Consider the following 54,935-nt stretch of genomic DNA (forward strand, 5'->3'; position numbering starts at 1 on the left):
ACTCCTGCCCGGCAACCCACGAACAAGCGTGAGCGGGGCCCCGGCCCGCAACCACTCCACATCAAGCGGTCAGGTCATACCGTCTAGTCGCTGAGTGGTGCGCAGGTTGCACCTTCCGCAGCGGCATGTGGTCCAGTGGACTCATGCACTCGTCGTTCCTGCCGCCGCGCCAGGTCAAGATCGGTGACGCGGCTGCGTTCGCCGGCACCACGCCACGGGCGATCCGCCATTATCACGAGATCGGCCTGCTCCCCGAGCCCGAGCGGGGCGGTGACGACCGCCGCCGCTACGGGTACGAGGACATGATCCGCCTGCTGTGGATCCGCAAGATGGCCGACGCCGGGATCGCCCTGGACGACATCCGTGACGCCTTCACCACCGGCATGGCTTCCGCCGGTGCGGACAGCGGAGACGGTGTCGCGGGCATCCTGGAGCGGTTGGAGGAAACCCTCGCCGAGCAGGAGGCGGAACTGCGGCGGCAACGGACCGCCGTGCAGCGGATGCGCACCGAAGGCAGCCGGATGGGCCTGCTCTCCGACTTCGTGACCGAACGCCTCAAGAGCCTGCCAGAAGGCTCCCTGCGCCAGGCGGACCTGGACGACCTGCTGGTCACCGAGCGGGTTTTCGGCCCGCTCGGCGCGGCCGTGCGGGCCGGCCGCTTCATCACCCTGGCCACGCATCCCGCTCTGCGGGAGGAATCCGACCGCATCGATGCCGCCGAGGAGGCACTCGATGACAGCGTCGCCGTCGATGATCCACGGGTGGCCGAAGTGGCCGCCGAGCGGCACGCCTTCGAATGCGCCCTGCACGCCGTCATCGAGGAGTCCGGCCTGGATGAGGACGACGATGGCCTCTTCGACGCCTGGGACACCTTGCACCCTGTGACCGCCGAGGACGAGGCCGACCTCGGCTCTTGCAGTCGGGAGGCCGGCTCCATGAGCGCGGTCGAAGCCTTCGGCAAGATGCCCTACGACTTCTCCCCAGCCCGCCTGCGCTGCATGGAACTGGCCCTGGAGCTGTCCCTCCAGGACTCGCCCGCTACCTGAACCACGGCCTAGCCGCCGAGGTTCGAGGTCGCCTTCTCGTAGGCGACGTCGAACGCCTCGTCCGCGGGCACCTCGATGTGCGGGACGACGCCGACGCCCTCCCAGTTGGTGCCGGAGATCGGGTTGATCGCGCGGCCGTTGGGGATCGACGACTTGAGGTGCGGGCCGACCCGGTAGCGCTCGCCGGGGTGGGCGCCGCCCTTCGTGGTCTCGCCGATCAGCGTGGCGCGCTTGTTCTGCTGCAGGTTGTAGCTCAGCTCCTCCGCGCCGGAGAACGTGCGGCCACTGGTGAGGACGTAGACCGGCTTCTGGCCGCCGAAGCGCGGGCCCGGCACGTGCGGCAACGTCCAGTACTGCTGGGTGGAGTCGTCCGGGCGGTTGTAGATGTCGTTGAGGTGCACCGGTTCGTCGAACAGGTAGGTGCAGATGAGGGCGACCGTGTGCGGGTCGCCGCCGCCGTTCTTGCGCAGGTCGATGATCAACGCGTCGGTGTGCGCGAGGAGGTTCATGGCCGCGGTGATGGCGGGCGTGGCGACGTCGGCGTCGTGCAGCAGGCTGAGCTCCAGCAGGCCGATGTTGCCTTCCAGGCGCTCGATCTTCCTGATGCCGAACGCGTCGAGCTCGGCTTCCTTCCGGTAGGCGACCGGGTCCCAGGCCGTCTCCTGGCCGTTCTCGGGGACCTCGTTCTCGCTGTAGAGCAGGCGAAGGTGCTTGTCGCCGTTGACCGACTGCAGGTCCTTCGTGACGCGGGCCGCGAACTCCTCGTCGTCGACGGCGTCGGCGTACGCGCCCTGAGCCAGCCGGGTGCCCAGGACGTTCGCGATCTCGTTGGCCGTGTCCGGGAAGACGTAGTAGGAGGCGAGCTGGGAGCACAGGAGTTCGATCTCTGGTTCGCGCACCGGCCCACGATACGAGACGCTGGGCGAACCGCTGGCGGATTTTCGGCGTGGTTGTTGGTGTGCATCCCGACTGGCAGTTCGACCACATCGACCCGTTGCTGGCCAACCCGTTGAACGAGGTGCTGGCCGACCTGCGCGCGCAGTGCCCTGTCGTGCATTCCACTCAGCACGGCGGGTTCACGGCCGCGCTCACCTACGACTCGATCAAGCAGATTCTGGGCGACCACACCACTTACAGCTCGACCGACGGCATCGCGATCCCGCGGCTCACGATGACCGGCAAGCCGCCGGTCGACTTCGACCCGCCGCTGCACACGATGTACCGCAAGATCCTGCAGCGGCACTTCACCCGTGCCGCGGTGGCGCAGTACGACGACACGTTGCGCACGCTGGTCCGGCACCGGATCAAGGAGTTGCTCGCTCGCGGCGAGGCCGACCTGGTGCCGGAGCTCGCGCACTACCTGCCGCCGGCCGCAATCGCGTTGATCCTCGGCATGCCGGCCGAGGACGGCTCGCGGTTTCTCGGGTGGGTGGACCGGCTGTTCCTCGCTGCCCGCACCGGGAATCGGGAGGACGGCGACCGCGCGTTGGGTGAGTTTCGCGCGTACATCGCTGATCAACTGGACCGGCAGCGCGCGGCCGGGGCGGACACGGTGGCCCTGGCGATCGCGGACGGGACCGTCGACGGGCGACCGCTGACGGCGGAAGAGCAGATCGGGATGTTCGTGTTCCTGATCATCGCCGGGCACGAGACGACCGTGCACGGGCTGAGCGCGATGCTCTACTTCCTGGCTGCCGTGGACGGGTTGCGGGAGCAGATTCTGGCCTCGCCGTCCCTGATTCCGCGGATGGTCGACGAGTGCCTGCGCATCGAGTCGCCGGTGGTGGGGATCGCGCGGACCCGCCGGCCCGATGGCCGGCGGGTTCTCGCGGTGCTGAACGCGGCCAACCACGATCCGGCGGTGTTCTCGCAGCCGACCGAGTTCAACTGCTCACGCGACCGCAATCCGCATCTGGCGTTCGGGTACGGCGTGCACCGGTGCGTGGGCGAGCACCTCGCGTTGCTGGAGATGCGGATCGTGGCCGAGGAGGTGCTCAGCCTGCTGCCGGACTACCGGTTCCCGCCCGACTTCAGTCCACAGTGGAGCGGCGGGAAGATGACCAGGGGGATCGAGTCACTTCCCGTTCAGCTGCGCTGATCGCGTGCCGAGGCGTAGAGGCAGACCGCGGCGGCCGTCGCGAGGTTGAGGCTCTCGGCGGCTCCGTACAGCGGCACCTTCAGCGAGGTGTCGAGCTCGGCGACGACGTCGTCGGGCAGGCCGTGGGCCTCGCTGCCGAACACCCACGCGGTGGGCTGCTTCAACTCGCCCTTCACCGATGCCTCGACGAGGTCGTGCTCGGCGTAGCCGTCGGCGGCGACGAGCTTCAGGCCCGCGTTGCGGCAGGCGGCGAAAACCTCTGCGGCAGCACGGGAACGCGCGATCGGCAGGTGGAAGAGCGAGCCCGTGGAGGCGCGCACGCACTTGCCGTTGTGCGGGTCGACCGTGTCGCCGGCGAAGATCACCGCGTCGGCACCGGCGGCGTCGGCCACGCGCGTGACGGTGCCCGCGTTGCCCGGGTCCGAGACGCCGTAGAGCACGGCGACGAGCTTCGGGGTGCCTTGCAGCGCCTGGTCGAGCGGCTGCGGCACGGCGTCGCAGACGGCGATGAGGCCTTGCGGCGTCACGGTTTCCGACAGCGACGCGGCGGCCTTGTCGGTGACCTCGCTGATCCGGATGCCGTTGTCCGTGGCGGTCTGGAGCAGCTCGGCGTTGCGTTCCGCTGCCTCCGCCGTCACGAACAGCTCGTGCGTCGTGCCGTACCGCAGGGCTTCCCGGACGGCCTGGGCTCCCTCGACGAGGAAGCGGCCTGCCTTGTCACGGCCCTGGCGGCGGGTCAGGTGCCGAGCAGCAACGACCCGAGGAGTCCGTTCGGTGAACGGAGCTGCCTCGGGTCGGCTACCTGCTCGGTGAGCGTGCTGACTCAGGCCTGGTCCCCGGCCGGAGCGTTCACGTCGGCCGGGAGCGCCTTGCGGGCGATCTCGACGAGGGCCGTGAAGGCCGTGGCGTCGGTGACGGCGAGGTCCGCGAGGATCTTGCGGTCGACCTCGACGCCGCCCAGGCGCAGACCCTGGATCAGGCGGTTGTAGGTCATGCCGTTCGCGCGGGCAGCGGCGTTGATGCGCTGGATCCACAGCTTGCGGAAGTCGCCCTTGCGCGCACGGCGGTCGCGGTATGCGTAGTTGAGCGAGTGGAGCACCTGCTCCTTGGCCTTGCGGTACAGCCTCGAGCGCTGGCCGCGGTAACCGCTGGCGAGCTCAAGGGTGGTACGGCGCTTCTTCTGGGCGTTCACAGCCCGCTTGACGCGTGCCACGGGTCCATCCTGTCGATCTCATGGGAAGCCGGGTCGGGGCCGGCTTCCGAATTAGCTAGGGGATTCGAAGCGGGTCAGAGACCGAGCAGCTTCTTGATGCGCGGGGCGTCGTTCTCCGACACGACCGCGGTGCCGCTCATGCGACGCGTCACCTTGCTGGACTTCTTCTCCAGGATGTGGCGCTTGCCGGCCTTCTCCCGGAGGATCTTGCCGCTGCCGGTGACCTTGAACCGCTTCGAGGTCCCGCTGTGCGTCTTGTTCTTCGGCATTTCCGTCCTCGTCTCGTGCTACCCACCGGGTCGGGGGCGGCCATGCGTCCTTATTCGGTGGCGTCGGTGGCTTCGTCGGTGTCGACGACGCCGTCCTGCTCCTGCTTGACCGGACGCGGCTTGATGTTCTTGTGCGGCGCCAACACCATGATCATGTTGCGACCGTCCTGCTTCGGGTTGGACTCGACGAAGCCCAGCTCCGCGACGTCCTCCGCCAGCTTCTGCAGCAACCGGTAGCCGAGCTCGGGGCGCGACTGCTCTCGACCGCGGAACATGATGGTCACCTTGACCTTGTTCCCGTGCGAGAGGAAGCGGGCCACGTGGCCCTTCTTCGTCTGGTAGTCGTGCGGGTCGATCTTCGGCCGGAGCTTCTGCTCCTTGATCACGGTCAGCTGCTGGTTCCGACGAGACTCGCGAGCCTTCTGCGCCGTCTCGTACTTGAACTTGCCGTAGTCCATGAGCTTGCAGACCGGCGGTCGAGCCTGCGCGGCGACCTCGACGAGGTCCAGATCCGCTTCTTGCGCGAGTCGGAGCGCGTCCTCGATGCGAACGATCCCGACCTGCTCGCCGTTCGGCCCGACCAGACGGACCTCAGGCACGCGGATGCGGTCGTTGATGCGCGGCTCGGTGCTCACAGGAGCACCTCGGTTCGAGGGACTTGTCATTCACGTCCTTTAAGACTCGTTTGCGCCAAAGACAAGAGCCCCGTCGTCGATGTCGACGACAGGGCCCGCTTCCGACCGATCACAAACCTGTACCGTCGGGCACCCGTGTGCCCTGGCGTTCAGGAGGACCGGACCCGGCCACCTCAAGAAGCGGTGATCGCGGGTGGGAGCGGGGCTCCACTTGCCGCTCTCGCACTAACGAGAGCTGGTCGCGTCCGAAATAGTAGCAGACGCTCTTGTCAACCCCCGAATCGCGGGCCCGTGGCGTCGGCTTGCTTGAATGTCGGGCGTGACTGAGCCGCTAGAAGACAGTGTCCGCGACCTGGGCGAGGTGCCCAGCATCGAGGTGATCAGCCGGGCGGCCGTGATGCTGCTGTCCGCCGCCGCCGAGCGCCTGGGCCTCGCCGACCCGGACCCGGACAACTCCCCGCGCCGCGACCTGGACGAGGCCCGCCGCCTGATCACGGCCCTGGCCGGCCTGATCACCGCTTCGGGTGAGTACCTCGGCCCGCACGCCGCGCCGCTGAAGGACGGCCTGCAGTCCGTGCAGCGCGCGTTCCGCGAGGCCTCGGTCGTGCCGGACGAGCCGGGCCAGGGTCCGGGCGAGAAGTACACCGGCCCGGTCTACTAGCCGTTCGGGTCGCGGTCCCCGGCAGGCGGGGACCGCTGGCCCACGTCCCACCTCGGCGATCGAGAGCTCGAGCACACCGCGGCACGCCCCCGCCAGTGGCCTTCCGCACTGCCGATCCAGCGGTCACACGGCCCGTCCAGCAGCGCCGCCTGCCGCTCCACTACTGGTCTGCTCGCACCACGACGGGCTCCCACGGCTCGGCCCTGATCTGGAACACCGCGCTGGCCCGCTGACCGGTCGCCGCCCGGAACGTGATGGCACTGCCGTTGTAGAGCGGTCCCACGTCCAGGTGCTCGGCCGGCGGCTCGTCGCGCTGGGACAACCCGAGCACCCTGCTGCCCGGCACCACCGACACCGTGAGCTGCTCGATGACCGCGGGCCCGCCGAAGTAGCTGAGCCGGAACTCGTCGGGCGCGCCGGGCGTGATGGCGAAGGTCGGCATGCCTCTTCTCTGCCGTTCCACAGCGAGGCTTTCCGTCAGCTCGTTGACCTGCTGCGTGGCTTGCTGAGCTGTGAGTTGCGCCTCGTCAGCCAGCATCCTCGACGCTTCCGCCGCCTGCTGGGCCTGCTCGGCGGCCTTCCTGCCGTCGTCCGCCGCCTTCTTGGCCTCGTCGAGCGCCGTCTTGGCCTGCAGGGCACTCGACGCGGCCTGCTCGACGGCCCTCCGCGCGGCCTGCGCCTCGTCCTGGGCTCTGCCGGCCGCCTCCAGCGAGCTGCTGGCGGCCGCCTGGGCGTTCTTCGCCTCGCGCGCCTGCCACAGCGCCACTGCCAGCGAGCACATCGCCACGACGGCGGCGATCACCGAGAGCGCGATCATGCCCGCACCCCCAGCGCCGCGAGCTGCCTGCGGGCCAGCTCCTCGATGGTGTCGGTGTCCCCTGTGCGCCACTTCGCGGCCGGGTCGTGCGGGAACCTGGCGAGTTCCTTCGGCTTCAGGCTGGTAAGCGCTCTCAGGGCGAGCAGGTCCGGCATGTCCCTGAGCTTGGCGGTGTCGGCTGCCTTGAAGGCGTAGCGGAGCCGCAGCGGCAGCCAGGTGATGAGGAGGAACAGGACCGGCACCACGATGAGAGCGGTTGCCAGCCAGAACGCGGTGTCCTCGACCACGCCGATCTGGGTGTTGCCGACCCCGATGAGGGTCTCGCCGGCCTTGGTCCCGTTGCCCAGCGCCCCGGACAGGTCGTCCCCGACGAACGGCACCCCCTTGGCCTTGCTGGCGGCGTTGGTGAAGACGTCGCGGATGTCGCCGCCCGCGTTGACCAGCCCGCTTCCCGGAGCTCTCAGCTCGAGCACCCAGTCGTGGGCGGTGGTGGCCACCCAGATCCAGAGCGCGACCCACCCGGCGGCGAGGAGGTCGGCGATCAGCTGACGCGTGAGCCTGACAGGTCTGTCCGCGTACCACTTCATGTGCGGATGGTTTCACAAACAACAACCACGGGTTCGCTGTCGTCCGTACAGCACAACGCACTACGCCGTGGTGATGAGTTTCGCCCAGTGCTCGCCGTGCCGCTGCCCGATCCAGTCGCCGTACAGCAACGCCCACCGGCGACTCGGCTGCCCCCAGAACTCGTTGACCTTCCGCACCGCCTCCACACGCGACAGGCCCTGACGTTCCAGCGTTTCCGCGGTGTCGGCCATGACCTTCTCGTGCTCGTCGTTGGAGGCGTACAGGAAGTCGGCCGGCTCGGTGCTCAGCAGCATCAGCGGCTGTTCGTTGTTCTCGAAGTCGTGCAGGCCGGGCGCGGTCGTCCACAGGCTGACGTGCGTGGTCACCGGAATGGCGTCGTCGAACGGCTCGGAGATGGCGAACAGCGCGGTGACCGGCCGGTCGGCGGCGCGCAGGCACGTCCTCGCGTAGGCCAGGGACACCGCGAGCAGTTCGGTCAGTTCGTCCTGGCGCGGGATCTCCAGGCTGTGCAGTGGGCCGCCGTCGGACTCGGTCCATCCGTTCGCGACCGTCTCGGCGAGGGCTGCCGGCAGCGGCACGTCGCCGGGCCTGATCGCGTGCAACGCCGCCCGCATGCGGACGTTGGCCTTCTCCGATATCAAGCTCGCCTCCCACGGCCAGGGGCGCGCCTCCGCACGGAAGCACGCCCCAGCAAAGCACCTGCCGATCACAGTCCGCTCGGTGAGTTCCACCCAGCAGACCGGAACCGGTCAGTCGACGACGGCCAGCGCGTCGATCTCCACCAACAGGCCGGCCGGCAGTCCCACGTAGACGGTCGTGCGGGCAGGCGCCGGCTCCGTCATGAACTCGCCGTACACCTCGTTCAACTCCGCGAAGTGCGCGGTGTCCGTCAAATACACCCGGATCATCACCACGTCGTCCATGGACGCGCCACCGGCGGCCAGCACCGCGTTGAGGTTCGCGAACGTCTGCCGCGTCTGCTCGGTCACCGTGGTGCCGACGATCTCGCCGGACTTGGGGTCGAACGCGACCTGGCCGGCCACCTGCAGGATGTTGCCCTTGCGCACACCCTGCGAGAACTTCGCCACCGGCTGCGGCGCGTCGGCGGTCTTGATCTCAACCTTGGACAACGGACTTCCCCTTATCTCGGAACGTAACCGCACTCAACAGACGCGGCTTCTGCGGTGGCCAGAAGATCAGGCAGGTGGGCCAGCAGCCCGTCGAAGTCGAGCAGCACCTTGGGCACCGACATCGACACGGCCGCGAGCACCTCGCCCCGCGCGCCCTTGATCGGGGCGCCGATGCAGTGGATGAAGTCCTCGTGTTCGGCGTTGTCGACGGCGTACCCGTTGGCACGCACGCGGTCGAGCTCCTCGAGGTACGCGGCCGGGCTGGTGATGGTGTTCGCCGTCAGCCGCGGGAACTCCATCGTCGCCAGCACCTTCTGCAACGCCGGCGCGGGCAGGTCGGCCAGCAGGACCTTCGCCACGGCCGTGCAGTGCAACGGCGCACGACGGCCGATGCGCGAGTACATGCGCATCTGGTGCCGTGACTCGTACTTGTCGATGTAGATCACCTCACCGTCCTCGTAGGACGCCAGGTGGACGGTGTGTCCCAAGCGGGCGTTGAGGTCGCGCAACGCGGGCTCGGCGGCGCGCCGCACGTCGCGTTCCTCGAGGGCGATGTTGGCGAGGTCGAACAAGGCCGTGCCGAGGCGGTAGTGGTGCACGCCGTCGCGCTGCACGAACCGGTGCGACTCCAGCGTCCGCAACAACCGGAGCGTCGTCGACTTGTGGACGCCGATCACGCCGGACAGCTCGTCCAGCGTCTTCGGGCCCGACGCGAGCTGGCTCACCAGGGTGAGCGCGCGGTCGAGGCTCTGGCTCATTCACACCTCCAGGCGGGCGGACGCCCAGGTCTGCGGGTCGGCGTGCAGCAGCGGAACTGTCACGTCGTCCGGCAAAGGATCTCCGACGTCCTCGGCGGTGAGCAAAGCGGAGGCCGCCTGCAGGTGACCTGCCCGCAGCCGGACCGACGGAGCCGCACCCGCCAGCGTCGCCGCGAGGAACCCCGCCGCGAACGCGTCACCGGCGCCGACCGGTTCCACGACCTCGACCTTCAACGCTGGTTCGAAGTGCGACGAACCCTCCTCCATCAGCAGCGCGCCGGCCGCCCCCTGCTTCACGACCAGCGCGGACGGGCCGGGCAGCAGCCTGCGCAGACCGGCCGGATCACCGGTCCCCCACACCAGTTCCGCCTCGTCGGCGCCCGCGAGCACGATGTCGGCCATGTCGGCGAGTTCCCGCAGCACGCGCGGGTCGCGCTCCGCCCACAGCGCGGGCCGCCAGTTCAGGTCGAACGAGATCTTGAACCCGTGTCTGGGGCGACGCAGCAGCTCGCGCATCATCGCGAGGCACGAATCGGACAACGCGGGCGTGATTCCGCTGAGGTGCACCAGCTTCACCTCGCCGAGGCCGAGCCGGTCGATCATCTCGAGCCCCATGCCGGACGCCGCCGAGCCGCGCCGGTAGTAGCGCACCGGGCTGCCACCGGGCGAGGCCTCCTTGACGTAGAGGCCCGTCGGGCGGGTCGAGTCGATCCGCACCCGTGAGGTGTCCACGCCGAAGCCGCTGACCGCGTCGAGCACTGCCAGCCCGAACGAGTCGTCGCCGACCGCGCTCACCCACGACGACCGCACGCCGAGCCGCGCCAGGTGGATGGCGACGTTCGACTCGGCGCCACCGACGGCGCGATGCCACGTGCGCACCAGATGCACGGGACCGGGTTCAGCCGGAACCATCATCACCATGGTCTCGCCGAGACACACGACACCGCCGACGTGTTCGAACCGCATGCGTGCTCCAGAGGTGTTCGTTGACGGCGGCGCACCCGAATGCTACACACTCCAGCATCACATCGCGCAATGGGAGTTGCAAAATATGCAACAACTGATGGAGATGGACCTCTCGGCCGTCGCCGACATCCGTTCCGAACGGGTCAGCTGGCGGTTCAAGGGCCTGCCGTCGAGCACGTTCGGCTCGACCATCGGCGAGGTCGCCGACCGGCGGCTGGACCTCTTCGCCGACGAGTTCGTCGGGCCGCTCGTCGTGCTGGACGCGGACGCGTTGGCGCACAACCTGACGACGATGTCCAAGTGGTGTGACAACCACGGCGTCAAGCTGGCACCGCACGGCAAGACGACGATGGCACCGCAGCTGTTCCAGCGGCAGATCGAGCACGGCGTCTGGGGCATCACCGCGGCCAACGCGTCGCAGCTGCGCGTCTACCGGGCGTTCGGAGTCAGCCGGATTCTGCTGGCGAACCAGCTCCTCGACCCGGCCGCGCTGCGCTGGCTGGTCGCCGAACTGGACCACGACCCGCGCTTCGAGTTCAGCTGCTGGGCGGATTCCGAGGCCGGCGTCGCGCTGATGAGCGAGACGCTCCACGAACTCCAGCCGTCCCGTCCGATCGACGTGCTGGTCGAGCTCGGCGCTCCCGGCGGACGAACCGGCGCGCGCGATCTGGAGACAGCGCTGGCCGTTGCGCGGGCGATCGACCAGAGCCCTGTTCTGCGACTGGCCGGTGCTTCCGGCTACGAAGGCGCGTTGGCGCACGACGCCTCCGAGTCGTCGCAGTCCATTGTGGACCGGTACCTCACCGACCTGCGCACGCTGGTGCTGCGCATGGCCGACGCCGGGATGCTGGACGAGCTGGACGAGGTGATCGTCACCGCGGGTGGCAGCGCGTACTTCGACCAGGTGGCGGCGACGTTGGCGCAGCCGTGGCCGGTGCCGGTGAACCCGGTGCTGCGCAGTGGTGCGTACATCACGCACGACGACGGCTTCTACCGCGGCATCTCGCCGTTCTCGCGCATCGACGGCGTGGAGCCGTTCCGTTCCGCGTTGCGCGCCTGGGCTCAGGTGACGTCACGGCCGCAGCGCGACCTGGCGTTGCTGACGATCGGCAAGCGCGACGCGTCGTTCGACGAGGGCCTGCCGGAACCGCAGCTGGTGCGCCGCCGCGACGGTGCGATCGCGCCGTTGACGCAGGCGAAAGTCACGGCACTCAACGACCAGCACGCGTTCATGTCGCTCGGCGCGGAGGCCACCGTCCGCGTCGGTGACTGGGTCGGGCTCGGGCTTTCCCACCCCTGCACGGTGTTCGACAAGTGGCAGCTCATCCCGGTCGTCGAGGGCACGACCGTGGTCGACCTGATTCGCACCTACTTCTAGGAGTGCACTGATGGACGACGTCGTTCTGCGCGGACCGCTGATCGCCGACGGCACCGGCACACCCGCCTACCGCGCGGATGTGGCGATCAAGGACGGCGTCATCTCGTCGATCGGGCACGGGTTGACCGCGACCCGTTCGATCGAGGCGGACGGGTTGGTGCTCGCACCGGGGTTCATCGACATGCACTCGCACTCCGACCTGCGGATCCTCGCCGAACCCGACCACCTGGCGAAGGTCTCGCAGGGCGTCACGACCGAGGTGCTCGGCCAGGACGGGCTGTCGTACGCGCCGGTGAACGACGAGGTGCTCGCGACGTTGCGCGGCCAGCTCGCCGGGTGGAACGACGACCCGCCCGGCTTCGACTGGAACTGGCGTTCGGTCGGCGAGTACCTCGACCGGCTCGACCAGGGCATCGCGGTGAACGCCGCGTACCTGGTGCCGCAGGGAACGTTGCGGATGCTCGTGGTCGGCTGGGACGACCGGCCACCGACCGAGTCCGAAATGGACGACATGAAGTCGGTTCTCGCACAGTCGCTGGCCGAGGGCGCGATGGGCATGTCGTCCGGGCTCACCTACACGCCGGGCATGTACGCGGACACGTCCGAGCTCGTGCAGCTCTGCGAGGTCGTCGGGCAGCACAGCGGGTTCTACAGCCCTCACCACCGCAGCTACGGCGCCGGTGCGTTGGAGGCGTACGCCGAGATGGTGGACGTGTCGAAGAGATCCGGCTGCCCGTTGCACCTCGCGCACGCCACGATGAACTTCCCGGTGAACAAGGGGCGAGCGCCGGAGTTGTTGACGTTGCTGGACAACGCGATCGCTGAAGGCGCGGACATCTCGCTGGACACCTACCCGTACCTGCCGGGCGCGACCTACCTGAGCGCGCTGCTGCCGTCGTGGGCGACAGAAGGCGGACCGGAAGCCGCGCTCGCCCGCTTGTCCGATGCGGACACGCGCGAGCGGATCCGCGAGGAGATCGAGGAGATCGGCTCGGACGGGTGTCACGGTGTACCCGTCGACTGGGACTCCATCGAGATCAACGGGGTGCGCCACGAGCACAACGCGCACCTGGTCGGCGCCAGCGTCCACGCGTCCGCCGCGAGGCTCGGCCGCACGCCGGCCGACCTGTACTTCGACGTGCTGGTCGACGAACGCATGGGCACCTCGTGCCTCATGCACGTGGGCCACGAGGAGAACGTGCAGGCGATCATGAAGCACCCGGCGCACACGGGAGGCAGCGACGGGCTGCTCGTCGGCGACCGGCCACACCCGCGCGCGTGGGGCACGTTCCCGCGCTACTTCGCGCGCTACGTCCGTGAACTGGGCGTGCTGAGCCTGGAGGAGTGCGTCGAGCACCTCACCGGCCGGGCCGCCAAGCGTTTGCGGCTCACCGACCGAGGTCTGGTCCGCGAGGGCTACGCGGCCGACCTGGTGCTGTTCGACGCCTCGACGATCGCCGACACGGCGACGTTCGACCAGCCTCGCCAGCAGGCCGCCGGCATCCCGTACGTGTTCTGCAACGGGGTGCCGGTGATCGACGACGGAACCGCCACCGGCGCATTGCCAGGCCACTCACTCAGGAGCCGCCCGTGATCGACTGGTTGCAACACTCAACAGGGGGCTTGCTCACCCTCGCCGTGGTCAGCATCGCGGTGCTGCTGCTTCTCATCATCAAGTTCAAGGTCGAGCCGTTCATCGCGCTGATCGTCGTCGCACTGCTCGTAGCCCTGGCCGCCGGCGTGCCGACGGAGGCGTTGGTCGGGTCGGCGCAGAAGGCCTCGGACTCGTTGCTGGAGAAGGGCTTCGGCGGAATCCTCGGCCACATCGCCGCGATCATCGGTCTCGGCACGTTGCTGGGCGCCATTCTCGAGGCGTCCGGTGGCGCGCAGGTGCTGATGGACAAGCTGATGCAAGCGTTCGGTGAGAAGCGCGCACCGGTCGCGATCGGTCTCGCCGGCCTGATCTTCGGTGTGCCGGTCTTCTTCGACATCGGCATCTTCGTGCTGGCGCCGCTGGTCTACGTGGCGGCCCAGCGCAGCGGCAAGTCGATCGTGCTGTTCAGCATGCCGTTGCTGGCCGGCCTTTCGGTCATGCACGCGTTCATGCCACCGCACCCCGGACCGGTGGCGGCGGCCGGTCTGCTGAAGGTGTCGCTCGGCTGGATCATCATCATGGGCCTCGCGGTGGCGATCCCGTCGTGGTTCGTCGGCGGTGTCCTGTACTCGTACTGGATCGGCAAGCGCATCAACGTGCCGGTGCCGCAGGAGATGCTCGTCGCGGCGGAGGAGGCCAAGAAGGAGAACGGCTCGCAGGCACCGCCGTCACTCGGCCTGGTGCTGTCGATCATCGGTCTGCCCCTGGTCCTGATCCTCGCCGGCACGTTCGGCTCGATCCTGCTGCAGAAGGGTTCCGCGCCGTACGCGATCGCCACGTTCTTCGGCACACCCGCGGTGGCGCTCACGATCTCGGTGCTGCTCGCGTTCTGGCTGCTGGGTTTCCGGCGCGGCATGACGCGGGAGAAGATCGCGGAGCTGTCCGGCGCGTCGCTGCGGCCGGTCGCGATGATCCTGCTCGTGGTCGGTGCCGGCGGCTTCTTCGGCGCCGTGCTGGCCGCGACGGGCATCGGCAAGACGCTGGCCGGCGAACTCTCGGGCCTCGGCCTGCCGGTGATCGCGCTGTCGTACGTGATCAGCTGCGTCATCCGGATCGCGCAGGGCTCGGCGACGGTCGCGATCGTGACGACCGCCGGCATCGTGGCACCGGTGCTCGCGGACCTGAACTACTCGCAGCCGCAGCTGGCACTGGTGGTCATGGCCATCGCGGCCGGTTCGATCATCGCCTCGCACGTCAACGACGGCGGGTTCTGGATCGTCTCCCGCTACTTCGGCCTTTCGGTGAAGGAAACGCTGCAGTCGTGGACGGTGCTGGAAACCATCCTCTCCGTGGTCGGTTTCGTGGTTGCGGCGCTGCTCAGCCTGGTCGTCTAATCAGACACAACTCAACAAGTTCGAACGCTTGACAACGTGGGCTCCGCGTCACAGGATCGGCGCATTGTTCATTTGTGTTTGATGTGGACGGGGCCCCGCATGAACAACATGGAGGTCGTGCACCTGCACGACGCCACCTCCAGCGTCGTGATCGACATCAGGGGCACCGGGTTGCCCGTCGTCACGCACTGGGGACGAACGCTCGGAGACGTCGGCCAGGACGCGCTGCACACCCTGGCCGACGCCGTGACCGGGGTCATCCCGAACAGCTCGCCCGACCATCCGGTCGCGGTCGCGCTGCTGCCGGAAGCCGGCGCCGGGCACTCCGGCCGTCCCGGTCTGCGCGGGCATCGCGGCGGTGAGCACTTCGCACCCGCACTGGCGGTGACGTCGTTCTCCGTCGAGGACTCGATCTTCCACTACGTGGCCGAGGATTCCGCGGCGGAGCTGACCGTGACCGGCGTGGTGGAACTGGCGTCGTCCGGGATGCTGCGGCTGCGGCACACCGTTCGCAACGACGGCTCGACGCCGTACTCGCTGGAGGCGCTGGAGACCGCGCTGCCGGCGCCCGAGCACGCCGCCGAACTGCTCGACTTCACCGGGCGGTGGGCCAGGGAACGCTCGCCGCAGCGGCACCCGTTCTGCTACGGCACGTGGGTGCGGGAGAACCGGCGTGGCCGCACCGGGGCCGACGCCACGATCGGCCTGCTGGCCGGCACGCCGGGGTTCTCGTTCCGCTCCGGTGAGGTGTGGGCGGTGCACGTGGCGTGGAGCGGCAACCACGTGACGTACGCGGAGAGCTTCACCGACTCCACGCCCGTCCTGGGCGGTGGAGAGCTGTTGCTGCCGGGCGAGACCGTGCTGCAGCCCGGCGAGACCTACGAGTCGCCGTGGCTGTACGCGGCCTACTCCGCCGAGGGCATCGACGGCATCAGCGCGGCCTTCCACCGTCAGCTGCGCGAGCGTTCGCGCCGCCCCCGTCCCGTCGTGCTCAACACGTGGGAGGCCGTGTACTTCGACCACGACCTCGCGCGGCTGACGTCGCTGGCCGACACCGCCGCGGCGATCGGCGTCGAGCGGTTCGTGCTCGACGACGGCTGGTTCCGCCACCGCCGGGACGACACCGCCGGTCTCGGCGACTGGTACGTCGACGAGACGGTGTGGCCGGACGGCCTGACCCCGTTGATCGAGCACGTCCGCTCGCTGGGCATGGAGTTCGGCCTGTGGTTCGAGCCGGAAATGATCAACACCGACTCGGACCTGTACCGCGCCCACCCGGACTGGGTGCTGGGCCCGCGTCCCGGCGTGCTGCCGCCGTCGTGGCGCAACCAGCAGGTGCTGAACATCGCGCACCCCGAGGCGTACGCGCACATCCTCGAACGCGTCTCGTCCGTGTTGTCGGACAACGACATCGCGTTCGTGAAGTGGGACCACAACCGCGACCTGATCGGTTCGCGGGTGCACGACCAGACCGCGGCGTACTACCGGTTGCTGGACGAGCTGCGGTTGCGGCACCCGCACGTGGAGATCGAAAGCTGCTCGTCCGGAGGTGCCCGGATCGATCTCGGCGTGCTCTCCCGCACCGACCGCGTGTGGACCTCCGACTGCAACGACGCCCTGGAACGCCAGCTGATCCAGCGGTGGACCGGCGTGTTCCTGCCGCCGGAGCTGATGGGCGCGCACGTCGGTCCCACCCACTCGCACACCACCGGCCGGGTGCACGACCTGTCGTTCCGCGTGGCGACGGCGATGTTCGGACACTTCGGCATCGAGTGGGACATCAACTCGGCGACCGACGCCGAGCGGGCCGGGCTGCAGGCCGCGATCGAGTACTACAAGGAAGTGCGTTCCTTGGTGCACAGCGGTGTCTCGGTGCACGCCGACCACCCGGACTCGGCCGCGTGGGTGCACGGTGTGGTCGCCGCCGACCAGTCCGAGGCGCTGTTCTGCTACGCGCAGATCGCGACTTCGGTGCAGCACAAGCCGACGCGGGTGCGGTTCCCCGGACTCGACCGCACGCGGACGTACCAGCTGTCGTTCGACGCGCCCGCCGGTCTGCCGCGGCTGATCGGGCGGGACGAGAAGAAGTGGGAGCCGATCTCGTTGCCCGGCTCGGTGCTCGCTGACGTCGGGATCCAGCTTCCGGTGCTCGAGCCGGAGCAGGCGATCCTCATGCGGTTGCGGTAGATGCGGAAAACCCCGGCGGGAACTCTCCCGCCGGGGCTTCTCCCTCTTACTGGCCGGCGCGACTGCCGTCGGCCTTGGTAGCCCACCACTTGCCGCCAACGCCCTGTCCGTTGGCATCACCGCAGACCTTGTCACCTGAGAAGAGGTACTGCGGCAATCCTGCGATGGTGAGCTGTTTCTTCCCGTCCCGCTCGATCGTCCCCACAAGTGCGGGGTCCACGCCCTGCACCTGAAACCCCTCGCTGACGAAAGCGGGCGGCCATTGCACCGCGCACTCGCCGGAGCAGTTGCTCGTCGACGGGTCCGCGGAGTCGTTGTCGAACCGGTAGAGCGTCATGCCGTCCTTGTCGGTGGCGACGACGCCGAGGTCCTTGACGGTCGCACTGGTGAGCGCGATCGCCTTGTTCTGCTGGGCTTTCTTGCCGTCGGTGGCCGTGGCGAACCACTTGGGCACGGTGATGCCCTTGGCCTCACCGGGTTTGGTGTCCTTCTTGAACGTGTACTGCGGCCAGTTCGCGACCGTGAGCTGCTTCTTGCCGTCCTTGCGCGTGATCGTGCCCAGCAGCTTCGGGTCGACGCCCTTCACTCGCGGCTGCTCGCCCTCCACGTACACCGGCGGCCAGCTCTCCGCACAGCCACCGTCGCAATTGGACGCTGGAGGTTGAGCCGTGTCGCCATCGAACCGGTAGAGCGTGAGACCGGCGTCGTTGGTGAGCACCGCGCCCAGCCCACTGATCACTCCTGTGCGCGCGGCCAGCCGGGTGCGCTCGCCGTTCTTGCCGGTGGCGAACCACTTGCCCTGCAGGCCCTGCCCCTTGGTCTCGCCGGGCTGGCTGTCCTTGGCGAACCGGTACTGCGGCATCCCGTCCACCGTCAGCTGCCGGCTGCCGTCCTTGCGCACGATGGAGCTGACGAGCTGCCGTTCGACGCCGGTCACCGTGAAGTTCTCGTCGGGAACCGTTGCGGGAGGCCAAGTCGCGGCGCACTCGCCGTCGCAAGTGGACTCGTTCGGCTTGTCCCCGTCGAACCGGTAGAGCGTGAAACCTTCGACATCGGTGACCACCGGCCCCAGGTCGTCGATCTCGGCGACGTTGAGCGCCACCACGCTTTCCTGCTGCTGCGCGACCGGCTTGGTCTCCGGCGTGCCGGCGCAGGCGGTCAGTGAGATCAACCCCAACGCGACGACCGCAACACCCTTGCGGATCATCTCGAACCTCCTGGCTAGTGCCCTCCAACGCCAACCACACGTAGAGCACGCCAGAACGGTTCAAACTTTTTTCAGAACATCGCGCGCTTCAGGGCGGGCACCGCGCTCGCGGTCCGGAGCACGGTCTTGAAGATGGTCCGCGCCACCGGGCTGCCGTCCGCGAACTGCTTCGCGGCCCGCAGCGAGTCCCTGACCGCCGCGAACCCGTAGTCGTACATCTGTGCTTCGTACCGGGCGACGGCGTCACCGCCCGCGGCGATGCACCGTGCCAGCAGCTGCGCGTCCTTGAGCGCGATGTTCGCCCCGATACCCCGCATGGGCGTCATCGCGTGGATGGCGTCCCCCAGCAGCGTGACGTTCGTGGGCTGCCAGCGCTCGATCGGCTTCGACGACCGGATTCGCCACTCACTGATCGTTTCGACCGGCGAGGCTTCCACGATTCGGTTCAGCTCAGGGCTCCATCGCGAGATCCTGGTCAGCACCTCGCGTTGCAAGTCCAGTCCATCGTGGACGGTCAGGTCTGCCGCCGCATAGGCCCACATCAGGTAGGGACGTACGTTGTCGAACAACGGGTCGTCCGGGTCGTCGGTCACGCCCAGCCCGTCGTGCGCGGCCAGGAACATCCCTGCCCGGCTGGTCGGAACGATCGAGTTCGCCCGCGTCACGAGCTCCTGCGGCACCCAGTCGTGGTCGTCCAGGAAGAGCTTGCCCGCGATCGCCGTGACCCCGACGGGTTCCGTGCCGGCGTGCGGCAGGTACTGCTGACGCACCCGCGACCGAATGCCGTCCGCGCCGACCAGCACGTCACAGGTCGCCGTGGTGCCGTCTTCGAAGAACAACTTGATGTCGCCGTTTTGTTCGTAGCGCTCGAACCGCTTGTCGAACTGCACGTCCAGGCCGTCCAGCAGGACCTGCCGGAGCGTGATCCGGCTCGCCGAGTAGTGCCGCTCCTCTTCGGGGTCGAGCACCAGCAACGGCTTGAGCTGTTCGGTCAGGAACCCGAACCCGTTGCCACTGCTTCCGGCGCCCTGCTCGAATCTCGCCCAGTTCGCCGCGGGCAGACACTCCCGCAACGCGGCGGCACCATCCGGGTTGATGTGCACCCGATAGCCCTGCAGGCGGTCCGTGCGCGAGCGATCGCGCTCGTACACCGCCACGTCCACGCCGGCCTTGCGCAACCCGTGCGCCAGGCACAGCCCGCCGATTCCTCCACCAACCACTGCGATTCTCATGCGTTCGAGTTTCAACCGTGCGGTTGATTAAGTCAACCCATTGGTTGAAAGCAGCCGGTCGGCTACCGTGTGGCCGTGGATCAACGCCGCTCCCCCAGCGCCTCGGAACGCAAGCGCGACCCGGAACGCACGCGGGCCCGCATCCTGGAGGCGGCCGCGGCGGAGTTCGGGGCGAAGGGCTACGCGGCGACGCGCACGACGGACATCGCGGCGCGCGCGGGCGTGAACAAGCAGCTGATCTCGTACTACTTCGGCGGCAAAGAGGGCCTGTACAAGGAGCTCGCGACGAGCTGGCACGGCAGTGCTGCCGAGATGGCGAGCGAGGACCAGCCGCTCGACACGGTCCTGGCGAGCTTCGTGGCGACCACCCTCACCGACCACGGCCGGCTGTGGGCGTGGTCGAACCTGGCCGGCGACAGCCCGCGCACCGACGAGGCGTTCCTGCGCGGCCAGGTCGACCGGATGCGCGAGCGCCAGGCCGCCGGTGAAGTGCCGGCGGACCTGGATCCCGGCATGCTGCTGCTGGCGTTGATGGCGGCCGCCTCCGCGCCGTTGACCCTGCGGCAGACCGCGAGCCAGATCACTGGCGAGGACGCCGGCACGCCGGAGTTCGCGCAGAAGTACGCGGAGCAGCTGGCCCTGCTGGTGCGCCACCTGTCCGGCCGAACCTGACTTCTTTTCGTCCCAAACTCGCTACCTTGCTGTGCATGGACGAGTTCAGGCTCTCCGCGAAGAACGACCTGTCGTCGGCATAGTCCGATGCGATCCAGAAGGCGCACGGGAAACTGGAGAAGCCGCCCAAGGACACCACCAAGTACTCGGTGCACCTCGGCAAGGCCAAGGGCGTCGTCGTCGGCGACAACGCCCGCCAGTGGAACACGTTCTGGGAGTGGCCGAAGAGCGTCCGCAGGCTGTTCATCGTGCTGCTCGTCTGCGTTCTGGTCGCGGGTGGCGTTTTCGCCGCGATCCGTTGGGTCGTCCCGATGTTCGCGCCCAGCTACAAGACGACGTTCCTGATCGACGCGGCCGAGGGCGACCTGGCGAGCGTCACGAACGCGCTGACCACCGTCGTCGGCAACTCCGGCGAGCACGATTCCCAGTCGCTGCGCAGCTTCGGCGGCGAATGCGGCACGGACGACAACACGACGCAGCTCGTCGGGTTCGGCACCGGCAACCGCCAGGAGATCGCCGACGCCGCCCGAGCGGTGCGGCAGGGCGCGAAAGCGACGCTGCAGCGCGGAATCGTCGAGGCCGTCAACGACTTCACGTCGTGGCGATCGCTGGAAGCCAAGCAGGTCAACAGGATCATCGTGGTCACGCGGCACGGCAAGGACGCGTGCGACCCGGACGACGAGTTCGTCCGGGCGCAGATCCGGGACCGGGTCGCTGCCGCCGGGCTGACCATCGAGTTCCGCTTCATCGGCTACCAGGTCCGCGACGACGGCGATCGCCTGACCGAGCTGGCCACCCAGCTCAAGACGCAGGAGCCGACGTTCACGAACTCGCCGGACGAGCTGAAGCGCGTGCTCGCCTGGTTCACCACCATCGAGCCGGTGCTGCGGTCGTCGCAGTCGGTCGTCAACGTGCTGAACCCGACCGTCGACAAGCTGAACTCCGCGACCGAAGCGCTGCAGGACGGCCGGGTCGACCTCGCCGACAACGCGTTGGCCGAGGCCCGTCGCGCGGTCGTGGAGGTGGAGATCAAGGACCTCGACGGCCGGACCAGCTCGGCGGACGCGGTGCGGTTGCGGGACCTGGCGGTCCGGTTGAAGACCTTGCAGGAAGCGGTGATCGCGGCCGCCGACGAGTTGGTGGATCAGGCTCGTTCGGGGCGGAACCTGACGGAGCCGCTCTCCGTCTACCCCAAGGCCGCCGTCGCGTACAACGCGGAAGCGCGGGTGATGACGGACGAGCTGACGGCGCTGCGCGCGAAAGGCCCGGGGGGAACGCGATGAAACGCTGGATGTTGGTGGCAGGTGCGGTCGTGGTGGTGCTGGGGCTGGTCGCCGGCGGCCTGTGGGTGCTGCTGCCGCCGGACCACCGCACGACGTTCCTCGTCGACGCCTCGGAGTCCTCCGACTTCCGCGAGGTGGCGGACGCGGTCGGTGCGGCCGCGTCGAACATGTCCAGCGCCGATTCGTTGGCACTGCGCCGGTTCGGTGGTGCGTGCGACTCCGCCAACACCGCCGAACTGGTCACGCCCGGCACCGGCCAGGCAGCCGAGATCGGTGCCGCGGCCCGGTCGATCACGCCGAGCGGCAAGGCGACGTTGCTCAGCGGGATCCTCGCGGCGATCGACGACTTCGCGCGCACCTATCCGTTCCGCGGCTCGGAAACGAACCGGATCGTCGTCGTGGCGCGTGGCAGTGCCGACGCGTGCGGCAAGAACGCCGACGAGGTTCGCACGATCATCAACCAGCACACCGCGCGGGCTGGCATGAAGATCGACTTCCGGTTCGTCGGACACCGGCTGACCCCGGAGCAGGTCAAGGTGTTGAATGAGATCGCCGCCGCGACCGAGGCGCAGAAACCGCGCCTCACCAAGACTTCCGGCGAGCTCGTCACCACGATGAAGGAGGTCTCCGTCCCCGCCGACCTGGTGGCGAAAGAGATCAAGACCTCGCCGTGCGACTCGATCTCCGCCAAATCGCTTGCCGCCGTGTACATGCCGGAGCCCAAACTGGCCTACGTCGACGTCAAATGCGCGCAAGACCAGTACGCGTTCGCGAAGCTGCGCACGACCGAGATCGAGTCGAACGACATGCCTGTCCTCTTCGAGTTCAAGGACGACTCATGGCAGTTCGTGAGGGCGCAGACGGACATGCCGTGCGGTCAGGTACCCGTGGAAGTGTGGAAGAAACTGGACTTCCACTGCCTCGACGCCGACGCACAGCCGGTCATCTGCCAGGACCGCGAGCCCATGGTGACGGACCTCAGCGGTGGCTGGGTCGGCTGCGAGGCGGCCATGGACATCGCGGGCCGCTACAAGGCGGCGATAGCCGCCGGTCAGGCACAGGGACAGGGCAAGTTCTGGGAGTCCGGCGAGTGGTCCTGCTCATGGCCGTACGAGGAAAACGGCGCCCACGCCGAGGCCCCGCTCAGGTGCACGCGGGCGAACGACGGAAGGCTGGTCGTGGAGATCTTTTGACGGTCAGGACTCGCTGGCCATGCGCTCGGCGAGGACCTGCTTCAGCCCCTTCAGGCCGCCGCGCATCATCAGGTCGTGGTTGCCCCGGAAGAACGGCTTGGCGATCAGCACGAGCCGGCGCAGCAGAGCCTTGTTGACCACGACCTCCTGGTCGAACACGAGGTCGGTGCCGCCGTCACGGCCGGTGATCTCCCAGCTGGCGAAGCCTTCGAGGTCACCGGTCAACTGCGCACGCAGCAGCCCGGCCTGCTGGTTCGCGATGCTGTGCCGGACCTGCACGACGAGGTCGAAGGGCAGGTAGGAACGGCAGCGGAGCACGCCGGACTCTTCGTCGATCTTCGTCGCCGACCGCACCTCTGGCCACCACAGCGGGTAGTTCGCGATGTCGGACAGCACGTCGTACACAACTGCCGGAGGCGCGCAGACGTGCCACACGTTGCGGAACCGGTAGCGGTTGAGTGACACGGGCGCCATCATCCCGGATAGCTCGTTCAGGTGACAGGCCCTGGACACAACTCACAGCAGACCGGGAATTCTTCACGACCTGTAATGCGGCTCTAGCGAGAATTGAGCGTCTCACTAGGCCGATCGAGTTGACTGTCGCTACCGGTCGATGAGGCGAGGGAGCCGTTCGAGGGTGCGCAGCCAACCGGCAGCAGCGACGCGGCGGAGTGCCTGCTCCGACGAGTCGAACACCTCAGCGAGGTTGACGGGGTAAGCCACGGGCTCGCCGCGCGACGCCTGAAGGGCGCGTTCGCGGTGGGCCAGGGCGTCGAGTGGAATCATCACCCTGCCGCTGACACCTCCTCATTCCCGAGCACCTGCAGCAGGAACTGCCCCGTGTAGCTCTTCTCGACCTCGGAGACCTGTTCGGGTGTGCCCTCTGCTACGACCATACCGCCGCCTGAGCCACCTTCGGGACCCATGTCGACGATCCAGTCGGAAGTCTTGATGACGTCCAGGTTGTGCTCGATGACGATGACGGTGTTCCCCTTGTCCACCAAGCCGTTGATCACGCCCAGCAGCTTGCGGATGTCCTCGAAGTGCAGGCCAGTGGTGGGCTCGTCGAGGATGTAGACCGTCTTGCCCGTCGACCGCTTCTGCAGCTCCGACGCGAGCTTCACGCGCTGCGCCTCACCACCGGACAGCGTCGGCGCCGGCTGACCCAGCCGCACGTAGCCGAGACCGACGTCGACCAGCGTCCGCAGGTGGCGGTGGATGGCGTTGATCGGCTCGAAGAACGTGGCCGCTTCCTCGATCGGCATGTCGAGGACCTCGGAGATCGTCTTGCCCTTGTAGTGCACCTCGAGGGTCTCGCGGTTGTACCGTGCGCCCTTGCACACCTCGCAGGGGACATAAACGTCCGGGAGGAAGTTCATCTCGATCTTGATGGTGCCGTCGCCCGCGCACGCCTCGCAGCGGCCGCCCTTGACGTTGAACGAGAAGCGGCCCGGCTGGTAGCCGCGGACCTTCGCCTCGGTCGTCGCCGCGAACAGCTTGCGGACGTGGTCGAACACGCCGGTGTAGGTGGCCGGGTTGGACCGCGGGGTGCGGCCGATCGGCGACTGGTCGACCCGCACCAGCTTGTCGACCTCGTTCAGGCCGTTGATCCGGGTGTGCCGGCCGGGCACCTGGCGCGCGCCGTTGAGCTTGTTCGCGAGCACCGTGGCCAGGATGTCGTTGACCAGCGTCGACTTGCCCGAGCCGGACACGCCCGTCACGGACGTGAGCGTGCCGAGCGGGAACGACACGTCGATGCCGCGCAGGTTGTGCTCGCGGGCGCCGACGACGGTCAGCTGGCGCTTCTTGTCGATCTTGCGGCGCTTGGCGGGCATCGGGATCTGCTTGCGCCCGGACAGGTACGCGCCGGTGATCGATTCCTTGTTCGTCAGCAGCTTCTTGTACGGACCGCTGTGCACGACCTTGCCGCCGTGCTCACCGGCACCGGGGCCGATGTCGACGACCCAGTCCGAATTGCGGATCGTGTCCTCGTCGTGCTCGACGACGATCAGCGTGTTGCCCAGGTTGCGCAACCTCGTGAGCGTCTCGATCAGCCGGTGGTTGTCGCGCTGGTGCAGGCCGATCGACGGCTCGTCCAGCACGTACAGCACGCCGACCAGACCGCTGCCGATCTGCGTGGCGAGCCGGATGCGCTGCGCCTCGCCGCCGGACAGCGTGCCGGACGCGCGGTCGAGCGACAGGTAGTCGAGACCGACGTCGAGCAGGAAGTGCAGGCGGGCCTGGATCTCCTTGAGCACCGCGCCCGCGATCATCGACTCGCGCTTGCCGAGCTTGAGGCCGTCGAGGAAGTCGGAGCACTCCGAGACGCTCATCGCGCAGACCTCGGCGATGGACCTGTCGCCCTTTTTGCCGTGATGCAACGTGACGGCGAGGATCTCGGGTTTGAGGCGGGTGCCGGAACACGCGGGGCACGGGACCTCGCGCATGTAACCCTCGTACTTCTCCCGCATGTACTCGGACTCGGTCTGCTCCTGACGCCGTTCGAGGAACGGGATCACGCCCTCGTAGTTGGCGTAGTAGGAGCGCTCGCGGCCGTAGCGGTTCTTGTACCGGACGTGCACCTGCTCGTCGATGCCGTGCAGGATCGCCTTCTGCGCCTTGGCGGGCAGCAGCCGCCACTGCTGGTCCATGCGGAAGCCGATGGTCTCGCCGAGCGACTGCAGCAGGCGCGTGAAGTACTCGGCGGTCTGCCCGCCGGCCCACGGCGCGATGGCGCCCTCTTCGAGCGTCATCTCGTCGTCCGGGACGACGAGCTCCGGGTCGACCTCCTTGCGCACGCCGATGCCCGTGCAGACCGTGCACGCGCCGTACGGCGAGTTGAAGGAGAACGACCGCGGCTCCAGGTCCTCGATCGCGAGCGGGTGGCCGTTGGGGCACGCCAGGTTCTCGGAGAAGCCCCTGATCCGCTTCGGATCGGTCTCGGGAAGATCCACGAACTCGAGCTCGACCAGGCCGTCGGCGAGCCGCAGCGCCGTCTCCACCGAGTCGGTCAGGCGCTGCTTGGACGACGCCTTGACGCTGAGCCGGTCGATGACGACCGCGATGTGGTGCTTCTCCTGCTTCTTGAGCTTGGGCACGTCGCCGAGCGCGTAGACCGCCCCGTCGACCTTCGCCCGCGAGTAACCCTGCGACTGCAGGTTCTGGAACAGGTCGAGGTACTCGCCCTTGCGGCCGCGGATGACCGGCGCGAGCACCTGGAACTTGGTGCCCTGCTCCATCGCGAGCACCTGGTCGACGATCTCCTGCGGCGTCTGCTTGCCGATCGCCTCACCGCACTGCGGGCAGTGCGGCTTGCCGGCGCGCGCGTAGAGCAGGCGCAGGTAGTCGTAGACCTCGGTGATGGTGCCGACGGTCGACCGCGGGTTGCGGCTCGTGGACTTCTGGTCGATCGAGACCGCGGGCGAGAGACCCTCGATGAAGTCGACGTCGGGCTTGTCCATCTGCCCGAGGAACTGGCGCGCGTACGCCGAGAGCGACTCGACGTAGCGGCGCTGACCTTCGGCGAAGATCGTGTCGAACGCGAGGCTCGACTTGCCGGAGCCGGACAGCCCCGTGAAGACGATGAGGCTGTCCCGCGGCAGGTCGAGATCCACGCTGCGCAGGTTGTGCTCGCGGGCGCCGCGAACGACAAGACGGTCTGCCACTGGGGTCCCTTCGGCTGCGATTGGCGGGTCACTCACGCCACACTCTTCCGAACAAGCGTTCGAAGCGTACTAGCATTGTTCTGGTGGCTGCGACCGACCCGCCGACCATGCTAGGTGGCACCCCTGACAAAAACGGTTCCGCGGGCTATCGCATTCCCCTGAGCAGGCTTTACTCATAGGCTGGTCACTTCGATCAGAGCCTCAACGTCGGGGAGAGGCAGCACATGACCTACACGCCGTCCACGCAGCACACCTCCGTACCCGCTCCGCGCGGAGTGCCCGACCGGCACATCAACGCGGTGCGTCAGGCGACGGACGTGCTGTACGAGGTCGTCGAGGAGCTGGACCAGGCCGCCGTGCGCGGTCAGAGCCTGCTCCCCGGCTGGACCCGCGGACACGTCATCACCCACCTCGCGCGCAACGCGGACGCGCTGGTGAACCTGCTCACCTGGGCGCGCACCGGGGTCGAGCACCAGGCCTACACGTCGCGGACCGATCGCGACGCCGACATCGAGGAAGGCGCGCGCCGCATCCTGCAGGTGATCAAGGCAGACCTGGACTCCGCGTGCGTGCGGTTCGAGAACGCGTGCCGCGAGATGCCGGCGCACTCGTGGCGTTCGGAGGTCACGGCCCCCAAGGGCGCCACGATCCCGGCGTCGCAGGTGCCGTTGTTCCGGCTGCGCGAGGTGTGGATCCACCTCATCGACCTCGACTACGGCGTCGGGTTCGCGGACCTGCCGGCCGACTTCGTGGAGGAGTTCCTCGACGACGCCGTCGAGCAGTTCGCGGGCAGGGTCGACCCGTTCAGCATCGAGGTCGCCCTGCCCGACGGCACTCAGCGCATCTGGACGGTCAGCGGCCCGGCCAGCCGGAGCTCGGTGAGCGGGTCGGCCAGCGCCGTCCTGGGCTGGCTGACCGGCAGGACCGACGGCTCCGGCCTGCGCGGTGAGCTGCCGGAACTGCCCGAGTGGATCTGAGTCAGCAACCGGTACGCGGGCCGTTCGACGAACTTCGTCATCAGCCAGCCGAGCACCAGCGCGTTCGCGACGAACCCGGCGAGCAGCCACCAGGACCGCAGCCCAACGGCGTGCATGCGGTCCATCACGACGGTCCCGATCCCCTGGTGCACGAGATACACCCCGTAGGAGATGCCGGCGAGCCAGCTGATCGGCTTGGCGATCGGCTGGAAGAACACCCAATCGGGTCCAGCCGCCGCAGCGCACACCAGGAGTAGCAGAACGCCGAAGCCGAGCGTCGAACCGTACTCGGTCGTGTGAATCGCCTGTGCCACGAGCGTGGCCACGAGCAACGCGGCCAAGTGCGGTGCGCTCATCCGGCGCTTGTGCCACAACCAGATCGCGATGCCGGCGGCGAACAACTGCCCCCGGTGCACCGTGAACCCGTCGTAGAGGGTCTTGAGCGTGTGCGAGTAGTCCAGGAACTCCCGCAGCACCAACGGCGTGAGGATGAGCGCCCACAGGAAGACCTGCAGCTTCCGACCCCTCAGGTACTTCGCGAGGACGGCAGCCGCGATGAACGCCGTGATCTGCACCGGCACGGTCCAGTAGGCGAAGTCGACGATCTTGACGTCCTTGAACCACTGGTGGATCAGCAGCAGGTTGTAGAGGACGTCCCTGCCGGTGAGCTGGCTCCAGCCTTCCGGCGCGATCCACCGCTGCACCGCGTACGTCAGCAACACGGCCGCCATGTACGCGGGCAGCAGGCGCGCGAGTCTTCTCCACAGGAACCGCCCCGGCCTGCCGCTGTCGAGCGTGGCACAGGCGAAGAAGGCGGAGACGACCATCAGCGTGCTGGCGCCCATCGACATCGAGAAGACGAACGGCGGCGGCCCGAGATCGGGGTGGTCGACGAGGCTGGTGAGCGTGGCGTGGTGGAGCAGCACGCACCCGATGGCGACGACTCGGAGGACGTCCCAGCTGACCCTGCGGGCCGTCCGGGGCTTGTCGCGTTGCGCTGGAATCACGAGAGGCGGGGACCTGTTCGTTGGTGCTTTCGGCGTACTCGGGAGATCCTTACTTACCCTATGAGCGAGACCTGTATGCAACCTGAAGGTGTGCGTCTCGCCGCATCGAGCGACTACCGTCTGCCACCGTGGACGTACTAGAGAACTACACCGGTCACGTCGATCCAGAGGGCCCCGCGGCCCGCCGCACGCTGGACGCGCTGACCATCACGAAGATCTCCGTCGGACCGATGGACAACAACGCCTACCTGCTCGTTTGCCGGTCCACCAACGAGGCGCTGCTCATCGACGCGGCCAACGACTACGAGCGCCTGTCCGACCTGTTCGGCCACATCCCGTCCCGGCCGCGACTGCGCACGATCGTGACAACGCACCAGCACGCCGATCACTGGCAGGCACTCGGCGCCCTGGCCGGCGCCCACGGCTCGAACACCGTCGCGCACGAACTGGACGCCGCCGTCCTCCCCGTCCCGCCAGACGTCCTGGTGGACCACGGCGACACCATCAACGTGGGAGAAGTCCCCCTGTCGATCATCCACCTGCGCGGCCACACGCCGGGCTCGATCGCCGTGTTGTACGACGACCCGACCGGCCACCCGCACCTCTTCACCGGAGATTCACTCTTTCCGGGGGGTGTGGGAAAGACCACCTCGCCGGACAACTTCGCGTCGCTGATCAACGACGTGGAGGACCGCCTGTTCGCCGTCCTGCCCGACGACACCTGGTTCTACCCGGGCCACGGCGACGACTCGACGCTCGGCAAGGAACGCCCGTCGCTGGCCGAGTGGCGCGCCCGCGGCTGGTGAGCTCGGGGCCGCCTGCTGACTTGGCAGGCGGCCTCCGCCGCTGGTCCGGCGGCGATGGACACGACTGATCACATCGGGGCAGCGCCGTTGCTCTGTCCGGGCCATTCGCGGGCCAAGTGGAACCGGGCTGCTCAGCGCTGCGTCATCCTGAGGATCGAGTACGTACCGCTGCGCTCGGGGGAGGACAGCACTGTGCCCGAGGACATCGCCGGTTCGGCGCCGATGGTCGCCGGATGTGGTCGCGCCACGCCTTGCCACGTGGTCAGGACTGTCGCGAAGACCTTCGGAGGCAAGTGATGTCGAACCCTCTGGTGGTCAAGCCCGACGCAGCGCCGTCGGGGCTCGTGAACGCCGGCACCGGCGACAACGGCTGGGCGACCGGCATCTCCATCGCCGAGTCCGCGATGGACACGTTCAACGGCATCAAGGACGGCAACTGGGTCGAGGCCGGCCTGGGCATGGTGGGCCTGGTGGCCGACGCCGCGTCGATGGCGATCGACCCGTTCGGCACGTTGTTGTCGTCCGCGGCCTCGTTCCTGATGGAACACATGCAGCCGCTGAAGGAAGCGCTGGACTGGCTGGCGGGCGACCCGCCGGTGATCGAGTCCTACTCGGCCACGTGGAACAAGGTGTCCGAGGAGCTCGGCAAGATCGCGGCCGACTACAAGTCCGCCGTCGATGCCACCGCGTCGTGGACCGGCGCCGCGGGTGACGCCTACCGCGCTTCGGCGGGCGAGAATTTGGACGCGTTGTCCGGCGCGGCTTCCACCGCGGGCTCGGTCGGCACCGTCGTCGGTGTCATGGGCATGGTCGTCGGGTTCGTGCGCGAGATGGTGCGCGACCTGATCGCCGACCTCGTGGCCAAGCTGATCACGTGGGTGCTGGAGGCCGTCTTCACGCTCGGGTTCGGCACGCCGGTGATCGTCGCGCAGGCCGTGACCGCGATCTCGAAGTGGGCGACGCGGATCGCTGAGCTGATCCAGAAGCTCATCAAGACCATCAAGAAGGTCTCGCCGCTGCTCGGCAAGATCGTCGAGGTTTTCACCAAGATCATGAAGGTCGTCGGCAAGCTGGTCGGCAAGGTGACCGGTCTCGACGTGATCTCCACGAAGTCCATCACGCCCGGCGGGCTGTTCCACCGCACCGACGCCCCGGACCTCTCGCCTTCCGGCGGGCACGGCACGCCTTCGTCGCCCGGCTCGTCTTCGTCCACTCCGGACTCTTCGCCGTCCACTCCGGACTCTTCGCCGTCCTCGCCGTCCTCTTCACCTTCGTCTCCCTCTTCGCCGTCCTCTCCGGACGGCCCCAGCTCGACGTCTCCGCCACCGAGCTCGCCGTCGCCGTCCTCGCCGTCGCCGTCCTCGCCGTCGCCGTCCTCGCCGTCGCCGTCCTCGCCGTCGCCGTCCTCGTCTTCTCCGGACGGGCCTTCGCCCTCGTCGTCGCCGAGTCCGAACGGCCCGAGTCCGAACGGCCCGAGTCCGGCGAACGCTCCGTCGCCCGGTTCGCCGTCGAGCGGTGGGCCGTCGGCTCCGAGTGCGTCCGGGCCCGGGCCAGCCCCGGACGCTCCGGCGACTCCGCGCAACACGGGTCAGACCAGCCAGGCAGGTGTGACGGCACCGGAGGCCCCAACGCAGCACGCACCGTCGGCACCGCGTGACGGCGGCCCGCCGGCCGGCTCTTCGACTACTCCCGCGCAGGGGCCGATGGGTGGTCCTGCGGGTGCGCCCGGCGGAGGGACCCCAGGCAGTCCATCCGCTGGTGGCGGTCCCCGTCCCGGGTCCGCTGGAGGGTGGACCGGCACGCCGGGCTCGCGTGGGGACATGGGGTCGGGCATGCCGTCCCAGCGCACACCGGACATGTCGCCGTCGTCGGCCCGGCCGTCCGCACCGTCGCAGCCGAGCTTCGGGCCGTCCGGCTCTCCGAACGCTCCCGGCGCGCCCCACGGCGGACCGTTCGGCCCTAACGCGCCGCACAGCCCGAACGCGCCACACGGCGGCCCCAACGCACCACACGCTCCATCGGGACCCGGCGCACCACACAGCCCCAACACGCCCTCCGCACCGAACGCACCGCACGGCGGTCCCAACGCACCACACGCTCCATCGGGACCCGGCGCACCACACAGCCCCAACACGCCCTCCGCACCGAACGCACCGCACGGCGGTCCTGGTGCACCCCACAACCCCAACGGACCGTCGGGGCTCGGCAGCCCGAACGCCGGTGGGCCGCACTCGCCTTCGGGTCTCGGTGCACCGCACGGCGGTCCCAACGCACCACACGCACCGTCGGGACCCGGCGCACCACACAGCCCCAACACGCCCTCCGCGCCGAACACACCGCACGGCGGTCCCGGTGCACCCCACAACCCCAACACGCCCTCCGCACCGCACGGCGGTCCCGGCGCACCCCACAACCCCAACGGGCCATTTGCGCCGAACGCACCGCACGGCGGTCCTGGCGCACCACACGCTCCATCAGGGCCCGGCGCACCGCACAACCCCAACACGCCCTCCGCACCGAACGCACCGCACGGCGGTCCTGGTGCACCGCACAGCCCCAACGGGCCGTTTGCGCCGCACGGCGGTCCCGGCGCGCCGCACAGTCCGGGTGGCGGTACGCCGCATTCGCCTGACGGGCCACACGGTGGTCCTGGCACCACTTCGCCGGCGGGGCGGACGGATGCGCCGATGCGTCCGCAGTCGACCACCTCGCCCACGCATGCGGACGCTCCCGCTGCGCCGCACACCAGTCCGAACGCGCCCGGCACGCCGCATGTGCCGCAGCAGCCGGGGTTCACGCCGAGTCCGGGTGGTCCCGGTGCGCCGCACGCCGGTGGACCCGGATCGCACACGCCGGGTGGACGTCCTGACGCGCCTGGGACCAGGCCGGACGGACCGGGCTCGCGTCCTGACGGCCGGCCCGACGCTGCGCGGCCGCGCACGGACTCGCCCGGTGGGCGTCCCGGTGGTCCGAACAGGCCCGAGGCGCCCGCGCCGCACCACCGGCCCGACGCGGGTCATCCGGACGGCGCCCGCCCGCGCGGTGCCGACGGCCCGGCCACGCACCCAGGGCAGCGTGCCGACGCGCCCGGTCAGCCGCACAGCCGTCCCGACGGCTCGCGCCCAGACACGTCGCGCCCAGACACGTCACGCCCGGACAGCACCAGGCCCGACAGCACGAGGCCCGACGGCACCCGACCGGACAGCACCCGACCGGACAGCACCCGACCGGACAGCACCCGACCGGACAGCACCCGACCGGACAGCACCCGACCGGACAGCACCCGACCGGACAGCACCCGACCGGACAGCACCCGACCGGACAGCACCCGACCGGACGGTCCCGGTCACGCGCCCGGTACGCACCGCGACCCCGACGGCCCCGGCCACCACGACGCGGACGGCCGGACCGACGGCGACGCCCCGAACAACCACGCGGACGAGCGCCCGACGCCGGAGCAGGCCCACGAGCGCCACGCCGAGCAGACGCCTGCCGGAGTCTCGCACCACGGTGGCGACCCCGACATGGGCGACCTGCCCCACCGCGTGCCGGACGATCCGCGGTTCTTCACCGCCGACGTGCACGTCACGCCGGACGGCCGGGCACGCATCGGCGGGCACGACTACACGCCCGCCGAGTACGCGGACATGTTGCGCCGCAGCGGGTACGACGGCAGCCGGCCCGTCCGGCTGATCGGCTGCGACGCGGGCAGCAACGACTTCGCGCAGCAGTTGTCGCGGAACCTCGACGCGCCGGTCGTGGCGCCGACCAGGCCCGCGTGGACGGACAGCAACGGGCGGGTCTTCACCAGTGACGTGGAGATCGGGCCCGACGGCACGCGCTCGCCGCGGATCCCTCCGAACGGCGAGTGGGAGACGCACCACCCGGACGGGTCCAGGACCAGGGCCAGCGAGGACGGGTACGCGCCCGGCAGCGACCGGAACACCGACGGCGCCGACGCCAGGGACCGCGGGGACGCCGACGGCCCGGAGAACAGCACCGCGCCGGAGAACCAGGACGCGCCGCGCAGGCCGGACCCCGAGCTGCACATGCCGATCCCGAAGGATCGGATCATCCGGCCTGACGACCCGAGCTACAACGAGCGGTTCGTCGACTACAACCGGCCGACGCACCAGCCGGTCGACCCGGACAACCCCGACGCGCCGCCGCGTCCGCTCAACCGGAACGAGGAGATTCAGGCGCCGCACCGCGACCGGGAGACCGTTCCGGACGGCAACACCCAGCCCGACCGGCTGCAGCCGGTCGAGGCCCCCGACACGGTGCCCGTACCTCTGCGCGACCACCAGCCGCTGCAGCCGTGGACCGAGTACCCGGTGCGCAACGCGAACGGCACGCGCACGACGTTCATCACCGACGGCGACGGCAACATCAAGTGGGTCGAGGCGACGCCCGGCCGGCAGGACATGGCGATCGACGGCAAGGGCAAGTGGTCCGGGTTCAACCCCGACCTCAGCCACCCGTTGCTGCCGGACGTCCAGTACCGGGTGCCGAACACCCACAACCCCGACAAGATGCTCTCGTTCCACACCAACGAGCACGGGCAGACCGATGCGATGACCGGCGAGGTCGAGGCGGGCGGGCAGAACACGAAGTACCGCGACGACGACTCCGGCAAGGGTGCGCAGCAGCGGGCCTACCAGGAGGGCGAGGCCGCGTACCCGAGCAACCCGCCGGGCCGCGAGCTCACCCCGCAGGAGCTGGAAGACTCGCGCGTCAAGTGGGCCGGCGGTCACCTGCTCGCCAACGAGCTCGGCGGCCTCGGCGAGTACATCAACATGCACCCGCAGATGGCCGCGTCCAACTCCGGCAACATCCGCGACGGCTGGGTGCACGCCGCTTCGTGGCGCGAGAAGGAGAACTACCTCGTCGAGTTCGCCTCCAAGGACCACCAGGACGTCCAGAACTACCAGGTGCGGGCCACGCGCGACGCCGACGGCGTTCCGGGCGAGGTGACCATGCGCTGGCAGGAGGTCACGTACGAGGTCGACGCGAACGGCAAGCCGAAGCTGGACGCGGGCGGCAATAAGATCGTGGAGAACGTGGTGACCAAGGAACGGGTCTTCCCGAACCGTCCGGAGGTGAACTATGGACCCACGAACCGATACGCGAATCGCTGAGATCTGCACGCTGCTGAAGGCGGGTGCGCCGGTCGGGTGGAACCGCGTCACGCTGGACGTCTGGGCGAACGTGCTGGCGTACGAGCTCGCCGCGTCGGCCAAGACCGCGGAGGGCAGGTTCGCGGGCGAGGTGCGGCTGGCGGACCTGACCGAACGGCTGCAGGACCTCCGCCAGGAGATGTACGAGGAGGACCGCGGCGCGTGGCTGTCGGCGCGGTTCGTGCTGCACCGCGAGGCCGAGCCCGAGGTGTCGTTCAACTACGACGAGAACCCGCATTGGTCGCCGGACCTGCACCCGATGATGTTCGTGCGCGACCTGGAGGCGTTCCCGAGGGCGGACGAGCAGGTGCCGGACTGGCTGCGCGAGATGGTCGAACGCGGGCTCGAGTTGCAGCGCGAACACGAGGCGAGCCCGGCCGATCAGTAGGCTGGCCGGGTCCGACCGCGATCTAGGAGGAAGCGACACCCATGGCTAACTGGCCGGTGCTCAGCCCGACCGAGCAGCAGGAGAAGCTCGCGGAGATCACCCAGGAGATCCTGCCGACCTTGCCGCACGGATGGGTGCGCCTGGTGGTGCGCGTCAAGATGATCGGCATGCACAGCGAGGCCGACACGGGTGCGAAGATGCCGGACGGCACTGTGCGCGGCTGGTCGTTCACGCCGGAGGTGTGGCGGAAGTTCCAGCAGCTGCGCAAGGGCATGTACGCCGAAGGGCTCGGCTCGTTCATCCAGTTCGAGTACGTCCTCGACCCGCCCGGCAGGTTCAGCATCACCTACAACCGCAACGAGGATCCGAAGTTCGACGAGGCGCCGTCGGCGGACGACTTCGCGACGGAGCACGACTGGTTCCCGCGGTCCGACGAGCAGATGCCGGAGTGGTTCCGCCGCGGGCTCGCCGGCGCCTACGCCTGACGCTGCGGCGACCCGGTCAGATCGGTGCGGCCGGCAGGCGCTCCTTGGCGCGGTCGAGCAGGGCGATCGCCGCGAGTGCCACTGCCGCGATGGCCGTCAGAGCTGCCCACAGAGGGGTGTAGTCCCCTTCCGGGATCGCGTGCGGGATCTTGTCGTAGCTGAGGAACAGCTGGACCACCTCGCGAAAGCCCAGTGCGAAGCTGAGCAGCAGCGGTCCGGCCACGACGGGCAGCGCTCGCAGGTGCAGCACGCCGGACGCGGCGGTGGCGGCGGACGACGTCACCGCCACCACCACCAGCGCGATGATCAGCGACCCGAGGCCGCCCTGGACCACGTCGTCGTAGCGACCGGTGACCTCGACGACCGTCCACATCAGGACGGCGAGCACCGTGCAGGCCGCAGCCGCCACGACCGTCGACCGGCCGAGGTGCGCGGCGAGGATCCCGAAGCCCAGCCCGATGACCGCGGCCGATCCGTACGTCGTGAGATGGCTGCCGGAGAAGTACAACCCAAGAGCCGCGGGCGCGGACACGGCGAACAGCACGAACCCCGCCGTCGCCGTCTTCAGGAACGCTCCCCTGCCCAGTGCGAGGGTCAGTCCGGCGGTGCAGAGCAACAGCACCGCTCCCGCGACCACCGCCACCAGCACCCGGTGCAGTTCGGACCGGACGACGAGGCCGACACCGATCAGCACGATCGGCAGGAAGGCCGCCGCGCTGCCCACGAGCGCCGCACGCCGGGAGATCGGTTCGGTTCGCGTGATCTTGCCCGTGCGCACCCCGTGCACCGCCAGCGCGCCGCCGGCGACCGCGAGCACCCCGAGCACGATTTCGAGGGCCGCGGGGCGCAGCAGTTGGTTGTCGAGCCAGTAGAGCCCGCGGAACAACGTCGCCAGCACCTGTGCCCCGACCACCAGCGCGGCCAGCGCGGCGGCCTGGGCGGCCGCCAGCGCGCCGATGACGATCAGCACCGTGCCGGCGACGCCGATGGACGTGATGATGCTCGTGGCTCCCGGCCGCAACGCCACGAAATGCGCCTGAGCCTCGATCGTGGTGACGAGGGCGGCGGTCGTGCCCACCGCGAGCAGCCACTGCCAGTGCTGCGTGAGCCAGACCCCGGCGACCGTCGCCAGCGCCGGAATCCCCAGGCTCGCGACGGAGTACTTGCTGAACCCCGAGTACATGCCGCTGTGGGTGGACAACAGGTCGAAGTCGCTCACGTTGAACACGGCGATCAACGCCAGCGCGACCGGACCCCACAGCCACCGGATGTTCTGCACAGCGCGGAACGTAGCGGGGCAGGCAGGCCGGGGTGGCTCAGTTGAGCACATCCAGGAGGTCGAGATATCCCGTGGTGGTGCGCCACAACGCGTCCGAGTACGGCGTCAGCTTGCCGGGGCTCCAACGGCGATCGGTGTAGTCCTGGTTGGCTTTGTGCAACGCCTGCAAGCTCACCGCGAGCTCGTCCTCCAGCCGCTTCCTGAGCTCTTCCGGTGCCGGCGCGGCCGTCCTGACCAGTTCGCCGGTACCGTCGCTGACCGCGACCAGCGCTTCCTCGTTGATGCCGTCCGCCGCGCTCCACACCAACGCGGGCCGCTCGATGCGGTGGTTCCACACCGGCGCGTCCTTGGACCGCCACAGCGCGTCGATCGGGTTGCGGGACACGCGGGTCGAGTTCGCCCAGTGCTCGGCCCCGACCGGTTCGCTCAGCCACGGCACCTCGTCCACCGGCAGGTCCGTGACCAGCGCGACCTCGATGACCTCCAGGTCCTTCGGCACGTCCAGCAGCTCGCCGAACACCCACAGTTCGACCACCTGGAACCGGAAGAACGACCCCGGCAGGTCGCCGCACTTCTCGGCGAGCTCAACCAGGTGGTGCACAGCGCGAGACCATTTCACGGATGGATCATGCCTGACGGGAGACCGACATGTCGCAGCTGACCGAGGCTCTGGCCCGGCTGGACCTCGTGGAACCAACGCTCTGCGCCTTCCACGAGGTCTACCGCACCTTCACCCCGGTCGACCCGTCCTTACCCCTCGCCGGCCTGCCCATCGCGGTGAAGCGCGGCGAGCGCCGCAGCCACCGCTCGTCGCTGGTGGCGCTCGGCTGCGTCCCCATCGGCCTCACCACCACACCCGACGGCAGCACGCCCTGGCAGACGTGGGGCCGCAACTCTCGTGGTGTCACACGCAACCCGTGGAACCTGGACCGCACGCCCGGCGGCTCGTCGGCGGGGTCCGCGGTGGCGGTAGCGGCCGGCATCGTGCCGCTCGCGACAGGCGTCGACGGGGCGGGCTCGATCCGCATCCCCGCAGCGTGGTGCGGCGTGCTCGGTCTCAAGACCACGTCGTCGGAGCGAGCGGCAGTCGGCGTCTTCACCCGCGATCCCGAGCTGCTCGCGATCTACACGGGCACGTCGGAGGTCAGCTCCCCGACCGCCGTCTGGTCCGCGGACCTGGGCTTCGCCGAAGTGGACGACGAACAGGCCGAGATCGCCTGGCGCGCGGCGGCACCGTTGCGGCCACAACCCGTCGAAATCGCGCTGCCTGATCCCGCCGAGGACTGGTTCGCCGGCCGCTGCGGCCCCAACCCGGTGCTGGACGAGCTGTTCGAGACCGCGGACCTGCTGCTCACCCCGACGACTCCCGGTCCACCGCACGGGCACGACGGTCCGGGAGACCGCATCAACACGTCGCTCACCTGGGCGTTCAACCTCAGCGGCCACCCGGCGATCAGCATCCCGGCAGGTTTTGACTCCGAGGGCCTGCCGGTGGGGCTGCAGGCGGTGGCGCGACACGGCCGGGAGGCGGACCTGATCGCCGCCGCGCGCGCCGTCCTGGCCTCCGATCGGGTGTTTTGACTCCAATCACCTCGCCGGTCGCCGCGCCTGCGGTCTTCTCGTCGCTCGAGGAGGCCCGCAAAGGCGACGCGGACGGCGCGTGGCGTCAGGTGAACATGCGCACCCTGAAGCGCGCGGCCAAACCAGCGCTGGAATGCGTGTCGCACTCGTTCGGCCAGGTCCGTGACCACTTCGCGTGCAACCCGTGCAAGTCGCTCGACCGGACGTTGATCGCGATCGGCGACGGGCGGGCCTGCACTACCAGTCCCGGTCGGACGGCAACACCATCGTGATCGCCAAGGCCGAGACCGCGTCCGGACACGTCCAAGTCGACGTCCTCGACGCGGTGGCGGACATGGCCGGCTGGCTGCCGCGCTAGGTCTCGGGCACGATGTCGAGAACCGACGAACGGCTGCGACACAGGCCATGAACACCGACACGCGCGTTGACGACTACATCACCGGGCTGCCCGAGTGGCAGCAGGAGATCTGCCGCGAGGTCCGCAGGCTCGTCCACGAGGCCGACCCGGACGTCGAGGAGACGATCAAGTTCACGAACCGGCCCTACTTCGTGCTGGACGGCAACATCTGCGCGTTGCTCGGCACCAAGGACCACGTGAACGTGATGCTCTACGACAAAGCGATCGTGCCGGACCCGCAGAACATCATCACGAGCGGCCACGGCAACAAGACCGCGCGCATGATCTCGGTGTACCGCGACCAGCCGCTCAACGCGCCGGCGCTCGTCGAGATGTTCCGGCGCATCATCGCCAACAACCGGCTGCGCAGGAGTGTCGGACCTCGTCGGTAACCTCATGACGCATGGAGGTCGAGATCTACACCGACGGTGCCTGCAGCCCCAATCCCGGTCCTGGCGGCTGGGGTGCGGTGTTGCGCTACGGCGCGCATGAGAAGGACATGTACGGCGGTGACATCGGCCCCACGACGAACAACCGCATGGAACTGATGGCCCCCATCGTGGCGTTGGAGAGCCTCACGCGCCCGTCCACCGTGAAGCTCTACACGGACAGCACGTACGTCCGGAACGGCATCACCTCGTGGGTCCACGGGTGGAAGGCGAACGGCTGGCTCACGAAGGCCCGTGAGCCCGTCAAGAACGTCGACCTGTGGCGTCGCCTGGAAGAAGCCGCCGCCAAGCACGAGGTGGAGTGGCACTGGGTCAAGGGCCACGCGGGACACCCGGAGAACGAGCGCGCCGACCGGCTGGCCGTGCGCGGAGTCGAGGAGGTGACGGGGCGGGAAATCACGCAGCCCCAAGCAAAACTGAAGAAAGCGGCCAAGCAGAAGCCGAAGCAACCACGCGAGCTGAGCGGCGAACCGTGTGGCGCGCCCACGAAGAAGGGCACGCCGTGTCCGATCACCGCGGGAGCCAACGGACTGTGTCACGTGCACGACCCGGCGCTGCAGTGCGGTGCCCTCACGAAGAAGGGCGCGCCCTGCACGATCGCGACCGGCGGCGGCCGGTGCGAGTACCACCAGGATGCGCTGGAGCTGTTCACCTGACGGTGGGCGCACTCCCCCACCCGATTACGTGACGGCAAGAGAAGCCAGCAACCGCAACGCTTCCTCCGACGGACTGCCAGGCGCGGCCACATAGGTCACCAGCACCTGCCCCGCGTCCGAGGTCAACGGTTCCGCAGCCAACTCCAGCGGCCCCAGCTGCGGATGGTTCATGCGCTTGAACATGGCTGCCCGCTCGCGCACCGGATGCTCCGCCCACAACGTGCGGAACAGCGGCGACGCCGAGCACATCTCCTCCACCAGCGCGAGCAGCGCCGGGTCGGAAGGGTGCACGCCGTAGTCCGCCCGCAGGTAGCCGACGTTCTCGCGCGCGCAGTCCAGCCAGCCGACGAACAACTCGCGCGCGGCCGGATCGGTGAACATGTACCGCACCATGTTCGGCTGCTCGCGGAAGTCCGTCACGAGCGCCGCGGCCAACGGGTTCCACGCCAGCACGTCGAGCCGCCGGCCGAGGACCATCGCGGGCACGCCCTGCAGCGCGTCGAGCAACCACCGCAACGCCGGCCGCACGATCTCCGACGACGCCTCCACCCGAGTGGGTCGCGCCAGCCGGTAGAGGTGCGCGCGCTCGGCCGAGTCCAGCCGGAGCGCCGCAGCCAGCGCGTCCAGGATCGAGTCGGACGCGTTGGCCGCACGCCCCTGCTCCATGCGCGTGTAGTAGTCGACGCTGATCCCGGCCAGCTGCGCCAGCTCCTCGCGCCGCAACCCCGGCACCCGCCGCCGCGTAGCCCGCTCCGGCGGATCCAGTGCTGCCCGGCGGGCGCGCAGAAACTCCCCCAACTCGCTCACGGCCCCCATCATGCCGGGATCGCCCCGACCAGGCCGCCGTCGATCACGAAGTCCTGCCCGGTCACGTACCCGGCGCGCTCGGACAGCAGGAACGCCACCACGTGCGCGACGTCCGAAGGCTCGCCGAGCCGACCCATCGCCACCTGCCGGCGGAAAGGCTCGTCGTCGGCGACGTTGTCCCGGAACATGTCCGTCGCGATGTACCCAGGGCTCACCGTGTTGACCCGGATCCCCGGCAACTCGGCCCCCAGCGTCCGCGCCAAGCTGTGCACCGCAGCCTTGCTGGCCGTGTACAGCGACGCACCGGCCATCCCGCGATGCACGGTCCACGACGCGTTGATCACCACCGACGCCCCCGGCTTCAGCCGCGCCCGCTGCACCGTGAAGTAGACGCCCTTGAAGTTCGTGGCCAGCACCCGGTCGACGTCCTCCTCGGTGACCGTCCCGAACGGCGCGAACACCCCGACCCCGGCGTTCGCGAACACCCCGTCCACCTCGCCGACCCGCGCCATCAACGCCTCGACATCAGCCACCCGAGCCACGTCCGCGACGACGGTCTCGACGCCGATCTCCTTGCGCGCCAACGCCAGCCGCTCCGCAGAACGCCCGGCCACCACCACCCGCGCGCCCTCCTCCACCAGCACCCGCGCCGTCGCCAGCCCGATACCGCTACCGCCACCCGTGATCAGAAACGTCTTCATGACCACCACGATCAACGCAGCCGCACCCCCGAACCAGACCCGCCCTTTCCTGGGTCTGCGAAGACCAGGAAACGGCGTAGCGTCCCCGTCATGCTTCCCGAATCCGCCAGGGCAGTGCTGGAGTCCAACGCGCTCGCCCACCTCGTGACGCTAGGCAGCGACGGCGCACCCCAGGTGACCATCGTCTGGGTGGGGCTGGACGGCGACGAGATCGTCTCCGGCCACCTGATGCAGCAGCAGAAGGTCCGCAACATCCGCAAGGACGGCCGCGTGGTGCTGTCCCTGGAAACCCCGAAAATCAACGAGATGGGCCTGCAGGAGTACCTGGTCGTCTACGGCACCGCGCGCATCACCGAGGGCGGTGCGCCGGAGCTCCTCCAGCGCCTCGCGCACACCTACCTCGGCCCGGACGTGAAGTTCCCGCCGTTCGACAACCCGCCGCCCGGCTTCGTCACGCGCATCAAGGTCGACCGCGTGGCCGGCGTCGGCCCCTGGGTCTCCTAAACTGAACAGCAGGAGCGGACGGCGGGCTGGCCCGTGTAGTTCGGACCGGCCGCGTCGTCGGCACCCAGGTAGCGGAACGGCAGCCGTGGCTGCCCACCACCGACGTAGCCGATGCGGCGCCGGCGGTTGTCGTAGCTGAAGCCCGCCTCCCGCAAGGCTTTGGTCAGCACGCGGCGAACGGGCTGCCGTCGGCCCGACGCACGCCGGCGACGTCGAAGTTCGCCACGAACCGACCGCCTGGCACGAGCCAGGACGCTGCGCGCACCAGCAAACCGAGTTTGTCGCCCACGTAATGCAGCCCGTGCACGCAAGTCACGAGATCAACGCCCAGCTCACGGCGATAGCTCGCCAGACCCCGTTCCCGGTTCATCGCGCAGTTCGCGACCACCGAGGACCGCCACAGCGACTCGTCGTCCAGCAAGGTCACCGGAACACCTTCGCCAGGCGGGCCATGCCCTCCACGATCTCCTCCGGCGTGTTGGTGGTGAACGACATCCGGAACGTCGCCCGGTCCGGAGTGGTCGCGAAGAACGGTGCGCCAGGCACGAACGCGACGTCGTAGGACAGCGCTTCCTTCAGCAACTCGGCGCTGTCCACGACACCGGGCAGGCGCAGCCACACGAACATGCCGCCGTCCGGATCAGTCCAGGTCGTGCCGTCCGGGACCGCGGCGGGCAACGCCTCGATCATCGTATCGCGCCGCGCCCCGTACGCCACGCACAACCGAGCCACGTGCGCATCGAGATCGTTGTGCGCCAGGTACACCGCAGCTGCCGCTTGGTCCACTGTGGACGTGTGCAGGTCGGCGGCCTGCTTCACGATCACCAACGTCCGCAGCAGCTCGGCAGGCGCCCGCAACCACCCGAGCCGCATGCCCGGCGCACCGATCTTCGAGAAGCTGCCGAGGTAGATGGTTCGGTCGCTGATGGCTGCCAGCGGCGCGACAGCCGAGCCCCGATAGCGCAGCTCACCGTAAGGGTCGTCCTCCACCACCCAGAACGAGTGCTCCTCCGCCAACGCAGCGATCTCCGCGCGACGAGCAGCGGACAACGTCCGGCCGGTCGGGTTCGCGAACGTCGGCACCAGGTACAGCACAGTCGGGCGTTCAGCAGCCACCACGGACCGCAACGACGCAACGGACAGCCCGTCGGCGTCGCTCGCAACCGGCACGATCCGCGCACCCACCATCTGAAAACACTGCAGCGCAGCCAGATACGTCGGCTCCTCCACAGCCACGACGGCCCCCTGCTCCAGCAACGCCGTGGCCACCAAGGTCAACGCCTGCTGCGAGCCAGAAGTGATCAGCACGTCCGAAGTGGGCAGTCCGCGACCGGTCAGCCGCTCACTCACCAACGACCGCAGAACCGAATTTCCTTCCGTGGGCGCGTATTGCAGCACCGACCGGTCCTGCAGTGCGACCGAGTAGGCGGCGCGCAGAGCGTCCAGGTCGAACAGCTCGGGCGCGGGAAGCCCACCCGCGAAGGAGATCACCTCCGGGCGGGACGTCAGCGCGAGCAGATCGCGCACCGGTGAGCTGGCCACGGAGAGGGTGCGGTGCATGAACGCACGTTAACCAGCACGCCCACAAACCGGACCCGGATTTCCAGCCAGTGGACGCCTATATGCCAAGTGGGCTATATTGCCAACATGGCATCTACCTTCGCCGTGCTGGCTGACCAGAGCCGCCGGGAGATCCTCGACCTGCTGCGGGAACGCGAGCGGCCGGTCGGCGACATCGTCGAACGGCTGACGCTCACCCAGCCGACCGTCTCGAAGCACCTCAAGGTGCTGCGCGAGGCCGGCCTGGTCGAGGTCCGCACCGACGCCCAACGGCGCTGGTACCGGCTCTCCCCCGGCCCGCTGGCGGAGATCGACGCCTGGCTCGCGCCCTACCGCCGGATGTGGGAGAAGAGCCTGGACGCGCTCGAACGACGACTCGACGAGATCGAAGGGGACTGACCGTGGACGCCGAACTGCAGATGATCGAGGGCAAGCCCGTCCTGCGCTTCGAGCGCAGGCTGCGGCACTCGCCGGACAAGGTCTGGCGGGTGGTCACGGAGCCCGCCGAGATGAAGCACTGGTTCCCGGCCGAGGTCACGATCGACGGCCGCAGGATGAGCTTCACGTTCCCGGACGCGGCCCCGGTCGACGCGGACGGCGGCGAGGGCGAGCTGCTCGAGTCCGACCCGCCGAGGGTCTTCGCGTTCCGCTGGCTCAACGACGTGTTGCGCTTCGAGATCCTGCCGCGCGAGGACGGCTGCCTGCTCGTGTTCACCACCGTGGTCACCAACAAGCTCTCCATCGGCCGCGACGCCCCCGGCTGGACCACCTGCCTGGACGCCCTGGTCGCCCACGCCGACGGCACGAAGTTCGAGGCGCCGACGAAGTGGCTGCCGCTGATCGAGCGCTACATCGCCGAGTTCGGCCTCGACGAGGGCACCGACGACCCCGACGGCGTGCGCTTCGTCCGCGACCTCGTCTGGGCGCCACTCGACGACGTCTGGCAACTGCTCACCGAAGGCACCGAGAACGCGGTCCCCACCCGCGCCGCCCACCCGAGCATCACGCCGGGCAAGCTCACCAAGTCCGAACCGCCGCGCCTGCTGGAGTACGAGTGGCTCCAGGACGGCGTGCCGAAGGGCGTCGTGCGCTGGGAGTTCGACCACGTGCCGCTGCAGGGCACCACGGTGACGCTCGTCCAGGAGAACGCCCACGGCCCCGAAGCCCTGGCCGCGTGGCACGTGCACCTGGAACTGTTCTTCGCCGCCACGCAGGGCGAGATCCGCTGCCCGTGGCCGTCCGACCGCGAGGAGGAACTCGTCAAGCGCTACGTCGAGCGCTGATCGAGCTCCATCGCCAACCGGTCGATGCCCACGCCGCTGATCAGCAGCCGCTCCTTGCGGTTGCCCAGCAGCCGTTGCGTCCAGTCGACGAAGCCGCCGTCGCCGATCTCCACGCCGTCGCGGAACACTTTGAAGCACAAGCCCTGGTAGTACCCGGTGGTCCGCGACGGGTCGGCCGGCAGGTCACCGCGCAGCGCCTCGAACCGCGGATCCAGCACGGTCACGCGCACCTCGATGTCGCCGCACGCCTCGCGCAGGAAGGCGAGGTGTTCGAGAAAGTGTTGCCGTTCAAAGGCAAGCGACCCGCGGTCACGTCCGGCGGACACCGCGGCGAACAACGTGAAGTGCGCGAACCGCCCGGCGCCCTCGAACAGCTGCGCGCGCACCACGCGCTGCACCGCTGCGAGCCGGACGTCGTCTGCGGCAGTTTGCCTGCGCACGGCGGCTTCGAGTGCCAGCCCGTTGGTCGGGTCGGCCATGACCTCGGTGCCGCGGATCGTCGACAGCACGTTGTTCTGGTCCATCTCGGCCACCGCCGAGCAGGTGCCGAGCGGCATCACCGGCGCGAGGCCCACGACGGAGAACGACGACGGCAGTGCGCGGAGCAACCGGTCTTCGGTCGCGCGCAGGACGTCGAACGGCACCTCAACAGGCGCCACGAAACGGTCGGAACGGTACTGCCGCAACACATCCGGACCGGAGAGCGCCGAAGCACGGCGGCGCATCAATGCGAGCAGGACGGTGGTGAGATCGCTGCCGGGCAACTGAGCCAGCCGGTCCAGCGCCTCTTCGCCACCCAGTGAACGCAGCACCCGCGTCAAGACACCCATGCCAACCATGATCTACGTATTGGCCAGCGGATTTTGCACAATGTGCCGCGGAGAGGACGAACAACAATCGTCCGCGAAGAACAGGAATCAGGCTGCGGAGAGCATGGCGTAGCCGGCCGTGGTGAGGGCCGCGGGGCCCGGACGGGTGCTGATCAGGCCCGCAGTCTTCAGGCGCAGTCCGACGAACTGGTCGGCGCAGCACAGGCCGTCGACGAGCAGGGAGCCCGCGGCGATCTCGCAACGGCCGTCGGCAACGGCTCTGAGAACTGCGCGGTCGCGGTGTGTGAGCGATGAGACGGTCATCTTCTTCTCCTAGCGGTAAAGCTTCTACTTACTGATACGTCGAAGGAGAAGGCTTCGGTTCGACATCATCGTCAGAGAATTCTGCGCGTACCCCCAGAAGACGTACGGCGCGGCCGTGTTCGAAGCGGTCGAGCACTACCAACGCGGCCGCGGCAAGATCGTCGGCGGAGGACGTCGGCGCAGGCAGCTTCATCAGGCGCACCTTCGTGAAGAAGGGCACGAAGCGCACCTTCACGCCGACGCGCACGACCGGGCGGCCTTCGGCGGCCACGTCGACCGCCACCTGGTGGGCCAGCGCGACGACCTCGCGCCGGATGTCCTCCAGCGACACCAGGTCCTGCTGGAACGTCTTCTCGTGTGAACGCGACTTCACCACCCACGGCGTCGCGGAAACCACCGTGTCGCCCGCGCCCAGACCAACGGTCCGGTAATAGGGGCCCATCCGCGGGCCGAAGCGGGCCGCCAACGCTTCAACGGACGCCGACGCCAGGTCCGTCACGGTCGAGATGCCGAGCTCGGCCAGCTTGCGCTCGGTCTTCGTGCCGATGCCCCACAGCGCGGACGTCGGCCGGTGGCCCATCACCTCGACCCAGTTCGCGCGGGTCAGCTGGTACACGCCGGCGGGCTTGCCGAACTCGGTCGCGATCTTGGCGCGCAGCTTGTTGTCGCCGATGCCCACCGAGCAGTGCAGTCCGGTGGAATCCAGGACCGCCGCCTGCAACGACCTGGCCAGTTCAAAAGGGTCGTCGACAGACGCGCCGACGAACGCCTCGTCCCAGCCCAGCACCTCGACGACGACCGGGAACGATCGCAGCACGGCCATCACGTCCGCCGACGCCGCCTCGTACAGCGGGTGGTCTGCGGGCAGGAACACGGCGTCCGGCAGCTTCTTGAACGCGGTGCGCAACGGCATCCCGGAGTGCACACCGAATGAGCGCGCCTCGTAGGACGCGGTGGCCACGACCGCGCGCTCGGTCGGGTCGCCGTTGCCGCCCACCACCACGGGTTTGCCGCGCAACGACGGGTCGCGGAGGACCTCCACCGCCGCGATGAACTGGTCGAGGTCCACGTGCAGGACCCAGTCCGCCATGCTGGACAGTATGAAACGGAGCGCCGGAATCCTGCTCTTCAGGCGGAACGAGCAGCTGGAGGTACTTCTCGGGCACATGGGCGGCCCGTTCTGGGCCCGCAAGGACGCCGGCGCGTGGTCCGTGCCGAAGGGCGAGTACACCGACGACGAGACGCCGGAAGCGGCCGCGCGGCGCGAGTTCGAGGAGGAGCTCGGACTGAAGGTGCCCGACGGCGAGCTCATCCCGCTCGGCGAGGCCAAGGGCTCCGGCAAGGTCATCACGGTGTGGGCGCTCGAGGGCGACCTCGATCCGGAGGCCGTCACGCCCGGCACCTTCGAGATGGAGTGGCCGCCGAAGTCGGGGCAGAAGAAAACGTTCCCCGAGGTGGATCGCGTGCAGTGGTTCACCGTGGAAGAGGCGAGCGCGAAGATCGTCTCCGCGCAACGCCCCTTCCTCGAACGTCTCACGGCCAGATAGCCGCGACCCACTCCGGGTGGTCGATGAACGGGTTGCGGTTGCGCTGGTAGCTGTCGAAGATCACGTCGTTGCGGCGCTTCTCGAACGCGTCCGGCGGGTCCTGCTGGCTCCACGCCTTCAGGACCGACAGCTTGCCGTGGTACGGCGCGGTGCCGTTGTTCACCGAGTTGTTGAGCTCCAGGTTCGGGAAGCCGTCGGTGCCCTCGTAGCGCACGGCCATGTAGAAGATCATGCGCGCGACGTCGCCCTTCACGGCAAGCCGAGGCTCGAACGAATCGCCGTCGTACTTGCTCTCGGACGCTTCCGGCACCGCGTTGCCGCCCATGTCGAAGTCCAGGTTGCCACGGGTCGCGTTGACGTTCACGTCCTCCGGCCGCAGGTGGTGGAGGTCGGTGCCGGGGCCGGTGGCGGTGCCGAAGTCACCGTGCGACTTGGCCCAGACGTGCTCGCGGTTCCAGTTGTCGTTGCCGCCGCCGTTCAGCGACTTCGCCCGCGAGATGCCGCTGTACAGCAGGATCACGTTGTTCGAGTTCGCCGGGTCCTGGTCGGTGGCCTTCAGCGCGTCCCAGACCGCGTCGTAGCTGAGCTTGTCCTGGTTCTTGATGATGCCGTTCAACGCCGACTTCAACGCCGCACCGGACTTGCCACAAGCCGCCGTGTAGTAGGCCTCGCAAGACGACGGCGGCGGTGTCGTCGTCGATGTTGTCGGCGGCGTCGTCGTCGTGCTGGTCGGCGGCGTTGTGCCGGCGAACGCGAACGCCGTGGACGAGGTCATACCGGCGTGCGAGAAGTACGCGCTCAACGAACCCGTCACGTCGATCTGCTTGCCCATCAGCGACGGGTTGGTGCGAAGCCCCCACGACGCGCGGAACGCCGACGGGATCTGCACGTAGATCATGCTCGACGTGCTCGTCTGGGAGGCCGTGTCAGCCAGCGCCAGCGCGTAGTCGTTGGGAAAACCCGATCGGATGACCGTGCTCGTGGCCGTCGGCTGGCCGACGACGTATCCCCGCACCGTCTGCGAGGACCCGTCCTGCTGGCTGATCGCCTGGGCAACGGTGAGCGGACCTGCTGCAACAGCGGCGGTCGACCCGTACAGGCCGACCGCCGCCAACAAACCGATGACCAACGCCAGTGGACTCCACCGCGCCATGAACACTCCCCGATCGTGTGAATGTTTTGCACACGATCGGTGGACATGGTCAACGGGCGGTTAACGATTGATCACGGATGATCACGGCACCAGGACGACCTTGCCCGTGGTCCTCTTCGACTCGACGAGCTCGTGCGCCTTCGCGACGTCGGCGAGCGGCACGATCTGGTCGAGCTGCACCCTGAGCTGCGGCAATGCCGCGAGGTCGGTGCCGGAGGCGGACACGCTGCCGAAGAGCTCGAACCGGATGCCGAGGTCCGAGGCCCGGTTAACGTCAAAACCCGGATTGCCCGGAATGATCGACACGAGCACGCCACCGGGCTTGAGCACCTTGGCGGAACGCTCGGCGTAGTCCCCGCCGATCGTGTCGAGCACGACGTCGACCGGGTTGATCGACGTGAAGTCCTCGTTCCGGTAGTCGATGACCTCGTCCGCGCCGAGCGACCGCACGAAGTCGTGCTTGGCCGCCGACGCCGTGCCGATCACGTACGCGCCCCGCGCCTTGGCGATCTGCACCGCCACGTGCCCGACACCGCCGGCCGCCGCGTGGATCAGCACGCGCTGACCAGCGGAAAGCCCGCCGCGGCCAACGAGCGTCTGCCACGCCGTCAGCGCCACCAGCGGCACCGCGCCCGCTTCCTCGACGGTGAACCACGACGGCCGCCGCACGAGGTCAGCAGCGTTCGCCACGACGTACTCGGCGTAGCCACCGCCGGTGCCGGGGAAGGGCAGCAGCCCGTACACCTCGTCGCCGGCCTCGAACCCCTCACCCGACTCGACCGTGCCCGCGATGTCCCAGCCCAGCGTGAACGGCGGCTCGCCCAGCGCGGGGAACGCACCGGCGCGGATGTAGGTGTCGACCGGGTTCACGCCGGCCGCTCCCACCTTGACCAGTACCTGACCCGGCCCGGTCACCGGCTTCGCCACCTCCGCGACCTCCAGCACGGACGCGTCCCCGACGGTCTTCTGCGTGATGACTCGCATGATGATCCCCCTTCGATGATCTCGACGGGGACCATCTTGCAGTTAGCGCCAACTTTTAGAAAGTAGGCACTTCGAGGTGACTAACTCTCCCTCAGGTAGAGGTCCCGGAGCAGCGCGATCTCCGCACCGTGGTGGATCACCTCCCGGTTGATGTGCAGCACCAGGGTCGCCATCGGCTCCGCGGCGAACGGCCCCTCCGCCGGCCCCACAGCCTTCGAGAGGTCTGCCGTGCGCGCGCCGGCCATCCACGCCTCGTAGACGTCGTCCAGTTGCTTCAACGCTTCGTCGGCGCTCAACGCGTACTTCCACGTCATGTAGTCGCACGGCGGTCCACCGAAGTGAGAAGCCACCCGCGCACCGAACACGCCCACGATGACGTGCGCCAGCCTCCACGCGATCGTGGTGACCGGGGCGGGCACGGGCTCCGGGTACTCGAAGTCGATCGAGCCGTCCTCGTGCAGGGCCCACGCGTCCGGCACCGGACGCCAGAAGTACTCCTCGTCGGTCAGCCCCTCCAGCCGCGGCCGCAGCTGCATCCGCCAGTGCCACTCGAGCTGGTCCGTCAACTGCTTGTTCCAGTCCATGCCGAGCACGGTAAAACCGTTTGCGGACAACCACTGCCCTGGAAACACTCGGCCGGTGGAGATTCGCACCTCGCGCCTCGAAGACCTGGACCAGATCGAGAAGCTCGTCGTCTCGCGGATGGACCCCAGCGACGGCGTCGACGCCCGGCTGCTGATGACCGATCCGGACGCGGGCTGCGAGTGGGTGGCGGTCGCTGCCGACGGCGACCGGATCGTCTCGACCGTCACGTTGATGGACGAAACCCTGACGCTCGACGGCCTCGACATCCCGGCAGGCCAGGTCGAACAGGTCGCCACCGACGTCGAGTACGAGGGCAGGGGCCTGGTGCGGCAGCTGATGGGCTGGGCGCACGAACGGTCCGCGCACCGCGGTCACCTGGTCCAGGTGATGATCGGCATCCCGTACTTCTACCGCCAGTTCGGTTACACCTACTCGATCCCGGTCAAGCAGACCAGGCCACTGACCAAGAAGCCGGAACCCGTTGCCGGACACACGATCCGGCGTGCGACCGAGGCCGACATCCCCATCCTCGACCGCCTCCAGGACGACGCTCAGCAGAGCGTCGACCTGCGCATGGGCCACACCACCCCGTGCTGGCGCTGGCTGATCAACCGCACCGGCACCACCACGTGGGTCGTCGAACGCGACGGCGTCCCCGTCGCCACCGGCCGCAGCACACCGCCGGAAGAAGGTGACGTCGTGCTGGGCGAGATCGCCGGAGCCGACGACGCCGTGAAAGCGTTGGTGCAGCTGGTTGATCCGGCTCAGGTCGTCGAACGGCTGCCGGTGCTGGAGGAGTTCCTGGAATCGCGCAGGCCCGGCCTGGAGCAGTACCTGGTGCGGATCCCGGACATCCCGAAGCTGTTCGAGCACCTGCGCCCGGTGTTCACGAAACGCTTGCAGGGCCAGGATCCTGCCGACGTGCTGCTCGGTTTCTACCGCACGCACGTCCGCTTCCGCTGGGACGGCACCGAGATCGGGCCGTACGAGTGGGGCGGCACCTTGCTGGGCCCCGGCGAGGAGGGCGGTGCCGGCATCGCCCCGGACCTGCTCGCACCACTGCTGTTCGGCCCGCACGGGATCGACGGGCTGCGGCGGTGGTTCAGCGACGTCTACCCGGGCCCCAACTTCGACCTGATGAACGCGCTGTTCCCGCCGGTCACCAGCGACCTGCTGACGTTCTACCTCCCGTAGCACCCGGTTCGCGCCAATAAACCGAGCGCTCGGTCTAGTATTGAGCGCATGACGACTGTGCAGGAGACCGCGGCGGTCCGGTACGGCATCTGGGTGCTGTGCCCGGTGCTGGGCGCCGCCGCGGTGTGGGGGCTCAAGCTGGCCGCAGGGTGGATCACGACGCTGAAGTGGTTCCCGTTCCAGGGTGTGTTCGAGCTGGTCACCGAGATCCCGGAGCCGTGGGTGACCAGCGGGGCGCTCGGCATCGGCGCCGTCGCGGGCGGTGTGCTCGCGTTGCTGTGGGCCGCCGAGATGATGCGCGTCGAGGTCTCGCACGACCGGGTCGTGCTCACGAAGGACGACAAGAGCCTCGACTTCGGCCGCAACGAGGTCGAGTCGGTGTTCGCCGAGGGCAAGCAGCTGGTGCTGCTGTCGGGGAGCGGCGCCGAACTGGCCCGCGAGACCTCCGATCTCAGCCGGACGAAGCTCGAAGCGGCGTTCACGAGCCAGGGCTACCGGTGGCGGGACGCGGACCCGTTCGCGAGCGAGTTCAGAATGTGGGTCGAGCACACCCCCGACCTGGCACCGGAGGTGAACGCGCTGTTCAAGGCCCGTAAAAAGGCCATCTCGAAGTACGAGCACGAGGAGGCCGCAGAATTGGCGCGGGAGATCCGCAGCCGCGGCGTCACCGTCAAGGACAAGAAGAAGAGGCAGTACTACAGGTGCGAACGGTAGATCCGGTCAAGCACGCCGCGAAGAAGCGCCACATCACCGACACGGCTGCGGGTTTGTTCGCGGGCAAGGGCTTCGACCGGACGACCGTCGCGGACATCTGCAAGGCCGCCGACATCAGCACGGGCAGCCTGTTCCACTACTTCCCCACCAAGCGCGCGATCTTCCTGGAGATCTTCGAGCAGGACGGCCGGGACAACGCGGAAGTCTTCGCGAAAGCGCGTGAACTCAGCCCGTGGGACGCCGTGCTGATGGTGGTCGACCACCTGTGCGTTCCCGCGCTGGACCGCACCGTGGCCGGGCTGGTGCTGGAGGTCGTGGCGCAGGCCAGCCGCGACCAGGAGCTGTGGGACCTGGTCGCGCGCAACGAGCAGGTGGTCCGCGACGAGCTGGCCCAGCTGCTGCAGCACGCCCACGACGCCGGCCAGATCACGCTGCCGGTCGAGGCGCGCACCGCGGCGACGTGGGTCCAGGGGCTGGTCGACGGCCTGTTCGGCAGGCTGGTCGACCCGGACTTCGACGCGACCGAACAGGTGAGCACCCTCCGGTTGATCCTTTCCCGGTTCGTGGGTGCTCAAGCACCATGAGGGCATGGCCTACGACGTCGCAGCGGTCCGCGCCCACTTCCCCGCGTTGCGCGAGGGTGCCGCGCACTTCGACGGGCCGGGCGGTTCGCAGACGCCGGACGTCGTCGCCGACGCCGTCCGGGACGCGCTGACCTCGGCGATCTCGAACCGCGGCAGCGTGACGGCGTCGGAACGCCGGGCCGAGGAGATCGTCCGGACCGCGCGCCGCACGATGGCCGAGTTCCTGAACGCGGGCAGCATCGTGTTCGGCCGCAGCATGACCCAGCTGACCTACGACATCTCCCGCACGCTGGCGAAGAACTGGCGGCCGGGCGACGAGATCATCGTGACCAGGCTCGACCACGACGCGAACATCAGGCCGTGGGTGCAGGCGGCCGAAGCGGCACGGGCCACGGTGCGATGGGCGCCGTTCGACCGCACGACCGGAGAACTGCCCGTCGAGGCCGTCACGAACCTGCTGTCCGACCGCACCCGCGTCGTGGCGATCACGGCCGCGTCGAACCTGCTCGGCACGCGTCCGGACATCACAACCATTGCAACGGCGGCGCACGAGATGGCGGCGTTCGTGTACGTCGACGGCGTGCACTACACACCGCATCTGCCGGTCGACGTCGAGGCGATGGACGCCGACTTCTTCGTGTGCTCGCCGTACAAGTTCCTCGGACCGCACCTGGGCGTGCTCGCGGCCGCGCCGGAGCTGCTGGAGACGTTGCGGCCGGACAAGCTGCTGCCGTCCACGAACGCCGTCCCGGAACGGTTCGAGCTGGGCACGCTGCCGTACGAACTGCTGGCGGGGACGACCGCGGCGGTCGAGTTCATGCGCGGGCTGGACGGCTTGGAGGAGCACGAGTTCGGGCTCCACGACCAGCTGGAGACCGGGCTGCGGGAACTCGGCGTGCGGATCTACAGCAAGGCCTCGCGGCGCACCCCGACCGTGCTGTTCTCGGTCGACGGGCTGGAGCCGGCCGAGGTCTACCGCAGGCTCGGGGCCGAGGGCGTCAACGCGCCCGCCGGCCATTTCTACGCGATCGAGTGCTCGCGGTGGCTCGGCCTGGGCGACAAGGGCGCCGTGCGCGCCGGCATCGGGCCGTACACCGACGAGTCCGATGTGGACCGCCTGCTGAAGGCCGTCGCGAAAATCAGATGAACAGCAGCAGGCCGACGTAGACGAGCCCGACGAACACGCTGATGTTGAGCTTGCGGGTGATGCGTTCGCCGGGGTGGTCGGCGATCAACGACCGGGCGCGCGCCCACATCAGCTTCTCGCCCGCCTCCCGGTCCGGCAGGTGCGGTGTCGTGATCACGTCGCCGTGCGGCCCGAACGCGAGCATGAGCTGCGGACCTGCGCGGCGGACCCCGTGCAGCTGCGCCCACGGCACGCGGTAGGTGAAGATCCCGGTGTAGAGCACGACCGAGCGGTGGTCGAGGCGCAGCAACGGCTGGAACCGCGTCACCGCCGACAGCACGCACTGCACGCCGATCAGGCCGAGGACGATCAGGTCCGGGTAGTAGTTCACCCCGATCAACGCACCCGCCGCACCGAGCAGCAGCAACACGCCCTCGGTCCGCCTCCGGTCGCCCGGCCACATCGCGTGCGGCAGGTCGACGGACGTGCCCGCGGTGACCGGTTCGCCCGGCAGGTGTGCACTGTGGACGGTGTGCCGCGGCCGCACGCGGGACAACGTGCTGGTGGCCACGACCTCGCCCTCCACCAGCAACGCGACCTGGCCGCCGTGGTGCCACTCGCCGGCGACGAGGATCTCCGCCGGGTCGAGCTGCACCGGCGGGTCCTCCTCACCGCGCCAGACCCGACCGAACTGCTCGGTGTCGTGGTAGAGCGGCTCCTCCAGCCCGAGGTCAGCCAGTGTGGAGACGGTCGCGATGTCGTCCTTGTTGTGCCGCAACAGGATCCGGCGCGGTCCGACGGGATGTGCCTGCAGCCGGATCGCCTTCACCGGCCCCGTCCACAACGAGCGGCGCCGGCGTTCACGCGCTGCCAGCATGATCGCGAGGAACACGGCCGCACCGCCGAGTGTGAGCCACCAGGTGACGTCCTCGGGTTCGTTCACCATCCGCACCCACGAGCCGTCCGCGAGCACCGGCAGCGTGTCGCCGACCCGGTACGTCTCCGGCGCGACCGGCTGGAACTTGGCGCGCTGCCGGTCCGGCAGCTCCACCCACACCTCGCGGGTGTTCTTGATGTCGACGACCTCGGCCTCGACCCGGCTGGCGTTGGCGACGTGCTGCTCGATCTCGCCGTTGGTCAGGTCGTACTGCACGAACGTCAGGAAGCCGAAGACGACGAGCAGCACGGCGACGATCCGCAGAACTCCCCGCTGCGGCGGCATGTCCGGCAACGAGACGATGGTGGCGCCCGCCGCCGCGTGCTGGTCCGCGCGCGACCTGATCGTCCACGCCGCCACGATCGCGCACGCAGCAGCGTGGAGGCCGAACGCGACGTTGGCGGCGGCTGAACCGTCGAGCACGAGGTCCAGCGCACCGAACGCGACGCCCATCGCACAACCGGTGAGCACACGGCCGAACAACAGCAGCAGCGGTGTGGCCAGCAACGGCACGACGGCGAGCGAGAACAACGGGCTCGGCTCGCACGGCTGGACCGCAGTGCACGGCACGTCGTTCGCGCTCGCGCTGAAGTAGAAGGCGACGATCCAGCCACCGACGAGCCCGACCTTGGTCACCCACCACGGAACCGCGGCCGCTTGCCACCGCTGGACGTCCATGACGCGGATCATGACATGCCCATTGCTCCGAACGGTGCGGTTCGCCGTTAACGAAACGGGTATCCGCAGCTCAACGCTATGGAGGTGGACACCATGATGGCCATCATCGCCGCAGTGGCATTCGGCCTTGCGCTGATTCTCGATCTTGCGAAGGTCGCTCTCGGTGACGTGATCACGGTCAACACGCTCGTGGTGCTCGGGTTGCTGCTCCTCGCCCTGCACCTCGCCGGCATCGGCTCCGGTACGCGTTCGTGGAG

58 protein-coding genes and 2 pseudogenes (1 of these 60 running past the window's edge) are annotated in these 54,935 nt (G+C 68.8%); 29 read left to right on the forward strand and 31 right to left on the reverse strand.

Annotated elements, in window-relative coordinates; genetic code table 11:
- The first annotated feature begins 143 nt into the window (after positions 1-143).
- Complete coding sequence (locus tag DI276_RS37020; RefSeq protein WP_112272474.1) at positions 144-1,046, forward strand: MerR family transcriptional regulator; 903 nt, start codon at positions 144-146, stop codon at positions 1,044-1,046.
- Positions 1,047-1,054: 8 nt separating this feature from the next.
- Here the strand turns inward: DI276_RS37020 and DI276_RS37025 are convergent, their stop codons facing one another.
- A complete protein-coding gene (locus DI276_RS37025) occupies positions 1,055-1,945 on the reverse strand; it encodes a S41 family peptidase (RefSeq protein ID WP_112272476.1) in 891 nt (296 codons plus the stop codon).
- A gap of 59 nt (positions 1,946-2,004) precedes the next feature.
- On the opposite strand from DI276_RS37025, the gene DI276_RS37030 reads away from it, so the two are divergent.
- The gene (locus DI276_RS37030; protein WP_112272478.1) at positions 2,005-3,144 is read left to right on the forward strand and encodes a cytochrome P450; all 1,140 of its coding nucleotides are present in this window, start codon (positions 2,005-2,007) and stop codon (positions 3,142-3,144) included.
- On the opposite strand, the gene DI276_RS37035 is transcribed toward DI276_RS37030, so the two are convergent.
- From DI276_RS37035 to infC, 4 genes are all read right to left on the reverse strand, one after another.
- The gene (locus DI276_RS37035) at positions 3,132-3,971 is read right to left on the reverse strand and encodes a TrmH family RNA methyltransferase (RefSeq protein WP_112273373.1); all 840 of its coding nucleotides are present in this window, start codon (positions 3,969-3,971) and stop codon (positions 3,132-3,134) included. The two genes, DI276_RS37030 and DI276_RS37035, sit on opposite strands and share 13 nt — an antisense overlap.
- Positions 3,968-4,357: a 50S ribosomal protein L20 gene (rplT, locus tag DI276_RS37040; RefSeq protein ID WP_112272480.1), complete on the reverse strand. Its 390-nt coding sequence runs from the start codon at positions 4,355-4,357 to the stop codon at positions 3,968-3,970. The genes DI276_RS37035 and rplT overlap by 4 nt, the downstream gene beginning before the upstream one ends.
- A gap of 74 nt (positions 4,358-4,431) precedes the next feature.
- Positions 4,432-4,626 (reverse strand): 50S ribosomal protein L35, encoded by a 195-nt coding sequence (gene rpmI, locus DI276_RS37045; RefSeq protein ID WP_086663968.1) that lies wholly within the window; start codon positions 4,624-4,626, stop codon positions 4,432-4,434.
- A 50-nt stretch (positions 4,627-4,676) separates the two neighbouring features.
- Complete coding sequence (gene infC, locus DI276_RS37050) at positions 4,677-5,291, reverse strand: translation initiation factor IF-3 (RefSeq protein WP_112272482.1); 615 nt, start codon at positions 5,289-5,291, stop codon at positions 4,677-4,679.
- A gap of 280 nt (positions 5,292-5,571) precedes the next feature.
- Here infC and DI276_RS37055 point away from each other — a divergent pair, with 280 nt between their 5' ends.
- A complete protein-coding gene (locus DI276_RS37055; RefSeq protein WP_198681154.1) occupies positions 5,572-5,922 on the forward strand; it encodes a DUF1844 domain-containing protein in 351 nt (116 codons plus the stop codon).
- Positions 5,923-6,082: 160 nt separating this feature from the next.
- Here the strand turns inward: DI276_RS37055 and DI276_RS37060 are convergent, their stop codons facing one another.
- The 6 genes from DI276_RS37060 to DI276_RS37085 all read right to left on the reverse strand — a co-directional run bounded on the left by DI276_RS37060 (position 6,083) and on the right by DI276_RS37085 (position 10,181).
- Positions 6,083-6,739 (reverse strand): hypothetical protein, encoded by a 657-nt coding sequence (locus tag DI276_RS37060; protein WP_112272486.1) that lies wholly within the window; start codon positions 6,737-6,739, stop codon positions 6,083-6,085.
- A complete protein-coding gene (locus DI276_RS37065; RefSeq protein ID WP_112272489.1) occupies positions 6,736-7,326 on the reverse strand; it encodes a hypothetical protein in 591 nt (196 codons plus the stop codon). Before DI276_RS37065 ends, DI276_RS37060 begins: the two co-directional genes overlap by 4 nt.
- A 60-nt stretch (positions 7,327-7,386) precedes the next feature.
- On the reverse strand, positions 7,387-7,968 hold the full coding sequence (locus DI276_RS37070) for a hypothetical protein (protein WP_157985174.1): 582 nt from the start codon (positions 7,966-7,968) through the stop codon (positions 7,387-7,389).
- Positions 7,969-8,076: 108 nt separating this feature from the next.
- On the reverse strand, positions 8,077-8,457 hold the full coding sequence (locus DI276_RS37075) for a RidA family protein (RefSeq protein ID WP_112272492.1): 381 nt from the start codon (positions 8,455-8,457) through the stop codon (positions 8,077-8,079).
- Between the two features lie 11 nt (positions 8,458-8,468).
- Complete coding sequence (locus DI276_RS37080; RefSeq protein ID WP_112272494.1) at positions 8,469-9,215, reverse strand: IclR family transcriptional regulator; 747 nt, start codon at positions 9,213-9,215, stop codon at positions 8,469-8,471.
- Positions 9,216-10,181, reverse strand: a complete 966-nt coding sequence (locus tag DI276_RS37085) for a sugar kinase (RefSeq protein ID WP_112272496.1) — start codon at positions 10,179-10,181, stop codon at positions 9,216-9,218. It lies immediately after the preceding gene.
- Positions 10,182-10,278: 97 nt separating this feature from the next.
- Between DI276_RS37085 and DI276_RS37090 the strand changes: the two genes are divergently transcribed.
- The 4 genes from DI276_RS37090 (at position 10,279) to DI276_RS37105 (ending at position 16,734) form a co-directional block, all read left to right on the forward strand.
- Complete coding sequence (locus tag DI276_RS37090) at positions 10,279-11,559, forward strand: amino acid deaminase (protein ID WP_408610614.1); 1,281 nt, start codon at positions 10,279-10,281, stop codon at positions 11,557-11,559.
- Positions 11,560-11,569: 10 nt separating this feature from the next.
- The gene (locus DI276_RS37095; protein WP_112272500.1) at positions 11,570-13,153 is read left to right on the forward strand and encodes an N-acyl-D-amino-acid deacylase family protein; all 1,584 of its coding nucleotides are present in this window, start codon (positions 11,570-11,572) and stop codon (positions 13,151-13,153) included.
- Positions 13,150-14,547 carry a GntP family permease gene (locus DI276_RS37100; RefSeq protein WP_112272502.1) on the forward strand — a complete coding sequence of 466 codons (1,398 nt, stop codon included), beginning with the start codon at positions 13,150-13,152 and terminating at the stop codon, positions 14,545-14,547. Before DI276_RS37095 ends, DI276_RS37100 begins: the two co-directional genes overlap by 4 nt.
- A 99-nt stretch (positions 14,548-14,646) precedes the next feature.
- The gene (locus tag DI276_RS37105; RefSeq protein ID WP_232837188.1) at positions 14,647-16,734 is read left to right on the forward strand and encodes an alpha-galactosidase; all 2,088 of its coding nucleotides are present in this window, start codon (positions 14,647-14,649) and stop codon (positions 16,732-16,734) included.
- A gap of 46 nt (positions 16,735-16,780) precedes the next feature.
- Here the strand turns inward: DI276_RS37105 and DI276_RS37110 are convergent, their stop codons facing one another.
- Both DI276_RS37110 and DI276_RS37115 read right to left on the reverse strand, forming a co-directional pair.
- A complete protein-coding gene (locus DI276_RS37110) occupies positions 16,781-17,941 on the reverse strand; it encodes a hypothetical protein (RefSeq protein ID WP_112272504.1) in 1,161 nt (386 codons plus the stop codon).
- A gap of 71 nt (positions 17,942-18,012) precedes the next feature.
- Positions 18,013-19,173, reverse strand: coding sequence for an FAD-dependent oxidoreductase (locus DI276_RS37115; RefSeq protein WP_112272506.1), 1,161 nt, complete (start codon positions 19,171-19,173; stop codon positions 18,013-18,015).
- Positions 19,174-19,248: 75 nt separating this feature from the next.
- On the opposite strand from DI276_RS37115, the gene DI276_RS37120 reads away from it, so the two are divergent.
- From DI276_RS37120 to DI276_RS37130, 3 genes are all read left to right on the forward strand, one after another.
- On the forward strand, positions 19,249-19,845 hold the full coding sequence (locus DI276_RS37120; RefSeq protein WP_232837189.1) for a TetR/AcrR family transcriptional regulator: 597 nt from the start codon (positions 19,249-19,251) through the stop codon (positions 19,843-19,845).
- A gap of 149 nt (positions 19,846-19,994) precedes the next feature.
- Entirely contained in the window at positions 19,995-21,128 is a 1,134-nt protein-coding gene (locus DI276_RS37125; RefSeq protein WP_112272511.1) for a VWA domain-containing protein, read from the forward strand.
- On the forward strand, positions 21,125-22,321 hold the full coding sequence (locus DI276_RS37130; RefSeq protein WP_157985175.1) for a vWA domain-containing protein: 1,197 nt from the start codon (positions 21,125-21,127) through the stop codon (positions 22,319-22,321). Before DI276_RS37125 ends, DI276_RS37130 begins: the two co-directional genes overlap by 4 nt.
- Before the next feature lie 3 nt (positions 22,322-22,324).
- Here DI276_RS37130 and DI276_RS37135 read toward each other — a convergent pair whose 3' ends face one another.
- The 3 genes from DI276_RS37135 to uvrA all read right to left on the reverse strand — a co-directional run bounded on the left by DI276_RS37135 (position 22,325) and on the right by uvrA (position 25,986).
- The gene (locus DI276_RS37135) at positions 22,325-22,786 is read right to left on the reverse strand and encodes an SRPBCC family protein (protein WP_112273387.1); all 462 of its coding nucleotides are present in this window, start codon (positions 22,784-22,786) and stop codon (positions 22,325-22,327) included.
- Between the two features lie 138 nt (positions 22,787-22,924).
- The gene (locus DI276_RS37140) at positions 22,925-23,110 is read right to left on the reverse strand and encodes a hypothetical protein (RefSeq protein WP_112272515.1); all 186 of its coding nucleotides are present in this window, start codon (positions 23,108-23,110) and stop codon (positions 22,925-22,927) included.
- Entirely contained in the window at positions 23,107-25,986 is a 2,880-nt protein-coding gene (gene uvrA / locus DI276_RS37145; protein ID WP_112272517.1) for an excinuclease ABC subunit UvrA, read from the reverse strand. The genes DI276_RS37140 and uvrA overlap by 4 nt, the downstream gene beginning before the upstream one ends.
- 224 nt (positions 25,987-26,210) lie before the next feature.
- On the opposite strand from uvrA, the gene DI276_RS37150 reads away from it, so the two are divergent.
- Entirely contained in the window at positions 26,211-26,963 is a 753-nt protein-coding gene (locus DI276_RS37150; RefSeq protein WP_112272519.1) for a maleylpyruvate isomerase family mycothiol-dependent enzyme, read from the forward strand.
- Between the two features lie 47 nt (positions 26,964-27,010).
- On the opposite strand, the pseudogene DI276_RS37155 reads toward DI276_RS37150, so the two are convergent.
- A pseudogene (locus DI276_RS37155) lies at positions 27,011-27,970 on the reverse strand (acyltransferase family protein); the annotation flags it as partial.
- A gap of 128 nt (positions 27,971-28,098) precedes the next feature.
- Here DI276_RS37155 and DI276_RS37160 point away from each other — a divergent pair.
- From DI276_RS37160 to DI276_RS37190, 5 genes are read left to right on the forward strand one after another with little or no spacing between them, the layout of a single operon-like run.
- Positions 28,099-28,776: an MBL fold metallo-hydrolase gene (locus DI276_RS37160; RefSeq protein WP_112272521.1), complete on the forward strand. Its 678-nt coding sequence runs from the start codon at positions 28,099-28,101 to the stop codon at positions 28,774-28,776.
- A gap of 54 nt (positions 28,777-28,830) precedes the next feature.
- The gene (locus tag DI276_RS50420) at positions 28,831-29,073 is read left to right on the forward strand and encodes a hypothetical protein (protein WP_157985176.1); all 243 of its coding nucleotides are present in this window, start codon (positions 28,831-28,833) and stop codon (positions 29,071-29,073) included.
- A complete protein-coding gene (locus DI276_RS53150; protein ID WP_269814335.1) occupies positions 29,073-33,914 on the forward strand; it encodes a WXG100 family type VII secretion target in 4,842 nt (1,613 codons plus the stop codon). Before DI276_RS50420 ends, DI276_RS53150 begins: the two co-directional genes overlap by 1 nt.
- Complete coding sequence (locus DI276_RS37185) at positions 33,883-34,341, forward strand: antitoxin YezG family protein (protein WP_112272548.1); 459 nt, start codon at positions 33,883-33,885, stop codon at positions 34,339-34,341. The genes DI276_RS53150 and DI276_RS37185 overlap by 32 nt, the downstream gene beginning before the upstream one ends.
- 41 nt (positions 34,342-34,382) lie before the next feature.
- Positions 34,383-34,826 (forward strand): hypothetical protein, encoded by a 444-nt coding sequence (locus tag DI276_RS37190; protein WP_112272550.1) that lies wholly within the window; start codon positions 34,383-34,385, stop codon positions 34,824-34,826.
- Positions 34,827-34,842: 16 nt separating this feature from the next.
- Here DI276_RS37190 and DI276_RS37195 read toward each other — a convergent pair whose 3' ends face one another.
- Together DI276_RS37195 and DI276_RS37200 are read right to left on the reverse strand one after the other, a co-directional pair.
- Positions 34,843-36,105, reverse strand: a complete 1,263-nt coding sequence (locus DI276_RS37195) for a hypothetical protein (protein ID WP_112272552.1) — start codon at positions 36,103-36,105, stop codon at positions 34,843-34,845.
- A 37-nt stretch (positions 36,106-36,142) separates the two neighbouring features.
- Positions 36,143-36,724: a DUF7711 family protein gene (locus tag DI276_RS37200; RefSeq protein WP_157985177.1), complete on the reverse strand. Its 582-nt coding sequence runs from the start codon at positions 36,722-36,724 to the stop codon at positions 36,143-36,145.
- A 29-nt stretch (positions 36,725-36,753) separates the two neighbouring features.
- On the opposite strand from DI276_RS37200, the gene DI276_RS53500 reads away from it, so the two are divergent.
- The 4 genes and pseudogenes from DI276_RS53500 to rnhA form a co-directional block, all read left to right on the forward strand.
- The gene (locus DI276_RS53500; protein ID WP_112272556.1) at positions 36,754-37,686 is read left to right on the forward strand and encodes an amidase family protein; all 933 of its coding nucleotides are present in this window, start codon (positions 36,754-36,756) and stop codon (positions 37,684-37,686) included.
- A gap of 184 nt (positions 37,687-37,870) precedes the next feature.
- The gene (locus tag DI276_RS50425) at positions 37,871-38,044 is read left to right on the forward strand and encodes a hypothetical protein (RefSeq protein WP_157985178.1); all 174 of its coding nucleotides are present in this window, start codon (positions 37,871-37,873) and stop codon (positions 38,042-38,044) included.
- Positions 38,045-38,091: 47 nt separating this feature from the next.
- Positions 38,092-38,475, forward strand: coding sequence for a DUF1801 domain-containing protein (locus DI276_RS37215; RefSeq protein ID WP_112272560.1), 384 nt, complete (start codon positions 38,092-38,094; stop codon positions 38,473-38,475).
- 11 nt (positions 38,476-38,486) lie between these two features.
- Positions 38,487-38,924, forward strand: a pseudogene (gene rnhA / locus DI276_RS37220) (ribonuclease HI); the annotation flags it as partial.
- Between the two features lie 288 nt (positions 38,925-39,212).
- On the opposite strand, the gene DI276_RS37225 reads toward rnhA, so the two are convergent.
- Positions 39,213-40,004, reverse strand: a complete 792-nt coding sequence (locus tag DI276_RS37225; RefSeq protein ID WP_112272562.1) for a helix-turn-helix domain-containing protein — start codon at positions 40,002-40,004, stop codon at positions 39,213-39,215.
- Positions 40,004-40,696 carry an SDR family NAD(P)-dependent oxidoreductase gene (locus DI276_RS37230; RefSeq protein ID WP_112273389.1) on the reverse strand — a complete coding sequence of 231 codons (693 nt, stop codon included), beginning with the start codon at positions 40,694-40,696 and terminating at the stop codon, positions 40,004-40,006. Before DI276_RS37230 ends, DI276_RS37225 begins: the two co-directional genes overlap by 1 nt.
- 90 nt (positions 40,697-40,786) lie before the next feature.
- Between DI276_RS37230 and DI276_RS37235 the strand changes: the two genes are divergently transcribed.
- A complete protein-coding gene (locus tag DI276_RS37235; protein ID WP_112272564.1) occupies positions 40,787-41,200 on the forward strand; it encodes a PPOX class F420-dependent oxidoreductase in 414 nt (137 codons plus the stop codon).
- Here DI276_RS37235 and DI276_RS52675 read toward each other — a convergent pair.
- From DI276_RS52675 to DI276_RS37245, 3 genes are read right to left on the reverse strand one after another with little or no spacing between them, the layout of a single operon-like run.
- On the reverse strand, positions 41,197-41,370 hold the full coding sequence (locus DI276_RS52675) for a hypothetical protein (protein ID WP_232837190.1): 174 nt from the start codon (positions 41,368-41,370) through the stop codon (positions 41,197-41,199). The genes DI276_RS37235 and DI276_RS52675 overlap by 4 nt on opposite strands.
- A complete protein-coding gene (locus tag DI276_RS52680; RefSeq protein ID WP_232837191.1) occupies positions 41,364-41,627 on the reverse strand; it encodes a class I SAM-dependent methyltransferase in 264 nt (87 codons plus the stop codon). The genes DI276_RS52675 and DI276_RS52680 overlap by 7 nt, the downstream gene beginning before the upstream one ends.
- Positions 41,624-42,760 carry an aminotransferase-like domain-containing protein gene (locus DI276_RS37245; protein ID WP_112272566.1) on the reverse strand — a complete coding sequence of 379 codons (1,137 nt, stop codon included), beginning with the start codon at positions 42,758-42,760 and terminating at the stop codon, positions 41,624-41,626. The genes DI276_RS52680 and DI276_RS37245 overlap by 4 nt, the downstream gene beginning before the upstream one ends.
- Before the next feature lie 87 nt (positions 42,761-42,847).
- Between DI276_RS37245 and DI276_RS37250 the strand changes: the two genes are divergently transcribed.
- Positions 42,848-43,159 (forward strand): ArsR/SmtB family transcription factor, encoded by a 312-nt coding sequence (locus tag DI276_RS37250; protein ID WP_112272568.1) that lies wholly within the window; start codon positions 42,848-42,850, stop codon positions 43,157-43,159.
- Positions 43,160-43,161: 2 nt separating this feature from the next.
- Positions 43,162-44,043, forward strand: a complete 882-nt coding sequence (locus DI276_RS37255) for an SRPBCC domain-containing protein (protein WP_332874734.1) — start codon at positions 43,162-43,164, stop codon at positions 44,041-44,043.
- Here the strand turns inward: DI276_RS37255 and DI276_RS37260 are convergent.
- The 3 genes from DI276_RS37260 to DI276_RS37270 all read right to left on the reverse strand — a co-directional run bounded on the left by DI276_RS37260 (position 44,028) and on the right by DI276_RS37270 (position 46,266).
- Complete coding sequence (locus tag DI276_RS37260; RefSeq protein WP_112272570.1) at positions 44,028-44,873, reverse strand: hypothetical protein; 846 nt, start codon at positions 44,871-44,873, stop codon at positions 44,028-44,030. The two genes, DI276_RS37255 and DI276_RS37260, sit on opposite strands and share 16 nt — an antisense overlap.
- An 87-nt stretch (positions 44,874-44,960) precedes the next feature.
- On the reverse strand, positions 44,961-45,176 hold the full coding sequence (locus DI276_RS37265) for a hypothetical protein (protein ID WP_112272572.1): 216 nt from the start codon (positions 45,174-45,176) through the stop codon (positions 44,961-44,963).
- A 28-nt stretch (positions 45,177-45,204) separates the two neighbouring features.
- Entirely contained in the window at positions 45,205-46,266 is a 1,062-nt protein-coding gene (locus DI276_RS37270) for a DNA polymerase IV (protein WP_112272574.1), read from the reverse strand.
- A 10-nt stretch (positions 46,267-46,276) separates the two neighbouring features.
- On the opposite strand from DI276_RS37270, the gene DI276_RS37275 reads away from it, so the two are divergent.
- Positions 46,277-46,723 (forward strand): NUDIX domain-containing protein, encoded by a 447-nt coding sequence (locus tag DI276_RS37275; RefSeq protein WP_232837192.1) that lies wholly within the window; start codon positions 46,277-46,279, stop codon positions 46,721-46,723.
- Here the strand turns inward: DI276_RS37275 and DI276_RS37280 are convergent.
- From DI276_RS37280 to DI276_RS37290, 3 genes are all read right to left on the reverse strand, one after another.
- Entirely contained in the window at positions 46,710-47,876 is a 1,167-nt protein-coding gene (locus DI276_RS37280) for an endonuclease (protein ID WP_112273393.1), read from the reverse strand. The genes DI276_RS37275 and DI276_RS37280 overlap by 14 nt on opposite strands.
- Before the next feature lie 81 nt (positions 47,877-47,957).
- Positions 47,958-48,860 carry an NADP-dependent oxidoreductase gene (locus tag DI276_RS37285; RefSeq protein WP_112272576.1) on the reverse strand — a complete coding sequence of 301 codons (903 nt, stop codon included), beginning with the start codon at positions 48,858-48,860 and terminating at the stop codon, positions 47,958-47,960.
- Between the two features lie 80 nt (positions 48,861-48,940).
- Positions 48,941-49,444: a DinB family protein gene (locus DI276_RS37290; RefSeq protein WP_112273397.1), complete on the reverse strand. Its 504-nt coding sequence runs from the start codon at positions 49,442-49,444 to the stop codon at positions 48,941-48,943.
- A 55-nt stretch (positions 49,445-49,499) separates the two neighbouring features.
- Between DI276_RS37290 and DI276_RS37295 the strand changes: the two genes are divergently transcribed.
- The 4 genes from DI276_RS37295 to DI276_RS37310 are packed head-to-tail and all read left to right on the forward strand — an operon-like array spanning position 49,500 to position 53,084.
- Positions 49,500-50,639: a GNAT family N-acetyltransferase gene (locus DI276_RS37295; protein ID WP_232837193.1), complete on the forward strand. Its 1,140-nt coding sequence runs from the start codon at positions 49,500-49,502 to the stop codon at positions 50,637-50,639.
- Between the two features lie 48 nt (positions 50,640-50,687).
- A complete protein-coding gene (locus DI276_RS37300; protein ID WP_112272580.1) occupies positions 50,688-51,353 on the forward strand; it encodes a YqeB family protein in 666 nt (221 codons plus the stop codon).
- Entirely contained in the window at positions 51,341-51,937 is a 597-nt protein-coding gene (locus DI276_RS37305; protein ID WP_112272582.1) for a TetR/AcrR family transcriptional regulator, read from the forward strand. Before DI276_RS37300 ends, DI276_RS37305 begins: the two co-directional genes overlap by 13 nt.
- 4 nt (positions 51,938-51,941) lie before the next feature.
- Positions 51,942-53,084: a cysteine desulfurase-like protein gene (locus DI276_RS37310; RefSeq protein ID WP_112272584.1), complete on the forward strand. Its 1,143-nt coding sequence runs from the start codon at positions 51,942-51,944 to the stop codon at positions 53,082-53,084.
- On the opposite strand, the gene DI276_RS37315 is transcribed toward DI276_RS37310, so the two are convergent.
- On the reverse strand, positions 53,077-54,678 hold the full coding sequence (locus DI276_RS37315) for a hypothetical protein (RefSeq protein ID WP_112272586.1): 1,602 nt from the start codon (positions 54,676-54,678) through the stop codon (positions 53,077-53,079). The two genes, DI276_RS37310 and DI276_RS37315, sit on opposite strands and share 8 nt — an antisense overlap.
- A 93-nt stretch (positions 54,679-54,771) precedes the next feature.
- Between DI276_RS37315 and DI276_RS37320 the strand changes: the two genes are divergently transcribed.
- Positions 54,772-54,935: the 5' portion of a hypothetical protein gene (locus tag DI276_RS37320; protein WP_112273399.1), read on the forward strand. It continues 22 nt past the right edge of the window; the window shows 164 of its 186 coding nt (coding positions 1-164); its start codon is at positions 54,772-54,774; its stop codon lies off the right edge, out of view.

It is taken from the genome of Lentzea terrae, assembly GCF_003265345.1.
GTDB classification, from domain to species: domain Bacteria; phylum Actinomycetota; class Actinomycetes; order Mycobacteriales; family Pseudonocardiaceae; genus Lentzea; species Lentzea terrae.

Excerpts from the sequence above, each read along its gene's own strand:
- DI276_RS53500 (WP_112272556.1), top strand. The coding sequence starts at position 36,754 with ATGTCGCAGCTGACCGAGGCTCTGGCCCGGCTGGACCTCGTGGAACCA.
- DI276_RS37150 (WP_112272519.1), top strand. The coding sequence starts at position 26,211 with ATGACCTACACGCCGTCCACGCAGCACACCTCCGTACCCGCTCCGCGC.
- DI276_RS37130 (WP_157985175.1), top strand. The coding sequence starts at position 21,125 with ATGAAACGCTGGATGTTGGTGGCAGGTGCGGTCGTGGTGGTGCTGGGG.
- DI276_RS37230 (WP_112273389.1), bottom strand. The coding sequence starts at position 40,696 with ATGAAGACGTTTCTGATCACGGGTGGCGGTAGCGGTATCGGGCTGGCG.
- DI276_RS37300 (WP_112272580.1), top strand. The coding sequence starts at position 50,688 with ATGACGACTGTGCAGGAGACCGCGGCGGTCCGGTACGGCATCTGGGTG.
- DI276_RS37055 (WP_198681154.1), top strand. The coding sequence starts at position 5,572 with ATGTCGGGCGTGACTGAGCCGCTAGAAGACAGTGTCCGCGACCTGGGC.
- DI276_RS37260 (WP_112272570.1), bottom strand. The coding sequence starts at position 44,873 with ATGGGTGTCTTGACGCGGGTGCTGCGTTCACTGGGTGGCGAAGAGGCG.
- DI276_RS37185 (WP_112272548.1), top strand. The coding sequence starts at position 33,883 with ATGGACCCACGAACCGATACGCGAATCGCTGAGATCTGCACGCTGCTG.
- DI276_RS37085 (WP_112272496.1), bottom strand. The coding sequence starts at position 10,181 with ATGCGGTTCGAACACGTCGGCGGTGTCGTGTGTCTCGGCGAGACCATG.
- DI276_RS37215 (WP_112272560.1), top strand. The coding sequence starts at position 38,092 with ATGAACACCGACACGCGCGTTGACGACTACATCACCGGGCTGCCCGAG.
- DI276_RS37115 (WP_112272506.1), bottom strand. The coding sequence starts at position 19,173 with ATGAGAATCGCAGTGGTTGGTGGAGGAATCGGCGGGCTGTGCCTGGCG.
- infC (WP_112272482.1), bottom strand. The coding sequence starts at position 5,291 with ATGACAAGTCCCTCGAACCGAGGTGCTCCTGTGAGCACCGAGCCGCGC.
- DI276_RS37190 (WP_112272550.1), top strand. The coding sequence starts at position 34,383 with ATGGCTAACTGGCCGGTGCTCAGCCCGACCGAGCAGCAGGAGAAGCTC.
- DI276_RS37280 (WP_112273393.1), bottom strand. The coding sequence starts at position 47,876 with ATGGCGCGGTGGAGTCCACTGGCGTTGGTCATCGGTTTGTTGGCGGCG.
- rpmI (WP_086663968.1), bottom strand. The coding sequence starts at position 4,626 with ATGCCGAAGAACAAGACGCACAGCGGGACCTCGAAGCGGTTCAAGGTC.
- DI276_RS37315 (WP_112272586.1), bottom strand. The coding sequence starts at position 54,678 with ATGGACGTCCAGCGGTGGCAAGCGGCCGCGGTTCCGTGGTGGGTGACC.
- DI276_RS37060 (WP_112272486.1), bottom strand. The coding sequence starts at position 6,739 with ATGATCGCGCTCTCGGTGATCGCCGCCGTCGTGGCGATGTGCTCGCTG.
- DI276_RS37275 (WP_232837192.1), top strand. The coding sequence starts at position 46,277 with ATGAAACGGAGCGCCGGAATCCTGCTCTTCAGGCGGAACGAGCAGCTG.
- DI276_RS37095 (WP_112272500.1), top strand. The coding sequence starts at position 11,570 with ATGGACGACGTCGTTCTGCGCGGACCGCTGATCGCCGACGGCACCGGC.
- DI276_RS37065 (WP_112272489.1), bottom strand. The coding sequence starts at position 7,326 with ATGAAGTGGTACGCGGACAGACCTGTCAGGCTCACGCGTCAGCTGATC.
- DI276_RS37080 (WP_112272494.1), bottom strand. The coding sequence starts at position 9,215 with ATGAGCCAGAGCCTCGACCGCGCGCTCACCCTGGTGAGCCAGCTCGCG.
- DI276_RS37110 (WP_112272504.1), bottom strand. The coding sequence starts at position 17,941 with ATGATCCGCAAGGGTGTTGCGGTCGTCGCGTTGGGGTTGATCTCACTG.
- DI276_RS37235 (WP_112272564.1), top strand. The coding sequence starts at position 40,787 with ATGCTTCCCGAATCCGCCAGGGCAGTGCTGGAGTCCAACGCGCTCGCC.
- DI276_RS37105 (WP_232837188.1), top strand. The coding sequence starts at position 14,647 with ATGAACAACATGGAGGTCGTGCACCTGCACGACGCCACCTCCAGCGTC.
- DI276_RS37265 (WP_112272572.1), bottom strand. The coding sequence starts at position 45,176 with ATGACCGTCTCATCGCTCACACACCGCGACCGCGCAGTTCTCAGAGCC.
- DI276_RS37290 (WP_112273397.1), bottom strand. The coding sequence starts at position 49,444 with ATGGACTGGAACAAGCAGTTGACGGACCAGCTCGAGTGGCACTGGCGG.
- DI276_RS53150 (WP_269814335.1), top strand. The coding sequence starts at position 29,073 with ATGTCGAACCCTCTGGTGGTCAAGCCCGACGCAGCGCCGTCGGGGCTC.
- DI276_RS37225 (WP_112272562.1), bottom strand. The coding sequence starts at position 40,004 with ATGGGGGCCGTGAGCGAGTTGGGGGAGTTTCTGCGCGCCCGCCGGGCA.
- DI276_RS37020 (WP_112272474.1), top strand. The coding sequence starts at position 144 with ATGCACTCGTCGTTCCTGCCGCCGCGCCAGGTCAAGATCGGTGACGCG.
- DI276_RS50420 (WP_157985176.1), top strand. The coding sequence starts at position 28,831 with ATGGACACGACTGATCACATCGGGGCAGCGCCGTTGCTCTGTCCGGGC.
- DI276_RS37090 (WP_408610614.1), top strand. The coding sequence starts at position 10,279 with ATGGAGATGGACCTCTCGGCCGTCGCCGACATCCGTTCCGAACGGGTC.
- DI276_RS37245 (WP_112272566.1), bottom strand. The coding sequence starts at position 42,760 with ATGCACCGCACCCTCTCCGTGGCCAGCTCACCGGTGCGCGATCTGCTC.
- DI276_RS37310 (WP_112272584.1), top strand. The coding sequence starts at position 51,942 with ATGGCCTACGACGTCGCAGCGGTCCGCGCCCACTTCCCCGCGTTGCGC.
- DI276_RS37285 (WP_112272576.1), bottom strand. The coding sequence starts at position 48,860 with ATGCGAGTCATCACGCAGAAGACCGTCGGGGACGCGTCCGTGCTGGAG.
- DI276_RS37250 (WP_112272568.1), top strand. The coding sequence starts at position 42,848 with ATGGCATCTACCTTCGCCGTGCTGGCTGACCAGAGCCGCCGGGAGATC.
- DI276_RS37270 (WP_112272574.1), bottom strand. The coding sequence starts at position 46,266 with ATGGCGGACTGGGTCCTGCACGTGGACCTCGACCAGTTCATCGCGGCG.